Below are 57,671 nucleotides of genomic sequence, written 5' to 3'. Positions count from 1 at the left end.
ACCGGCACGCCGGCAGCACGTGTGCTCAGCGTGGCGCGCATGATTTCGGAAATCGCGATCAAGCCCGCGTTGGCTTCGTGCAGGCGTACGCCGCCGGTGTCGAGCAATAGCAGCACCGCTGCCGGCTGCGTTTTTGCTGCGCGTTCGAGCAGGCCGGTGAGCTTGGCGCCGTGTACTTCGCCGACGCCACCGCCCATGAAGGCGCCTTGCTGCGCGGCGATCAACACGTTGCGCCCACGCAGCGTGCCTTCGCCGACGACGATGCCGTCATCGAAGGCGCCGGGCGTGTCGAGTTGCGCCAGATGCGGGCTGATCAGGCGGCGACGTGGACCGACGAATTCGCGGAAGCTGTCGGCGTCCAGCAAGCCGTCGATACGCTCTCGCGCATCGGCTTCGTAATAGCTGCGCTCGGCCATGGGGATGGTGCTCATACGTATCTCCCGACGACATGCGTAGGAGCGCACTTGTGCGCGACCGGGGCGTTACCGAGAAAGCTTGTCGCGCTCAGGCGCGCTCCTACGAGATGAGTGGTGGTGCTCATGTGCGGCTCCCGATGGCTCGCGTAGGAGCGCACCTGGGCGCGACCGAAGCGTCACCGGGAACGCCCGTCGCGCCCGGGTGCGCTCCTACGGGGTGAAAGGGGCGGCTCATGCGTCGGCTCCCTGCAAGACATCCATCGCCTGCTCCAGTCGCAAACTCACCACCGCTGGCGTGGCGCCGACATCGTTGATGCTGATGCGCACATCGCGCAGTGGATGGCGTGCGGCAAAATCGTCCAGCACCGCTTGCCAGATCGCGCCGAACCCGCGCGCGGCGGTGAGGATCTCGATCTCCATCGCGCCGTCCAGCGGCACGCGCTCGACCAGCACTTCCAGATTGCCGGAGGCGACCACGCCGACCAGCGCATGCTCCAACCCGGCGCGTGCGCCGTGCTGGCCATCGAAGCGATACCGCAGGGTTTCCATGCTGTGCCCCTACCAATTGCGAAAACGTTTCGGCGGGTCGTACAACCCACCGGACCAGCGCACCAGATCCTTGACCGTGCGCGCGGCGAGCAGGTCGCGCGTGGCATCGCGTGGACGAATCCCCAGGTCTTCCGGCCGTTTGATGACGCCGCGATCGCGCAGATTTTCGACCGCGCGCTTGTCGCGGCCCAGGCCGACGGCGGTATAGCCAGACACGCCGCGAATCGCTTGCTCGCGCTCTTCCGGCGTGCGGCACAGCAGCAGGTTGGCGATACCTTCTTCGGTCAGCACATGGCTGACGTCGTCGCCGTAAATCATCACCGGCGGCAGCGGCATGTTGGCGCGCTCGGCCAGTTCCCAGGCATCGAGTTTTTCGACGAAGGCCGGCGCCATGTGCTCGCGGAAGGTTTCCACCATCTGCACCACCAGCTTGCGTCCGCGCGGCATCTCGCCCGGTCGTGCGGCTTCGCGCCCGGCCTTGAGCCAGGCGTCGCTGGCGTGCCGGCGGCCGCGCGCGTCCGAGCCCATGTTGGGCGCGCCGCCGAACCCGGCGATGCGGTCGCGCGTGGCGGTGGAACTATTGCCCTGCAGATCGATCTGCAAAGTGGAGCCGATGAACATGTCGCAGGCATACAAACCGGCGGTCTGCGACAGCGCGCGATTGGAGCGCATGCTGCCGTCGGCACCGGTAAAGAAGATGTCCGGGCGCGCGGCGATGTACTGCTCCATGCCCAGTTCCGAGCCAAACGAATGCACCGATTCGACGAAGCCCGATTCGATTGCCGGAATCAGCGCCGGATGCGGATTGAGCGCCCAATGCCGGCAGATCTTGCCCTTCAGCCCGAGCGATTCGGCGTAGGTGGGCAACAGCAATTCGATCGCGGCGGTATCGAAGCCGATGCCATGGTTGAGCCGGTTGACACCGTATTCGGCGTAGATGCTCTTGATCGCCATCATCGCCATCAACACCTGGATCTCGGAGATCTGTGCCGGGTCGCGGGTGAACAGCGGTTCGATATGGTTGGGCTTGGGCGCCTGCGTGACGAAGTCCACCCAATCGGCGGGAATATCCACGCGCGGCAGCGTGTCCACGATCTCGTTGACCTGCGCAATCACGATGCCGCTCTTGAATGCGGTGGCTTCCACGATCACCGGGGTGTCTTCGGTATTGGGGCCGGTGTAGAGATTGCCGTGACGGTCGGCGGCCTGCGCGGTGACCAGCGCGATGCGCGGGGTCAGGTCGATGAAGTAGCGGCCGAACAGTTCCAAGTAGGTGTGGATGGCACCGATCTCGATGCGGCCTTCGCCGACCAGCCCGGCCAGGCGCGCGGCCTGTGGACCGGAGAACGAAAAATCCAGCCGCTTGGCGATACCGCGCTCGAACACGTCCAGATGCGCAGGCAGCGACAACACCGATTGCACCATGTGCAGGTCGTGCACGCGCGCCGGGTCCACTTCGGTGAGGCAGCGCGCCAGATAGTCGGCCTGCTTCTGGTTGTTGCCTTCCAGGCAGACGCGGTCGCCGGGTTCGATCACCGCTTCCAGCAGTGCCACCACATCGCTGGCCGCCACCACACGCCCTTGCGGCGCAAGCGGGGCGGCGCGCTGCAAGCGCTGGCGCCGGCTCTCGGCCTGGGTGTCCCACTGTCGACGCATGCGGCTGCCTCATCGGGCCATGCCCGTAATGTCGGAGTAATTACATCGTAATTATGAAGAATTACGTTGTCTAGTCGCGGCGCAGCATGGATTCGGAGTTAGTCGGCCTTAGTGTCGATCGGCCGTTGAGGTCGTTCGGCATCGGTGCTGGCCGGCTTTGGTGCAAGTCGACGTTGGTGTCGTTCGACACCGGGCCGACTGGTCCCTGCTCTGCTTAGCGTGGGCACGGTGGTCGACGGCGTGGTGCTGGACCGGCCGGGCGAGGCCCATCGGGACGAGAAGGCGCACGGCCCAGGCGATCTCGCGTGCGTCAGCGCTTGCGAGCAGCGCGAATTCGATATATCGTTTCGTCATGCTTCGATATATCGAATGAACACGCGTCCTCCACCTGACGACGTCTCCGCAGACGCTGATCTCGCTTCCGATCCAGCGCCCGAGCGCGGCACAACTGGACGCTCGCGGCCGTTGGGGCATGGCGATCTGCGTTTGTTGTTGCTAGCGCTGATCGAGCAACAGCCGCGGCATGGGTACGAGCTGATGCGGCAGATCGCCGCGTTGTTCAAAGGGCTGTACACCCCAAGTGCCGGCGCGATCTACCCAGCGCTGGCCCAGCTTGAAACCGACGGCTGGGTGCAGACCGCCCTGGATGACGGCCGCAAGCGCTATCAGGTCACTGAGGCCGGCCGCACGCACGTGGCACAGCAGCGCGACGCACTCGACGCGGCGCTGGCACGCACACATCGCCGCGCACGCGAGTTGATCAAGGCACAGACACCTGCACCGATTCGCGAGGCGATCCACCGCATCAAGCACGGCCTGTTTGCGCGGCACGGGCAGTGGACCGAAGCAGAAACCGCACGCATCGCTGCGCTACTCAACGCCGCCGCTGACGGCATGGAGCGCGAAGACGGCTGAGTGCGTGTCCCTATCGCTGTGATCCGAAGCTGGCCGATGCGAGCTTGATTGCGCTTTGCAGCAGTGACACGTCATCGCAGTGTTCGCGTTGCGCGCGTCAGTGACGTGCATGAACCGCGGCACATGCGTTGCTCTGTGAGTTCATAACTCTGCAAATTCCAAAGCATCGACCTTGCGTGTTTGGCAGCGACGTAATTGCCTGTCTTGATCAAAATGCAATTTCAGAATCAACACACAGTTTCAGCCGCGGGACGGCAAGCCCCTCTCCCGCCGGGAGAGGGGTTGGGGTGAGGGTACGGGCGAAGCCACGTGTCATTGCAACTGCGCGAGGCTTCGCCCGTACCCTCATCCGCCCCTACGGGGCACCTTCTCCCGATGGGAGAAGGGATAGCTAACAGCAGCTGCTCCTAGCTGGTTTATTTGCCTAGCTGGTTTACTTGATTGTTTATTGCGCCATCAGTTTTGCCAGTTACTCCCCACTTCTTCCCATCGCGCATACACCCGGCAATCCAGGAACAATTCCCCCATGGCAACCCACACCAACACCCAAATCCGCCGCGACTCGCGCCTGCGCTCCGTGCAGGTGCTGCGCTGCGAATCGATCACCCCGCAGATGCGCCGCATCGTGTTTGGCGGCAACGAACTCGCGGGCTTTCAAAGCGACGCACCGGACGATCACGTGAAACTGTTCTTCCCCAATGCCGATGGCGCCTTCGTGCTGCCGACGATGACGCCGGAAGGCCCGCGCTATGACGAAGGCGCCCTGCCCTCACCCGGCCGCGACTACACCCCGCGCGCATTCGACCCGCAAAGCGGCGAGCTGAGCATCGACTTCGTGCTGCACGGCGATGGCGTGGCCACCAGCTGGGCAGCGCACGCACAGCCCGGCGACACGCTGAAGATCGGCGGCCCGCGCGGCTCATTTCTGGTCGCCGACGACTACGACCACTACGTGCTGATCGGCGACGAAACCGCACTGCCGGCGATCGGCCGCTGGCTCGAAGCCATGCCTGCCGACATGCATGCAGAGGTCTTTATCGAAATTGCCGATGCCGCAGAACGCCAGGAGTTGCTCAGCGCCGCCGACGTGGACGTGTACTGGCTGGAACGCAACGGTTTCGATGCGGCCAGCAGCACCTTGTTGGAAGACAGCCTGCGCGATTACGAGCCGCACGATGGCGATACCTTCTACTGGATCGGCGCCGAATCCATGCGTGCACGTGCGATGCGCAAGTTTCTTGAAGAACACCATGGCGTGGACAAGGAGTCGGTGCGCGCGAAGGGTTATTGGAAGGCTGAATCAGCTCCGCACTAACGGACAGCAGGGCGGCTCTGGGTGCTGAGTTTCCCCTGCAGACGGCTGTTGATCTGTGGATTTTCCGCAGGGCCCTTGCCTGCCTACCATCGCGGGACACGCCGCAAGTACGTCCGTGTAGGCTCTTACGCGGCATCCATGCCGCGTAAGGTCCCGCGACGGTAGGCAGGCAAGGACCAGTCCAGATGGTCGGTGCGCATGGTTGCAAGCAAGGCATGGTGTGTTATTTGGACAACGCTGCGGCCGATCAGCTTCGCAACGCAAAACGCGACGATCAACAGGTAGGCTTTCATCAAACAACCGATCAACTCTCTGGTGCGGTGTCCTTGCCGATTGCGGGACCGTGTGGCGGCATGGATGCCGCCACCGAGCCTACATGGACGTACTTGCGGCGTGTCCCGCGAGCGGCGAGGACACCGCACCCTCGACCGCAACGCCCAAAAAAACGGCGCTTCCCACCGAAATGGGGAAGCGCCTTTTTCTTCAGTGAACAGCATTACGCCAATCGAACGGCTCCTGCGTTCCACACATCGGTGCGATCGCTCGCACCGATGCATCACCTTTGCAGCGAATTACTTCGCGGCAGCAGCGTCACCGGCCTTGGCCTGCAGCGCTTCGGTGGTGATGCGGATCTTCACTTCGTCGCTGACGTTCGGGGCGTACTGGCCCACGCCGAAGTCGGTGCGCTTGATGGTGGTGGTGGCGTCGAAGCCAGCGGCCGGCACCTTCTTCATCGGGTGCTCGCCGGCACCGTTGAGGGTGACGTCCAGCACGACCGGCTTGGTCTGATCCTTGATGGTCAGATCGCCGGTGACGGTCAGCTTGTTGGGGCCGGCCGCTTCGACCTTGGTGCTCTTGAAGGTGGCGGTCGGGAACTTGGCCGCATCGAAGAAGTCACCGCTCTTGAGGTGCTCGTCGAACTTGGCGGTGAAGCTGTTCAAGCCGGACAGCGGCAGGGTGACCTGCACGGTGGACTTGGTCACGTCGGCCGCGTCGTACACCAGGGTGCCGTCGACATTGCCGAAATGCGCGGTGGGGTTGGAGAAGCCGAAGTGGCTCCACTGCGCCAGCACGTCGGTGTGGCTCGGGTCCAGCGTGTAGGTGCCCGAGGCCACTGTCACGGCCGGCGCGGTCGAGGCGGTCGACTCGGCGGCAGCAGGTGCCGGGGCAGCAGCGGCGTCGGCCGGTGCGGTGGCAGCCGGGGTCTCGGCGGCCGGTGCGGCGGCGTTGTCGGCCGGCTTGGAGCAGGCGGCAATGGCCAGGGTCAGGGCGAGCGGCAGAAGCAGTTTGTGGGTGGTCTTCATTGAAACTCCATGTGATGAGAGACGCGTTGGATCAACGCGGATGGGACAGAACGCAGACGGACGAGGACTGCAGGAAAGGGGGGACGTACGCTTATTCGATGCGTGCGGCTTCGTCAAAACTCAGGCGCGGCAGCCGCGGATACAACGCGGCCGGGTCACCGTAGCCGAGATTGATCAGGAAATTGGATTTGATCGGCGTGCCGGCAAAGAACGCCGCATCCACCTTGGCATTGTCGAAACCGGACATCGGGCCGGCATCCAGACCCAGCGCACGTGCGGCCAGGATCAGATAGGCGCCCTGCAGCGAGCCGTTACGGAACGCCCGGAGTCGACGCGTCCTTGGCGCGAACCTTCGAACCAGCTCTTGGCATCGGCATGCGGAAACAGATACGGCAGCTTTTGGTGGAACTCTTCGTCAAACCCAACGATCACCGTGACCGGCGCGCCCAGCGTCTTGGCGGCATTGGCGTCGGACAGCGCCGGCTTGAGCTTCTGCTTGCCTTCCGGGCTGGTCACGAACACGAAACGTGCCGGCGAGCCGTTGGCGGCAGTCGGGCCCCACTTCACCAAGTCGTAGAGCTGGCGCAGCTGGTCTTCGCTGACAGGCGTGTCGAGAAAGGCGTTTTGCGTGCGGGCTGTACGGAACAGCTGATCCAGCACGGCAGCGTCGAGCAGGTCGGACATGGAGACTCCGGGAGGCAAAGGAATGGGCGACAGTAGAGTGCGGCACCGGCCAAGGTGTGAAGACCCGCAGTGTAGAGTGACGCGATTGCTGCAACACACGCTCAATCTGAAACAAATCTATGTCGGATTCGAAACGATGGTGCTGACCTGGGCGGTCAGCGATGGCCGCGCCGGCAATGCACGCCAGGCCGAGGCGCTGGCGCGTGCGTTGCAGCCAGAGCCGATCACCGCGCTGCATTTGCAGGGCCGCGCGCCCTGGCGCTGGGTCGCGCCGCGTCTGCTGCCAGGCGCCCAGGCCGCGTTCGGACCCGGATTCAGCCGACAATTGCAGCAGCCACCGGCGCTGGCGATCGGCTGTGGCCGCCAGGCCGCGCTGGCCACCCGGCTGTTGCGTGCGCACGGTAGCCGGGTGGTGCAAGTCCTGGACCCGCGCCTGGACCGGCGCCATTGGGATCTGCTGATCGTGCCCGAGCACGATGCGCTGCGTGGCGCGAACGTGATCACCCTGCTCGGCAGCCTGCACCCGGTGGACGATGCCTGGCTGGCCGCTGGCCGCGCCGCGTTCCCCACGCTCGGCACCCTGCCCGGCCCGCGCGTGGCGCTGTTGATCGGCGGGCCAACTGCACATGTGCCGTGGACGACCCAGGCGTTGGCGGCGCTGTGCGCGCAGTTACGCGAGCAGTTGCATGCGGTCGGCGGCAGCCTGCTGGTGACCACGTCGCGACGCACTCCGCCGGAGGCAATGACGACGCTACGCAAGCTATGCGCAGATCTGCCAGGCATGCTGTGGTGCGACACGCGCGATGGGCCAAATCCATACGCCGGCCTGCTGGGTTGGGCCGATGCGATCGTGGCCAGCGCCGACTCGGTCAATCTGCTCTCCGAAGCCTGCGCCACGCGCGTACCGGTGGCCGCAGCATTTGCCGACCAGGCGCAAGGGCGGGTTGAGACATATGTTCGGGCACTGCAAGCGCATGGCCGTTTATGCGAGGCAAGCGCTGTTTTCGCAGCGCAGCCGAACCTTGAACCATTGCGCGAAACCCAGCGCGTTGCCACCCTGGTGCGTGAACGCCTGCACGTATGATGGCGCGGCCGTGAGTGACACGGGGCAGACACAAGGACGATGCACGCCCATGCTTATGGAACAAAAACGGCGCACCTGGCCGACAGCGGCGCTGTTGCTGATGTGCTTGAGTGCCGCACTGCCCGCCGTTGCCGCGCCGGTCTGCACCCCGCATTACCCCACACCGGCCACGCTGGCGGCGATGTTCGACATGGCCAAGTCCACCCAGCAAGCGCTGGATGCCGTGGACGGTGCGCAGGTGGTGCTGTTGGCGCGCGGCGGCCAGGATCTGAGCCGTTACGGCTTGAAACACAGCCATCTGGCCTTCGCGCTGCGCGAGGACGACGGCACCTGGCGGGTGAAGCACCTGCTCAACCACTGCAAGTCGGACAGCTCCGAACTGTATCGCGAAGGCCTGAGCAATTTCATCGGCGAAAGTGCACTCAACGCGGATCTGCGCGTCGGCGTGCTGGCGCCAGCCCTGCAGCAGCAGCTACACACGCTATTGCAGGATCCGGCCCCGCTGGCACACACGCTGCACGAAGCGCGCTACAGCATGATTGCCTATCCGTTTTCCACCGAGTATCAGAACTCCAATCAATGGGTGCTCGAAGTGCTGGCAGCAGCGCTGGCCGCGACTAATGCACAGGCGACGACACCTGCACCGGTGAGTGATCGACGCAGCGCGCAAGCCTGGCTCAAGCGTAACGGCTACCAGCCCACCCGCCTGCATCTCGATCTGAGCAAGCGCATCGGCGCACGGTTCTTCGTTGCCAATGCCGCGGTCACCGACCATCCTGCCAGCGAGCGTATCTCCGGCAACTACTCGGTGATCACGGTCGAGTCGGTGTTCGATTTCCTGCAGCAACATCAGCTGCTGCAGCAGGATCATTCCATTCCACACAGCGTCACCGCGCACGGAGCGTCTCCATGAACATCCCTCTTCGACCTGCCGGCCTTGGCCTGTTGCTGGCCATCGCGTTTGGTCAGCCTATGCGGGCCCACGCAGGCTTGACCACGATCACGCGCGGCGATGCCTCGATGATGTCGGCGATTCTGGTGGTGTCGGCACCTGTGTTCGTGTCGATCGCTGTCGGCCACAGTGTGGGCAGGGGCTCGGAAGCGCTCGGCGATGCATCGAACAAAGCCTCTGCCGGGCCGTTGCCGCCAATGCGGGTGAAATCGTTAGAGAAAACCACCGATGGCGGCTGCGAAGTGCACTTGCAGGATCCAGCGCAAGCCGACAACACCGCCCTGCTGCGCTGGCCAGCACGTCAGGACGACCCGACTGCCGGCTTCCACGTTGGCGAGACGGTGACCTTCCAACCGAGCCCGGCCGGCGCAGGCTGGACGGTGCAGTCACCACAGGGCCAGGCGTTGGCATTCGTACCCACTGCCGAATCCGCTGCGCAGAACAGCAGCAAGACCTGGTGATGTCGAAAAGCTGCGTACAAAAGCTCTCGGCTGCGATAGGGCGTCGCTGACACCTCATGTCTCCGGACACGGTGTTACACGCGGTGCGTGCGCGTGTATCGACCACTGTCTGCCGAACAGCCACGCCGTGGTACTGGTGCAGACACTGGCGGCCCCCGCGCGCACTGGCCCGCATGCGCCAACGCGCGGATAATTCGCGCTGATCGCTCACTGCCGCCCGCCATGTCCACCACATCCCCCACGCTGTTCGCTCCGCTCACCGCACGTGCCTTGACGTGGGCGGTGCTGGCCATGGGCGCGGTGGTGCTGTTGTCCAACATCCTGGTGCAGTACCCGATCAACGACTGGCTGACCTGGGGCGCGTTCTCGTACCCGCTGGCATTTCTGGTGAGCAACCTGATCAATCGTCGCTTCGGCCCGCGCGCAGCGCGCAAGGTGGCCTGGTGCGGCTTTGCGCTCGCAGTAGTGCTGTCGATCTGGCTGGCGACGCCACGGATCGCAATCGCGTCATGCACCGCGTTTATCGCTGCGCAGTTGCTGGACATCAGCGTGTTCGATCGTCTGCGCAATGGCAACTGGTGGCGCGCGCCAATCGTGGCCACCACCTGCAGCGCCACGCTGGATACGGCGATCTTCTGGAGCATCGCCTTTGCCGGCGTCGGCCTGCCGTGGATCAGCTGGGCGGCCGGCGATCTGGCGGTGAAGCTGGGCATGGGCGTGTTTCTACTCGGCCCGTTCCGTGCACTGCTGTGGCGGAGTGCGCCGCGTCCGAAGGTCTGACGAGCTCGCGGGATCCTTGCCCGTGGACGTGCAGCTAGCCATCCGTCGTTGCGACTCATGAGTTGCATGCATGGCGCCATGCCGTTGGCAGCAATACTGCGGCGGCAGATTGCGATTAGAGTTTGCACCTCGGCACTGCGACGGTCTTTATCGGCCGCGTGATGCATGGTTTTTCATCGTTCACCCCTTCGCTGTACTGATACGCATCGACTGGCTTGCGTCACTGCGCCATCAGTGGACGGCATGGATGCCGCTGAAATGATGGCTGGCGCACGCGGGCGTTGCTAAATAACCGTAGTACCGAGGCGTGCAGCTTCTAAACGCGCAGGATGCACGCTGCCCGCGCGCAAGACCATGCGGCTGGGCCACGTTCAAACATGGACACATTGATTGAACAGCACTGCGATCGAGCCGCGCTGCACTTCACGTGCAGGCGCAGATCCATTGACTGCGCCCCTCCTGAACATCACACCACAACGGATCGTCCAATGAGAAAGCTCATCGTGCTTCTGGGACTGTTGATTTCTTTCACCGCAATCGGAGCAGACATGTCCAACGGCGCCAATAATTTTTATACCAGCCCGCGCGTCACCGTGCAGAAGGTCACCTTCAAGAATCAGTACCAGATGACGGTGGCCGGCAATCTGTTCGTGCCCAACGGCCTTGACCCGGCCATCAAGCACCCGGCCATCGTGGTGGGGCACCCGAAGGGCGCGGTGAAGGAGCAAAGCGCCAATCTGTATGCGACCAAGATGGCCGAGCAGGGCTTCGCCACGCTATCGCTGGATCTTTCGTTCTGGGGCGGCAGCGAAGGCCAACCACGCAATGCGGTGTCGCCCGATCTCTATGCCGAAGACTTCAGCGCAGCAGTGGATTTTCTCGGCACCCAGCCCCTGGTCGATCGCGACAGGATCGGGGCGATCGGCATCTGCGGCAGCGGCAGCTTCGTCATCAGCGCGGCCAAGATCGATCCGCGCATGAAGGCGATCGCCACGGTCAGCATGTACGACATGGGCGCAGCAAATCGCAACGGGCTGCGTCACGGGCAGTCGCTCGAGCAACGCAAGCAGGTCATTGCTCAGGCAGCCAGGCAGCGCGATGTGGAATTCGCTGGCGGCGAGACCGCCTATACCGGTGGCACCGTGCTGGAACTGACAGCGCACTCGAACGCCATCGAGCGCGAGTTCTACGATTTCTATCGCACCCCGCGCGGCGAATACACACCCGAAGGCCAATCGCCGCTGCGCACCACGCGCCCGACCTTGACCAGCAACGTCAAGTTCATGAACTTCTACCCGTTCAACGATATCGAAACGATTTCTCCGCGCCCCATGCTGTTCATTACCGGCGACCAAGCGCACTCCAAAGAGTTCAGCGAAGAGGCGTACCGCCTAGCAGGGCAGCCCAAGCAACTGGTGATCGTGCCGGGCGCAGGGCATGTGGATCTATACGATCGCGTCGATCTGATCCCGTTCGATACGCTGACGGCGTTCTTCCGCAAGCACTTGCATTGAGTCAACGAAGCGAAACAGATGCAGAGCCCACCAACCTTCCGCTGCATCCGCGGTCTGTCGCTAGCAGGCGCACTGCTGGCCACTGCCTGCTGCGCTGCCACCGCGCCAGTGCAGGCCGCGCCCACTTCCCCACCGACCAAAGCGTCTTCCATGCACATCACGATCCGGATTGGTGCTGACGCTGTCGAGGCGGAGCTGGTGAACAATTCGGCCACGCGCGACTTGCTGTCGCGCTTGCCGATGACAGTCAAGTTCGAGGATTTCCACGCCACCGAAAAGATCGGTTACCTGCCCGGCAAGCTGGATCTGAGCGGCGCCGGCACAGCGGGAAACGCGCAGATCTGGGATCTGATGTATTACGTGCCCTGGGGCAATCTTGCGGTGTTTTACCGCCCGTACTCGCCGTCGCGCGATCTGGTGCGGCTGGGGCGCATCGTGTCGAATCATTCGGCCCTGACGCGGGCTTCCAGCTTCACCGCCACCATCGAACGCACGACCGCGCCCCAGTCACCGATGCCACAGCCGTAACGCACCGCTGCATCCGCAAACTGCAGCATCACCATCGCGCGGGAACGCTCCGCCGGCACCTACTGCGCATGCGCGTGCAGACGACTGACGGTTCAAGCGCCGCCCACCTCATTCCGGAAAGCCAGCCTTGCCAAGCGGAAACTCCAGACCCTGCGTCCGCGCCCGTCCAAAGATCTCGCGCGTGGCTTGCGCGATGGCAGGCGTCGGCGCGATCAAACGTGGCCGACGATCCAAGGTGCAACTCAGGCCCGCCTCCACCAACGTGGCGTGGGCGTGATGCAGCGGCGCTGCACTCTCGGCCGGTAGCCACTGCACCTGCACCAGCGCGTCGATCAATGCGGGCGTGGCGCAGGCCAACAGCAACGCCGGATGCTGGGCGGCCTGGCCGAGCACGCCGGCCTGCAACAGGAATTCCAGATCGACCAACCCGCCGGCGCCTTGCTTGAGATCCAGTCGCCCGGCATCGCTGCGATCGAGTTCGCTGCGCATGCGCGCACGCATCTTGCGTACATCCTCGTGTAGCAGTGCGGGGTCGCGCACGCATGTCAGCGTCTCGCGACGCACCTGCGCGAACGCTTCGCAAAGCGCGGCATCGCCGGCCACCGCACGTGCGCGCACCAGCGCCTGATGCTCCCAGGTCCAGGCACGATCGCGCTGGTACTCGCGATAGCTGGCGAGCGAGGACACCAACGCGCCCTTGCCGCCGTCCGGGCGCAGCCGCACATCGATGTCGTAGAGACGGCCGGCGCCGGTTTCGGCACCCAGCAATGTCATCACCTTCTGCGCAAGCCGCGCAAACCAGCGCCCGGCTTCCAGCGGTCGCTTGCCATCGGAGACTTCCACCTCGCGTGGGTGATCGTAGAGAAACACCAGATCCAGATCCGAGCCGAAGCCCAGCTCCAGGCCGCCCAGACTGCCATACCCGATGATGGCGAACGCGCCGCCGGGCACCTGCCCATGCGCGGCGACCACCTCGCGGCGCGCCAGTTGCAACACCGTCTGCACCACCGCCTCGGCAAGCCAGGCCAGTTGCTGGGTACTGTCCACGGGTTGTTGGCGACCATCGAGGGTGGCCAGTGCAATGCGGAAGCTCAACGCAAGCCGGCGCTCGTTGAGTTCGCGCAAGGCCGCTTCGGTATCGTCGATCTGCAAGGTATCGGCGCATGCGGTATGCAATGCGGCGCGGTCGGGCAACGGACCGCTGATGCGGGTGTCGAGCAATTCGTCCAGCAACAACGGATGCGCCGCCAGGCGCTCGGCCAGCAAGGCGCTGCGCGAGAGCACATCGACCAGGCGTGCGAGCGCGCTGGGTTGTTCGTCCAGCAGCGCCAGATAGCTGGTGCGGCGCAAGGTGGCCTGCAACAGTCCGAGCATGCGGCGCACGGCGGCATCGGGCTGGCTGGCGCGGGTGGCCGCATGCAGCAGCGCCGGCATGACGCGGTCGAGTCGCGCGCCTGCAGTATCGGAGAGCGCACGCACGCCGGAGGACTGCGCAAAATCGGCCAGCACCTGATGCGCGCCGGCTGGATCGTGCAAGCCGATGCCTGCCAACGGCGCGGCATCGCCTTCCGGTAACGCGCGCCAATAATCGGCAAGCGCGTCGGGCGCGGTGGCATGGACGCGCGGTGCCAGTAGCTCGGCAAATTCGGCGGCCACGCGCGCACGTTGCGGGGCCAGTGCCTGCAGCAATGCCGACCAATCCGCATAGCCCAGGCCCAACGCAATGCGTTCGCGATCCAGCGCTGCCTGCGGCAAGGCGTGCGTCTGTGCATCGCGCAGCATCTGCAGACGATTTTCGAGCCGGCGTAGGAAGCGATACGCCTCGATCAAGGCATCGCCATTGTCGGCATCCATCTGACCTGCGGCGACCAGCGCCCGCAATGCAGGCAACAGGCGGCGCTCACGCAGGGTCGGTTCGCGTCCGCCGCGAATCAGCTGCAGCGATTGCGCCAGGAACTCGATCTCGCGAATACCGCCCGGCCCGCGCTTGATGTCGTCCAGTCGATCGTGCCGCGCCACTTCGGCGGTGATCGCCGCCTTCATGTCACGCAAGCCATCCAGTGCAGTGAAGTCCAGATAGCGTCGGTAAACGAACGGCCGCAGCGTTTCCAGCCAGGCTTCGCCGGCGGCGATATCGCCGGCCACCGCACGCGCCTTGAGCCAGGCATAACGCTCCCAATCGCGGCCTTCGCGCTGAAAGTAGTGGTCCATGCCGGTGAACGACAACGCCACCCGCCCGGCCGTGCCGAACGGGCGCAGACGCAGATCCACGCGATGGCTGAAACCATCGGCAGTGGTTTCGTCGAGCAGCTTGGCCAGCTGCTGGCCCAGACGTGCAAAATATTCCTCGGCGGCCAGCGGGCGCGCGCCATCGGATTGGCCGCTCTGCGGATATGCGTAGACCAGGTCCACATCCGAGGAAAAATTCAGCTCGCCACCACCGAGCTTGCCGAGCCCGAACACCACCAGCCGCTGCACGCTGCCGTCTTCGGCAAGCACCTGGCCGTGGCGGTCGCGGAATTGCTGCTCCAATGCCTGCAGCCCGCATTGCAGGCAGGTTTCGGCCAGGCGGGTTGCGCCGGCCAGGGTGTCGTCCACGCTGTCCAGATCGAGCACATCGCGCCACACCAGCCGTGTGGATTCCGCGCTGCGGTAGCGCCGCAGCTGCGCCGGCCAGGCCTGGGGCTGTGCGGGATCGAGCAACGGCAGTGGCAACGGCGGGGGATCGGGCTGCGCCAGGTGCTGCAGCAACGCCGGCTGGCGCGCCAGGGTATCGAGTGCAAACTCGCTGGCGAGCGCGACTTTTTCGAGCCGCTGGTCGACGTCATCGCCCGGCCAGGACGGGTCGGCAGGCAGAGCATGACGGACGCGCGCTACGGCTCGCTCGATCAGAGCGGTGAGCGCAGGAGACACGGAGACGATGGGCGGCGACATGCATGGATTCTGGCATCCCTGCGTGATGGCGGCACGTGTCTATGATTGATCCGGCGGTGTCTAGAGCGGCCAACATAACTACAACATATGTGCTCTGTGGCTTCCGTGCAGGGCCCTTACCCGCCCACCATCGCGGGACACGCTGCAAGTACGTCCTTGTAAGCTCTTACGCGGCATCCATGCCGCGTAAGGTCCCGCGACGGTGGGCGGGCAAGGACCAGTCGAGATGGTCGGTGTGCATGCTTTTGAACAAAGCAACCAGCAGACTTTCTGGTGCGGTGTCCTCACCGCTTGCGGGACCATGTGGCGGCATGGATGCCGCCACTGAGCCTCCACGGACGGATTCACGGCGTGTCCTGCAAGCGGCGAGGGCATCGCGCCCTCGACCGACCAGGCTTTTGACTGCATCTAAACCCCCATGCAATGAGGTGCGGTCTGCTCGGCGCGCTCGTTTGGATCCGAGCAACGTCCCTGCCATTCCCGGCCTCACTTCACTGGCCAACCAACGCCACACCACCTACTACGCGCGCCAGCCAATCACCACACACGCCACGCAGCCCAGCAGCAACGCCAGCCATGTACTCCAGCGCGGCGCGTACGCCAGGCCCAGCGCCGCCCACAGCGCGCCCACGCTGAGAAACCCCAACCACAACATCGTTCCCACCGTGCCGCCCCAACCGAGTACGCACAGCACAAGCGCAGCAAACAACAGGCAGGTACCGATCGAGCGCAACAGCCACCGCTGCGTGACTGGTGCAGTGCGGCGCCCGGTCAGCTGCTCGTAATGGCGATGCATCGCCACGGCCAACGCCAGCATCCCGGCATGGCACAGCGCCGTGCCCAGTAGCGCAGTGATCAGCCCACCCATGGCGTGCTCCGCAGTAGCCAGTTCGCGCCAGCCAGCACTCCCAGGCACATGCCCAGCCACAACCACATGCGCAACGCATTGCGCGCGCGAAACATCCATAACACCACGACGGTGTAGATGACGAAGCTGAGTAACGTTGTGCTCAGTACCGCCACCGTAGGCAAGACGCCGGCAAACCGGGTCAGTAGCTGCGCCAGCACACTGCACCCGATGGAAGTGAGTGCATAGCCACCGACACTGGCGGCCAGCACGCGACCGGCGACCGACCAGCGATCACGCGTCACCGATGCAGTGCTGGAGGCACGATTCACAACGCATCCATCGCGGTAGTGGCACCCCGTTTGGCACGCACCGGCGCAGGCCGCATGGCACTGCGATGCGCGCGATACGCCGCGTACGCAAATGTCACAGCAAACGCGAGCGAGACCAGCTCGACCCCGGCGCGCTGCAGATCGCCGGCAGGTAGATACACGCCAACGTGTTGCCCGGTCGTCAGCGCATTGAGCAGCGGCAAACCAAGGCACAGCAGCGCGGTCATTGCCAATTGCTCCACCCATGCACGTGCAGGCGGGCGCAGCAGCGCATGCAGCAGCGTGGCCATCCACACCCACAGGAATGCATGGATTTCGATCTGCACGCGCTCGGCCTGCGCAGCCGGCACCAAGCGATTGGCATAGAAATACGCAATGCTCGCCAATGCGGTTCCGGCAAGCGCGGCGACATTGAGCGCTTCCACCACCCGATAGATGCCGTCGGTGGCCGCACCGAACTCCTGCTCGCTGCGCCGACGCCGCTTGATCGAAAACAGCAGCGTGCCGGTCGCCATCATCAAGGTGCCGGCCAGGCCGCAGATGAAATACAGCCACTTGCTGGTCCAGCCGCCGAAACCGGCCACATGCAAGGTCTTGATGACCTCTTCCACATCCTGCGCGTGCACGTCGGTACGTGAGGCGTCTGCATGCTGCTCCAGCACCGCGCCGCTATTCGCATCGAACACCACGCTATTGGCTGGATTGAGCAGACGCCGAGAGCTGCCGGTGTCGGCCACAGGCGCAATCACGCGCAGCTTGCTGCCGGGTTGATCCGGGCGCTCGATCACCAGCGTTAGCGCAGGCGCGCCGTTGAGTACCGCAGCGCGCTGCACCAACTCCGGCAGATAGGCAGGCACTCTGTTCAGCCCAGTGGCGTCTGCACCTGCAACAGGCGACGCCAGCGACAGATCATCGGCATACCGCGTGTACGCTTCTTCATCGCTGCCATATACCGCCTGCAACGGCGCGGGCATGTAGCTGGTGTAGAAATACGCCAGCCCGGTGTAGACGATCATCAGCAGAAACGGCAGCGTCAGTACCGCCGTGGCGTTATGCGCGTCCAGCCACGAGCGCTGGCCCTTGCCGGGGCGAAAGGTGAAAAAATCCAGAAAGATCCGCTTGTGCACGATCACCCCGGACACCAGCGCGATCAGCCCGCACATCGATACCCAGCCCACCAGCCAATAGCCGGGAATGCCGCCGTGCAAGGTGTAGTGGAAGCTCATGAAATGCCGGCCGCCTTCGGTCTGCCGCCCCCACGGCGACGGCAAGACTTCGCCGCTACCGGGATCCAGTGAAGCCTGGCCCTGGCCATCCGGCGTACGCCAGAACAGCGTCAGCGCCTCACCTGGATACGCAGGCAAGGTGATCCGCCACAGGCGTGCCTGCGGCGCTAGCTGACGCAGCTGTGCCAATGCACGCGGCACCAGTGCTTGTTCCGGTAACGCAGTGTGCGTGCTCGCACTCGGCAAGGCAGGTGTGGCTTGCATCCAGCGGGTGATCGGGTCGCGAAACACGCTGAGCGTGCCGGTCAAGAAGATCGCGCACAGCAACCAGCCGCAGGTGAGGCCGCACCAGGTATGCAGCCACGCCATGCTTTGGCGAAACCCCTCCTTCATGCGGCCATCGCCAAGCACCATCTCATTGCCGATGCCTGCATTACAGTGCGCCGCGCAGGGTCACCATCACATTGCGTGGTTCGCCGTAATAGCGGCCGTTAACGAAGCTGGACAACGTGTTGTAGTAACGCTTGTCGAACACGTTGTTGAGGTTGACCGCCAGCGACCACTGCCGGTTGACCTGATAGCGCGCCAATGCATTCCACACCGCCCGTCCTTCGATCGGCGCGATTGCGGTGCCGATCTGCCGATACGCCGCACTTTGCGCACTGACGCCGCCGCCAACGGTCACATCCTGCAACACGCCCGGCAAGCGATACGTCGTCCATACCCGCAGCAAATGCTTGGGCGTATAGCTGTTGAAAGCCTGTCCCTGGCTGCTGACATCCTGCAGATAGGTGGTGCGATTGAAGGTATAGCCGGCAAACACGTTCCAATCGCGCAGCACTTCACCGCTCACTTCGGCATCGAATCCGCGGCTGCGCACCTTGCCGCTGTCGATGTAGCAGAAGTCGTTGTTGCGGCAGGTGGGGCTGGTGGTCAAGTCGGCCTGCGCGCGGTTCTTCTGCTCGATCTGGAACAGCGCAAAGGCGGTGTTGATGCGGCCGTCCAGCCATTCCCCCTTCACACCCAGCTCGTAGTTGGCACCGGTCATCGGCTTGAGCATGTCGCCGGCTTCGGTCTGCGCGTTCTGCGGCTGAAAGATGTCCGCATAACTGGCATAGGCCGACCAGGTCGGGCTAAGCGCGTACAACAGACCGGCATACGGCGTGACCTGCCCGGTCTCGCGGGTGTGCTCGATCGATTGCGACGGCGACAGCCCGGTGGTGGTGGTGTTCCACTGGGTCTCGTGCCAACTCACACGGGTGCCGACGATGGCTTTGAGCGGGTCGCTCAGCTGCCAGCGCAACGCGCCGTACAGGCCGAACTCGCGCGATGTGCCATGCCGTGCCTCGCGCGCATTGGCGAAGATTTCTTCGTCGCTGATCGCCCGCACATTGCGCTGCAGATCGAACACGTTGAAGGTCTGGAAGTTGTTCTTGGTGCCGTAGACGGTGTCGACCGTGTTCTCGGCGAAATTGCTGCCCAGTACCAGCTCATGCCGGCGGCCCAGTGCGTTGAAATGCCCGATCACATTGGCATCGAAGCCGAACGCATCCGTATCGGAGATGGTGCGTGCCGCCAACAAGGCGCCGGTGCCGTTGGCCGGATTGATCGCACGGCTGGAGCTGGCGTATTTCAGATCGTGCAGCTCGCGCACCTGCACCGCACTGAGTTTGAACACCCAATCGTCATTGAAGCGATGGTCGAGGTCCAGATACAGCCCGCGGTTGGACGAGGACTGCCGGTTCCACTGCGCGCCCAGATTGGTCTCGCGTGGCAGGCCGATATCGCGGCCATCGGTGAAGCTGGGCAAGCCGCCGAAGAACGGCCGGCCTTCGACCTGTTCGTAGCTCACGCCCAGGCTGAGCTGGGTCTGCGGCGAGAACGCGTAATCGAGCGTGCCGTAGTAGGTAGGCGTGCGGCGCTTGACGCCATCCACGAACGAGCCCTGGTCCTGATAGTCGATCACCCCGCGCGCGCGCAACGCGCCATCGGCAGTGAGGTTGGCGCTGCCATCGATCAGCGCGCCGTAGCGATCCCACGTACCACCCTGCACCATCACGCTCACGCCCGGCACATCGAGCGGGCGCTTGCGCACCAGGTTCACCGCACCACCGGGATTGCCCGCGCCCTGCAGCAGGCCGGCCGCACCGCGCAGCACTTCGGCGCGATCGTAGATGCCCATGTTGGCGCTGTAGTTGCTCGCCCGGCCGTACATGCCGCGATTGAGCGGCACGCCGTCGTACTGCACCGTGGTGATGTCGAACCCGCGCGAATAGATGTACTTGCCGCCCTGCGGGCTCTGCACGATGGTGATGCCGGTGGTGCTGGCCAGCGCGTCGTAGACCGAGGTGATGTTCTGCTCGTCCATCAACTGGCGGGTGACCACACTGATCGACTGCGGGATGTCCTTGAGCGATTGCTCGCCGCGGCCGATGCTCACCGCACGCGCGGTATAGCTGCCGGTGCCGCTGGTGGCCGCACTGCGGTTGGCCTGCGCGGTCACCTTGACGGTCGGCAGCAACCACGCATCCACTTCGCTCCTGGTCGCGCTCACCCGCGGCGCGGCACGCAGCACATAACCGCCGGTTTCCAGCGGCACCGCCTGCAAGCCGCTCCCGGCCAACAGCGCTGCCAATGCAGCCGGTGCGGTGTAGCTGCCATCCAGCCCGGCAGTGGTCTTGCCGTCGGTCTGCGCGGCGGTGAAGCTCAGCAACAGATTGGCCGAACCGGCCAGATTGCGCAGCGCCGGTGCCAGCGGGCCGGCGGGAATGCGATAACTCTCCCGCGCATCCTGCGTGGCAGTCTGGGCCATTGCATCGGGCATACCCACACACAACGCCAGACCGCACAGCGCGAGCGCGATCGCCGTGCTGATGGGCCGCTGTACGGCCTGCACCGAGGCGATGCGCTGAAACGGAGAAGAAGAACGTTGGCCGCGGCGGGCAGTGATCGACATGCTGTTTCCACAAGATGTTGGTGTCGCACTGACACCGTCATTGTGGAGGTGCCGCAACTGCGGCGATCGGGCAGACCGGCGGCAAACTTTTTTCATCGAGGTGCCGCTTGGCAGCGCCTCAGCCCTGCCCGGCCGCCTGCACCGTCACCCAATACCGGCTGCGCCGGCTCACCCGCACCGGCAGCACGCTGGGCAGCATCGCCAGGATGCGCTCGGTGTCGTCCAGCGGAAAGACGCCTGAGACGCGCAGCGCGGCCACCTGCGGGTCGCAGCGCAGGAGGCCGGGGCGATACCGGCCCAGTTCGGCGATGAAGGCATCCAGCCGCAATTCGTCGGCGATCAACTGGCCGCGTACCCAGGCCGCCACCTGCGCATCGACTGGGGCGATGGCGCCGAGCGCCTCGGCGGTAAAACGACACTGCTCTCCCGCATGCACGCGCCCGCCGGCCTGCGCGACCGCAAGCGGGCGCACCTCCACCGCGCTTTCCAGCACGCTCACCTGCGTCTCGCCCTCGTCCTGGCGCACGCAAAAGCGCGTGCCCAGCGCATGGATATCGCCTTGGGCGGTGCGCACCACGAACGGCCGCGCATCGTGGCCGGCGCCCAATGCGTGCGCGGTGGTCACCAGGATTTCGCCGGCCAGCAACTGCAGCAGCCGCTGGTGCGCATCGAAACGCACATCGATAGCGCTGCGCGTGTTGAGCGTGATGCGGCTGCCGTCCTGCAGCTGCAGGTCGCGGCGCTGCCCCGTTGCGGTGGCGTAATCGGCGGTGGCGCGTTGCCAGGGTTCGGTGCGCGAAACCAGCAGGCCGGTAGCACCGGCCACCCCGCCCCACAGCAGCAGATTCAGCGCCTTGCGCCGCCCCGGCGATGCCTGGCCGTTGTTGCCGGCATACGGCGACAGACTGCGATACGCCGCCTGCGGCGTCAGCGTCTTCAACCGCCCGGTCACCGATTCGATATGCGCCCATGCCCGCGCATGATCCGGATGCGCATCGCGCCACTGCTGCCATTGCTGCAGCTGCGCGTGGCTGACGCTGCCGGACATCAGCAGCGTCAGCCACTCGGCTGCCGCATCGGCGACCTGCGCACTGATCGGTTGCCCGCCGGCCAGCAGTGGCCGCTGGGCGCCAAGGGACTGCGTGCTGCGGGACGCGGCATCACCCATCTGTGCGAGTCACGCCGAGAGCGCGAACAGGCAATGCCGGTTGGCACGCGTGAGGTACTGCTTGACCGAGCTGCTGGACACCCCCAGCCGCTGCGCGATCTGCGCGTAGCTCAGCTCCTGCAGATGGGCCAGCAAAAAGGCCTCTTTCACCTTGGGCGGCAGGCCGTCCAGCGCCTGGTCCAGCTGCTGCACCGCTTCCAGCGCCAGCAGTTGCAGCTCCGGCGACGGCGCCACTTCTTCCGGCAGCGCCGCCAGCATTTCCAGGTAACTGGTTTCCAGCAGCTTGCGGCGCTGCCGGTGCGCCATCAACCGGCGCGCGATGGTGGCCAGGAACGGCCGTGGCTCGCGGATCTCGGCGGCCGCACCGGCATTGATCACGCTGATGAAGGTGTCCTGCGCCAGGTCGGCGGCCACGAACGCATCGCCCAGCTTGCGCCGCAGCCAGCCCTGCAGCCAGCCATGGTGGTCGGTGTACAGGCGCTCCACCTGCTGATGAAGCGCGCCTTGCGTGACCGACACGATGACCTCCTGAACGGCTGAGCCCGGACCGCGAGGCGTCCGGCGATAAATGAGAATTGATCTCATTCTATCGGATGCCAGCGGCGCGTGCAGGCGCGCGCTCCGGGCCGGCCTATCTCACTGGCTTCCGGTTGCGGGTCGATGCTGCCCATTGCGAGGCACGGCTGGCTGGCCTGCCAGCCGGCTGACTTCAGGCGTTTTTCCCGCTGAGCGCAGATCGCGGTGACTTGACTCGCCAAACCTCAGGCAATAAAAAAGCCCGCTTGCAGCGAACTGCCAGCGGGCTTTGCTCCTCCCCCACGTCGGGATGCAGGATCATAGTGCGCGCCCCGAACGCCACTTGCACGCTGCACTGCAAAACAATACTTGGCAGTACAGAACTGGCGCTTTTCCTTCACACCGTCTTGCCGCGCAGCGCCCTCAGCGCAGCAGATCGGGCTGGGCCTGATACCACTGGGGCGCGCGCAGCAGATGCCATTCCGGCGTGTCGCCGCGCAGGCCAACCGCCGCGCTCAACATCCCCCAGCGTGCAAGCAGGCTGCCGCTACGTTGGGTGCCCTGCAAACGCAGCCGTGCATCCACCTGAAAGCGTTCGTTGCGTGCCTGCAACCGATCGACGATGACGGTCTCGTCCTGCCAATGCACGCGACCGGTCACTTGCGCCTGCCCCGCATCCACCAGCCGCAGCATCCAGTTCGGAATCGAGCGATCGCGCGCGTACAGCGACATCAGGAATGCCAGATCGCGCACCTGGATGCGCACGCGCCCATCCACACCGATCGGCTTGCGCCATTGCATGTGCGTATCTTCAAGCACGATGCGGGCCCACCACCCATCGCGACGTTGTCCATCCGGGCCGGTGAATCCGATATTGCGCAACTGGATGGTGCTGGCATCGAGGCGGAAATTTTCTGCACGCAAATCGCCGCGCTGCAGACGTAGATCCGCATCTACATCGCCACGCAGTGCGAGGCCGGCAAACTGCAGCCGCGCCGCACGCGCACCGATGCGCAGCCCGCCCTTGCCGATACGCCCACCGGGTTCGATCTGCAGATCGCCACTGAGCACACCGTTGCCGCCATCGAAACGCAGTTGTTGCTGCGGCAGATAGCGGTTGTAGGCACGCAGATCCGGCACGCGCGCATTGGCGAACACAAGATGTGCGCGCGTGGCATCGCGCAAGGTCGCCAGATTGCGTGCATCGGCACGCGTCTGCAGATCCAGACGCAGATCGCGGCCCTGCACGAACGGGCGCGTGGGCGCATCGCTGTGCGCAATCGAAAACTGCTGCATCTGCAATACAAGGGCAGGCAGCAAGTGTCCGTTGGCATCGGCGTCCACACGCAGATCGGCACTGGCTTGCCCATCGATCGCATGCCCCATCACGCCGACATGCGCACGCACATGCGGCACCTGCAGACGACTGCCGGCGCCGAGTTGGCCGCGCTCGATCTGAAGATCTGCATCCACCAGGCCGTCGCCCTCCAGCGTCAGCCAGTCCACATCCGGAAACAGCGCCGGAATCCAGCTCAGCGATGCCAGTTGCCAGTGCACCCGCGCATGCCCGGAGGTACGCGGCAACAGGCTGCGCATGGATTGCAGCGGCAATTGCCGGCCTTGCACGCGCAGATCCGCATCCAGCGTCAGCCCGGCATCGGCCGGCTCGGGCATGCTGACCTGCAAGCGCATATCCTGATCGACTTGCAGTTGCGCCGTGAGTTCGCCCAGCAGAGCAGCGGGCGTACGCGTGCTGTCGTGCAACGGCGCGCGCCATTGCAGCTGGCTGCCGGGCTGCAGCGCGCCACGCGTCCAGCGCAACTCACCATCTGCGCGGCCTTTGCCGGCGCGCGTAGCGACCGTGTGGCGGCCCTGCGCATTGCGTGTCACATCCAACGCCGCAGTGTCGCCATGCACCGCCACCAGCGCGTTGGTGAGCTGCAGCAGTGCCAACCCGCGCGCCTGGTCCGGCGCATGGCGCGCGATGCTGGTTTCGATGCGCAGCTGGCCGTTGCGCAGCACTTCGCTGTTATCCCAGCGCATCCGCGCATTGTCGAAGGTTGCACGCGAGGGAAACAGTTCCATCGGACCACCGCGCAATTGTTTGAACACGCCTAGCTGCAGTTGGCCATCGCCTTCGATGTGCAGCTGGCGCAGCGTCAAGGCCTGCACTTGATCGGCGACGATGCGGTCGAATTGCAGGGTCCAGGCCGGAGCGGTCGGCAGGGTGCTGGCCGGGGGTTCAGCGACCTGGGCGACCTGGGCGGATTGCGGCGTGCTGGTGGGCGCGCCAGTCATCTGCATGGGCGGCTGCTTGCTGGCTGAGGCCTTTGCGTTGGTCGTTGATGCAGATGTCTTGTCTTGCGTTGGCGTTGGCGTAGTCGTGCCGACTGCGCCTGTCACCGGAGCAGCGGCAACCTGCGTGCTCGGCGCTGTCGCCGGCGCTTGCGTCGCTGCAGCACCGGGCGTCGGCACAGCCGCCTGCATCCCGCCACGCACATCGTGCGCATGCAACTCCGGCACCAGCAGCTGCCGATGCAACAACGGCAACAGCCGCACCTGCCCGCTCATGCGCTGCGCGCTGACGTTCCAGCTGTTACGCGTGGAGTGACCTTGCAGGTCCACATTCCACAGCACCAGACGCCCCGGCCACCAGGTCACTGCAGGGCCCCAGTGCATGCTGAATTTGTCCGGCTTGCGGTTGAGCGCTGCCGGCCCGAGCGGTGTGTTGAGCAACAGATTGCCCAACAGCAAATAGCTTGCATACAGCGCAACCAGCGCCAGCACAGGCCAACGCACCACACGGGGCAAACCACGCCAGCGGGCGCGAACAGGCATCGTCATGACGGCAGGCTCCTGAAGACCGCGCACGCGGCGTGGCGCAGTGTGCCAAGCAGGCCGTGAGTGCAGCGCGCAGCGGCCATTGCGGCTGGGCACCATCAGGCTGCCCGTGCGCATTCGATGTGCTACACGCGCGGCAGTGCGCGCACTGCTTCTGCGACGACGGCGAAGCTGGCCGCATGACGCGAGACCTGAAACAACGTACCGCTTACTTCGCCTTCGACACCGCCGGCAACAGCCCCGGCTGCGCGTCGTACCACTCGCGCGCGCCAGCCAGATGCCACTGGCGTTGCTTGCCATCGAGTTCGATCCCGGCGCCCAGCACGCCCCAGCGCAGATACAGATCGCCGCGCCGCTGCTCCTCGTTCAAGGCCAAGCGCGCACGCAGCGACAGGCGCGCGTTCTCCGCATGCAGGTCGTCGATCAGCACCTGCTGCTTGCGCCAACGTACCCGGCCGGTGGCATCGAGCTCGCCCGAGTCCAGCAAGCCCAAGACCCAACGCGGGTAATCGGCACGTTGCGCAAATACCGACAGCAGCGGCGCAACATCGCGCATGCGAATCGCCGCATCGGCATCCACCTGGAACGGCGCACTGGCCTGGATGGTGCCGGCGCCGACCTGCATTTCCCCCCACCAGTTGGCATCCGTGCTGTCGTCGCCTACGCGCATATTGCGCAAGCGCACGCGCGTGCCGCTGAGGTCGAAGAACTTGTTTTTGAAATCGGCGCGCTGCAGCTGCGCCTGCAACTCGGCATCGCCGCGCATCTGCACGCCGGCCAGTGCAAGGTGTGCGCCCTGTCCGCGCAGATTCGCGTGACCGCTGCCGACCTCGCCGGAGGCGTTGAGCGCCACATCGCCGGTCAGGCTGCCGCTGCCGCCGAGCAGGCGCACGTTGTTGCCCGGCAGATAGCGGTTATAGACGGTGAGATCGGGCACGCGCGCATCGCTGAAACGCAGCTGCGCCTTGAGCGTGTCGCGCAGGCGCGCCAGTTCGGCGTCGCCATGCATGGCCAGCTGCAGATCGCGGCCGTCCAGCAGGATCTGTTTGGGCGCATCGCGCGGCGCGGCCTTGAACGTGGGAATGCTTACCTCCAGATGCGCCTGCGGCGTGGCGGCATCATCGATGCGTCCGTGTGCGGTGGCGACACCGGCCAGGCGTGTATCGAACACCTGCGCCACGGCTTCCACCCGCGGAATCTCCAGGCTGCTGCCACTGGCGAGCCGGCCTTGCGCCAGCCGCAGATCGGCCTCGACCAGGCCACCGCCTTCGAGCTGAAACCACGGCTTGCGCACGAACAACTCGGCAATCCAGTTCAGGGATTCGAACTTCCAACGCCCACGTACCTGACCGGACAATCGCGGCAACATCTGCGCCGGATCCTGGAAAGGAATGCTGCGGCTGGCGAGGCGCAGGTCGGCATGCAGCTCGCTGCCGGTCTTTTCATCGCGCGGCAGCCGCGCCTGCACGCGGATATCGCGCGCCACATCCAGTTGCAACGCCAGCATGCCGCGGTCGGTCGCGCCAACGCCCGCCATCAACGGCAGGCGCCAGACCGCATGGCTGCCCGGCTGCAGGGCGCCGCGATCCAGCGTGATGTCTGCCTCCACCCGCGCCGCCGAGGGCCCGCTGCGGATGTCCACGTGCGGCGCGCCGGTGTCGATCTTCAACGCCACCGTGCTGGCCTTCAACTGCAGGCGCGCGTGGGTGATGGCGAGCTTGCGCAGGCCCGATGCCTCATCGCGGTAATGGCGTGGAAACTGGAATTGCGTGTCCAGCTGCGCGCCATTGAACACCTGCACCCCGTCATAGCTGACCACCGCATCGGTAAAACTTGCCTCGGAAGCTAACAGCTCCGACGGCCCGCCTTTGAGCTGCTTGAGAAAGCCGACAGTGGCGTGGCCTTGCCCGGCAATCAGCAACTTGCCCAGACGCGCACTGCGGATGCTGTTGCTGGTGATCGCATCGAAGCGCAGCGTCCAACCCTGATCGCCGCGCGGCGGTGGCGGAATGGGTGTGTCGGAGGTTTCGACTTCCGCACTCAGGCCGGTGGCATGCAGCCACGGCAAGCGCACCTCGCGCCGGAACAGCGGCAGCAAGGCAACGCGCGCGTTGGCGCGATCGGCATGCAACACGTAAACGGTGCGGTTGGCCTGCCCGCGCATGCGCACGTTCCAGGCCATCACCTGCCCCGGGAACACGGTGAGTGCCGGGCCGGTCTGCATGGTGAATTTATGCGGCTGCCGGTTGGTGGCGGCGTCGAACAGCGGCGTGTTGAGAAACAGGTTGCCGGCCAGCAGATACAGCGCATACAGCGCCACCAGCACGACCACTGCAATGCGCCACGGCCGGGGCCAGCGCTGGAAGCGATCGCGAAGTGTGGGCATGGGCGCAGGCAGTGATGAGTCTGCCGTCACTATCGCGGTTGCGCTGGCGGCGAGGCGTGAACATGCACGCGGCCGGTGTCGCGCTCGCTCATTCCACCAAGGTCGCGCCCCGATCGAGGTGTACAGCGGCGATAATTGCGCTTCTCCCGTTTCCGCTGTGCTGCCCATGTCCGACGAACGCATCCTGCACGCGCCGCTGCGCGAACGCCTGGTTTCTGCCGAGGCCGCTGCCGCCTTGATCCAGCCCGGCGAGACCGTGGCGATGAGCGGCTTCACCGGCTCCGGCTACCCCAAGGCGGTGCCAATGGCGCTGGCGCAGCGCATCGAAGCGGCGCATCTGCAGGGCCAGCCCTTCCAGATCAAGTTGATGACCGGTGCCTCCACCGCACCGGAACTCGATGGCGCGCTGGCCAAGGCCGAGGGCATCGCCATGCGCATGCCGTTCCAGTCCGACCCGGATGCGCGCCAACGCATCAACGCCGGCACCCTGGACTACATCGACATCCATCTCAGCCACGTCGCCCAGCACGTGTGGTTCGGTTTCTACGGGCAGATCGATACCGCGGTGGTGGAAGTCTCGGCGATCCGCGCCGATGGCAGCCTAGTGCCGTCGACCTCGATCGGCAACAACAAGACCTGGCTGGACCTGGCCAAGAAAGTGATCATCGAAGTCAACGATTGGCAGCCGGCCGGCCTGGACGGCATGCACGACGTCTACTACGGCACCGCGCTGCCGCCGCATCGCAAACCGATCCCGCTGCTGCATGGCGACGACCGCATCGGCGAGCCCAGCCTGCGCTGCGATCCGGACAAGATCGTGGCGGTGGTGCGCACACATGGCCCGGACCGCAACAGCCCGTTTGCCGCTGCCGATGCAAGCAGCGAACGCATCGCCGAACACCTGATCGAGTTTCTGCGCCACGAAGTGAGCAAGGGCCGCCTGCCGGCCAATCTGCTGCCGCTGCAATCGGGCGTGGGCAATATTCCCAATGCGGTGCTGGCGGGGCTGGCACGCAGCGGCTTCCGCGAGTTGGAGGCGTTCACCGAAGTGATCCAGGACGGCATGCTCGCGCTGCTACGCGATGGCGTGCTGCGCTATGCCTCGTGCACCGGCTTTGCGCTCAGCCCGGAAGGCAACGAGGAGTTCAAGCGCAATATCGATTTCTATCGGCAACGCATCGTCATGCGCACGCAGGAGATCTCCAACCATCCGGAACTGGTGCGCCGGCTTGGCTGCATCGGCATGAACGGCATGATCGAGGCCGACCTGTATGGCAACGTCAATTCCACCCATGTGATGGGCAGCCGCATCATGAACGGCATCGGTGGCTCCGGCGATTTTGCGCGCAATGGATTTCTCTCGATCTTTTTGAGCCCCAGCATCGCCAAGGCCGGGAGCATTTCCTCGATCGTACCGATGGTCAGTCATGTCGATCACACCGAACACGACGTCTCGGTGATCGTCACCGAACAAGGCCTGGCCGATCTGCGCGGGCTCACGCCCAAACAACGCGCGCGCCAGTTGCTCGATCACTGTGTGCACCCGCGTTATCGCGATGCACTGGAAGATTATGTAGCGCGCGCCAATCGCGACAGCTACGGCAAGCACACTCCGCATCTGTTGACCGAAGCGCTGTCGTGGCATCAACGCTGGTTGGAGACAGGCGACATGCTGGGGTGATCACGCGCATTGCAGCTGCCCGATCATGCCGCGCTCTGTGCACCTGATCGTCGTGCCGGGCAGAGTGCACAGCATCGGGCGGATGCGCATCGGGTCGCAGCGGGACACCGATCGCGCCGCCCGCAGGCACGCGTGTTCGGGCGGAATAGCGGTTTAGCGATAGCGCCATGCTCAACACGTCCGATGGCAGCGCCTTATCGCGCGACTGCACACGTGCACCGGCCGCTATGCGCTTATGCAATGACGAGCGTGCCAAGTGTTTCCTCGCACGTAATGCGCGCTCGAACGCTCAGTGCCTCGCGTCATGCGAAATGGTCGCCGTTAACGCAACTCGAACTTCATTGCTGCCGCCGACATGCGGCGACATCGCATCGTCACGGACATAGCGGATAACGTTCCTGCCCGCTCGCATTCGGCGGCAGGACGGCTCTCTCCCCTCCTGCCGCTGGGCGCGACGGGTCATCACTGGTCTGTTGCCCTTGCGAGTGCGCCGCGTCGTTTGTGAGCATGCAATCTTAGATGGCTGTCTTCCGCCGTACCCTCACCCCAACCCCTCTCCCGAGGGGAGAGGGGCTCAATCACGCAGCTTCGGCAACCCGCCTCGCACGACGTGCACGCACCGCCGTCGCCAAGCGCTCCAGCACCTGTACCGAGGCGTCCCAATCCAGGCAACCGTCGGTGATGCTCTGGCCGTAGGTGAGTGCGCAGCCCGGCACCAATTCCTGACGTCCACCAACCAGATGACTCTCCACCATGACGCCGACGATGCGCGTCTCGCCAGCTTCCAGTTGATGGGCAATATCGTCGATGACCTTGGGCTGGTTCTCGGGATTCTTGCCGCTGTTGGCGTGGCTGGCATCGATCATCAGACGCGCCGGCAAACCGGATTTAGTGAGCACCTGGCTTGCCGCTTCCACATTGGCCGCGTCGAAGTTGGGCTGCTTGCCGCCGCGCAGGATCACGTGGCAATCCGGATTGCCGGCCGTCGCCGCCACCGCAGTGTGGCCATCCTTGGTCACGGCCAGGAAATGATGCGGGTGCGAGGCCGCACCCACTGCATCCACCGCAATCTTGACGTCGCCGCCGGTGCCGTTCTTGAAGCCCACCGGGCACGACAGGCCCGAGGCCATTTCGCGATGCACCTGGCTTTCGGTGGTGCGCGCGCCGATCGCGCCCCAGGCCACCAGGTCGGCGATGTACTGCGGCGAGATGATGTCGAGAAATTCCACGCCGGCCGGCAGGCCAGGGTTGTTGATGTCGCGCAGCAGACCGCGCGCAACGCGCAGACCCTTGTTGATCTGGAAGCTGCCATCCAGGTCCGGATCGTTGATCAGGCCCTTCCAGCCGATGGTGGTGCGCGGCTTTTCGAAGTACACCCGCATCACGATCTCCAGCGCGTCGCCAAACTGCTCGCGCAGCGGGCGCAGGCGGTGCGCGTAGTCCATCGCCGCAACCGGGTCATGAATCGAGCAGGGCCCGATCACCACTGCCAGGCGGTCGTCGCGGCCATGCAGGATCTCGTGCAGGGCAGCGCGCGAGTTGGTCACGGTCTCGGAGGCGCGGTCGTCGCAAGGCAGCAGCGACAGCAGCTGCGAAGGCGGGGCGAGGGCTTCGATCTTGCGGATACGCAGGTCATCGGTCACAGGCGGCATAACAGTGTCTCGGTGGGCGTGTTGCATCAGGGATGCCAGGCGAGGCGGCAACAAAAAAGCCGCCAGTGTGCGCTGGCGGCTTTTCGGGAATGCTGCTGAAGATTTCTTCAGGGTGAGCGCAATCCGTCCTCCGCCAGCGGCATCGGAAAACCGTAGTACCAAAAATAAAACTGGCTGCGGGGTGCGTTCATTGGGTGCATTGATACCACGCACATTTCGCCGTTGCCACTGTTTCATCGGCAACGGAACGTTGCAGCGATGTCATCGGGCAGGTGCATGCCGGCTGCTGTTAGACCCGCGCTGACCGTTTCCGCGCAAATGTATCGCCCCCCAAAAGGCTTCATGGACCTGATGACATTGCCGCGATTTGCATAGTCCTAAGATGCATGCGATCGGGTTCGACTCGAACGCTCAGCATGCCGAACAAGCGGCTGATTCGGTTGCGCTCGATGCAGCTGGACAAGCTTTTCGCAAGCCTCGACTTCGATCTCGACCGGGCCAATCTGATGTCGAAGCATCACTGCGGACAGAGACGTTTAAACCAGCCCGGCCCTTGTATTTCCGCAAGCGCTCTCTATGCCGTGCACCCTGCGAGTATCGTTTCATGACTCAGCGCTCAGGCGCCCTAAAAATCGCTTAAATTTCATATAAATCAGCCACATGGGAATCATTCCTGGGCAAAAAATCGTTTCATATATCGTTTCAGCAAGCATGTCTGCATGTATCGCACCCACCTCCACACTGCACCACACGCCACGGCGCTGTGCCGTGGCGTGTGGTGCGGCAGCCACATTCAATCAGAACGTAAACACATATTCCGCTGCCACTTCGCGGCCGATCGGGTTGAACAAGGTGGTGTTGTAGAAGCCGTAGCCGTAGAAGCGCTCCTTGTTCTCGTAACCCACTTCGTTGAACACGTTGTTGACGTAGAGGTTGACCTTGGCGTGGTCGGTGATCTTGTAACCGGTGCTCAGGTTCCAATAGATCGCCGGGCCCACGCGGCCGAAGTAACGCTTGCTGGTCTCGCCCAGATGCACGTTGGCGGTGTCGGTGACCACGCACTCATCGGCGGCACTGGGCTGATAGCCGTCGTCGAAGCGCGCGCAGGTGCCCCAGTTGACCGCACGCATCGAACCGAGCCGGCGGAAGTACACCGTCCAGTCCCAGGCGCCGCCGTTGTCCCAATGCACGCTGCCACGCACGCGACTGCGCACGCGTTCGTCGCGGCGGTTTTCGTCGCTGTCGGTGCGGTAGATCTGCTCGCGATAGGCGAGCAGGTTGTTGTAGTCCAGCGACAACTGGAAGTTGCCCCAACCCGCCGTGGCAAGGCGATATTTCAGCGAGGCGTCGATGCCTGAGGTTTCCATCTGCGCCAGGTTGATCGGGCCGCGCTCGATGCTGGCGATGGTGCCATCGGCATTGCGCACCACCCGCGAGCTGATGGTGTCGCAATAGCCGGCGCCGCCAGGGTTGTTCCAGGCGCCGCCGCTGATGGTGGTACCGGTGCGGCAGCCGGCTTCGGCCGAGAGGATCTCGTCGCGGTCCAGATCCTTGATCATTTCCGCAAGCTCGATGCGGTAGTAATCCACGCTCAGCGACAGGCCCTGCACGATGTCCCACACCACACCGCCGGTGAACGAGCGGCCGGTTTCCGAGCGCAGATCCGGGGTGCCGCGCCGGTTCACATCCACGGTGTAGAAGATGTTGCTGTTCTCGTCGTTGCAGCCGCCGGTGAGATACGCGCCGGAAGAAATGCAGCGGTATTGGTCGATCACGGTCTGGTTGGTGGAGCTGGGTTCGCCGAGCACGTAATGCATGTCCGGCGCGCGGAAGCTGGTGGCCAGCGTGCTGCGCAACAACAGGCTCTCGACCGGGCGCCATTCCAGACCGGCGCTCCAGGTGGTGTCGCTCTGCGTGCCGACATCGGTCGGAATCGCGGCCGAGGAACGATAGTTGCCGTAGCGATCATAGCGACCGGCGACATTCGCGCTCAACGTGGACAGCAACGGGATCTGGAATTCCAGGCCGGCCGAGCTGCGCAGGCGTTCGCCGCCGCCGCTATCGACCACGTCCACCGGATAGCACTCATTGGCGCACGGATCCGGCGACAGCTGGTAGCCCTGCTTGGCCACTTCGGCCACGGTGGCAAAGCGGATAGGCCCGGCCCAGCCCTGCACCACGTCGCCGCTCAAACTGAAACTGGCTTGATTCACCCACGAATAGGCCGAGTTATGCGATTTGGCGACCAGGTCGTCGTACTCGCTCGACGACAGTGGCGCATATAGCCGTGCTTCGTTGATGGCATAGATGGACGTGCCATCGGCAGCGGTGCCGGTGGGGCTGCCGAGGAAGTAATCGGTGGCGCGTGCGGTATCCACGGTGCGCACGTATTCGTCCACGGTGTAACGCGAGCGGCCCACGCTCAGCTCCCAATCGAAGCGATCGGCCCACACGCCGCGCAAGCCGGCGCTCAAGTCCCAGGACTGCTCCTTGTTGTAGTTGGCCAGCCGATCCCAACCGCCGGCTTCGCGCCGGGTGAGCTGGCGGATCGCATACAGCGAGCGGCCGGTGTCGGCGTCCTGGAACGGGCCCAGATACACGTACGGCGGGTCGTAGGTCCAGCGGCCGATGCTGCGGTTGGCCGATAGCGTGGCCCAGGCTTCGGTGTGCTCGCCGAACTTCCAGGTGCCGTAGAGATAGGCCGAATAGTCCTCGCTACCGGTCACCAGCCCCCAGTCGCCGTAATCGCGCGCCACGCCGCAGTAATCGCCGGCATTGGTGAGCGCGCCGGTGTTCTGGTTGTAGCTCAGCCGTTGCCCGTCGATGAACTCGCCGCCAAAGCGTGCACAGGTGCCGGGAGGTGGCGCGAGGCGCTCGTTGGTGTTGGCATCGACCAGGCTCAGGCCGGTGAACGGGTTGAAGCCGTACAAGCGGTTCTGGCCGGTCCAGTTGGAGTAGGACATGTCATCGGAGTCGTCCATCTCGGGGCGATCGCGCCCACTCAATGGATCGCGCCGGGTGGCCTGCAGCGCGTAGGTCAGGCTCCAGTTTTCGCCGGTGCGCCCACCTGCCCAGGACACATCGAAACTGTCGCGCCCACCTTCTGTCGCAGTACCGCCGCGCAGCCGCACCTGATCGCCCTGGTAATCGCGCCTGAGGATCACATTGATGACGCCGGCCACTGCGTCCGAGCCGTAGATCGCCGATGCGCCGCCGGTCAGGATGTCGATGCGCTCCACCGCAGCGGAGGGAATATTGCTGTAGTTGGAGAAGTTGCTCTCGCCGCCGTAGGGCAGCGGGTAATCGGCCACGCGGTGCCCGTTGACCAGCAGCAAGGTGCGGCCCGGCCCGAGGTCGCGCAGATTGATCGGCGAGGCGTTGGGCGTATGCGAGCCCCATTGCGTATCAGCTTCCACCGAGCCCTGCTGGTTCATGCTGTTGAGCACGTCGTAGACGGTGGCAAAGCCTTCCTGCTGGATCTGCTGTGCGGAGATGGTGACCACCGGCTGCGCGCCTTCGACCTGCGCGCGCTTGATGCGCGAGCCGGTGACGCTGACCGCATCCAGCGTGGAGGCGGCGCGCGGCTGATCCGGCTCGGTTTGCTGGGCAGTGGCCGACGGTGCGACGGCGGCGGTCAGGGCGAGGGACAAGGAAATCGACAAGGCAAGGCGATGACTGCGGCAGTTCATAAGATCCCCGGGAGAAGCCGGCATGACCGGCGTGGCGTTCCATTGCAACGACGCCTGCGAGCGATGCACTGCACCGCCGCCCCTGTCCGATGGCCCCCGACCGTTCGGCGCAAGCGCCTGCCCAGCGACGCTAGGACTGTGATGACATCGGTGTCAACACGCTGACATTAATCTGTGATAGCTAGCACAAAACAGCCCATCGATGCTGTGCTGCAGGCGTGTGATCGGATCATAGCGTGCCCATCCATGCGCAGCTGGCGGCACCGGAATCACTACGTTGGAGCGTCGCTACCGTTGTCACCGCCTGGTTGGGTACTTCCGGTGGCAGCGCGCCAGTTCGCATATCCGGTTGAGCCTGGTGCTCGCGCGCGGATCATGAAAGAACACCAAACACCGCGATTTGGTGTCCCCCACCGAACGGAGATATCCGATGGAGATCAAGAAAGCGCAGTCGGCAGGCCAGTCCTCGCAAGCCGAGTTGCAGAACGCACGCAAGCACGATGAAGGTATCGTGGAACTGCAACCTGCCGCATCGCCGACAGAGTCCCCGGTCAACCCCGCGCTATCGGCACTTGTCCCGCGCAGCCACTCACGCACTTCGTCTGCCAGTTCCGCGCCAACGTCGCCCGTGGAGCCATCCTCGCCCGCACCGCAGGCGTCACACTCGGCACGGGCGACTGCTCTATGCACTGCCAAAACGCTTACCGCGCGCGCGAACTCCGCGTTGGCAAGCGGCGTCCAGCATGCATCCGCTGCAGTGTCCAAGGCCGCTTCTGATCTATGGTCGCTGGCGGATCTGCGCACCATGCTGCAGATGCATGCAGACGATCCCGCATTTCTGCAAATGGTGCGCCACACCGATCCGGAACAGGTCGCGCCGCACAGCCTGGCCGCGTGCCGCCAGCAGATCACGCAGCTACGCGGCGCCATCGAATCTGCAACCGGTCTGGAAACACGCTTTTGTCAGCAATTGCTCAGCGACGTCAAAGCCGTGGAAGATGCGCTGCAGCCGCTGGAGCATGGGACACCTGCAGCAGGGAGGGCGCTGAAGTCGCTGGCCAATCTGGTCAATCTCTGGCCCCTGGTGGTACCCAGTCCGCTGCTTGCCAACCAAGCCAAGACTTTCGCCTATTCCATTGCCGCAGCAACCAAGGGCGTGATGAGTCTATCGGCATCGGCGCTGCGCCCCACCGCCGATGGGCTTCCGTTCCCGCTGATGGGCGGGCAGCTGGGGCGCGAAGCCAACGAAATGCATTTCTACGCCATCCTGCTCAACGGACTGTTCCTCACCACCGAACTCCCCAAGAAATTCGGCAACCCGTCCATGCGACAGCAGGCCGAAGCGGTGGAAAACAACCTGGGATTTGCCGCGGCCGCATCGACGGCCTGCACAGCGATGGTGCTGACGCCTTTCCTCTGGAACAGCCTCAACGCACTCGGCAATCGAATGCAGCATGGTGTCTCCCACCTGGGCGCGAGTATCGCGGACCGTGTCGGCCTTCAGACGCAGGCTCAGCGGCTGCGCGCGCGCCTGACGCCCGGACAGATCAGCGAGCGACTGCGCACGCAACTCAACGAGATCTGCGCCGCTCTGGAGAACGGCCGCGACGCTTTTCAACAAGCGCGCCGAAACTTCACCGAACCCGGCACAGGGCACGAACTCACCCGCACGCTCAATGCTCAATGCACGCATCTGCTGGAGACGCTCGATCAGTGCAGCAAGCGCCTGAGCACTGCGCTGCAAGTCGACCAGGACCAGCCAGCCACCATCCCGCGCCAACTGACCAACCAGGATTTCTCTTCCAAATTGGCATTGGCATTGTTGGGTGCCGGCGTGACCGGGCTGACCGTCTACCTGATCCAGCCGGATCGGATCGGCACGGTGGACCTGCTGGCCGACTCGGCCGTGGTGACGACCGTGATGATGCAGTCGGCGTTGAACAAGCACGCGACCCGCCAGGACACGATGGAGCGCTTCAAGGCCATGTGCTCCGGCAGCATGGTCATGGCACTGGCGCTGGGTGTGGAGAAGCTGTCCAAGACATTCGCAGACAAGAGTCTGATCGAAGCATCGTCGGCATCGCCCTACTACGCTGGCGCGATCATGTCGCTGATGTCGATGACGATGCCTGGCCCAATGGCGCGCGGCGCGGAACTGGCGATGAACTGGGGCGGGCGTCAGGTCATGCGGGTGTTCAAGGGGCCCGATGGCACCCCGCTCGCAACCCGCATGCCGTCCTCGCCCGAAGAGCTGATCCAGACCGTACAAGACACGGCGAATTATGTGGCAAGTCTGTCGCCGGAACAGGCGCAGCATTACGCGCAGATGGTTGGAGATAGCGCCCTGCAAGTGATCGAGAGCGCGGGAGCAGGTGCGGAGACCAGGCCCAGCAACAGCGTCACGATCACCGAAATCTCCGAAGTCGCCGAGATGGACGAGGCCGCCGAGGTGGCGGTACAGACCGCCTCCCCGGAACCGGAAGCGATTGCGCAACCGTACCCACCCAGCGATGACGCAACAATGCGCACAGCGCGTTCGCCCTGACATTGCAACCAATGGCAATGGGCTGTCAGCACCCACCTGCGCAGTAGTGGTGCGCACACAAAAGACCCCGCCTTTCGGCGGGGTCTTTTGTGTGATGCAACAGCCAACACGAGCACTTCGCCACACGCGATCATCCCGACCCCGCTGCGCGCCCCGGCCAGGGCTAGCGTCAGGGCGCCATTGGCGCACAATCGGCAACACTACAACTACCGCACCGCCCACTCACGCCAGATACCGCCGAAACCACTCGATGGTGCGATCCCAGGCCAGGGTCGCCGCCGCCTTGTCGTAACGCGGCGTGGAATCGTTATGGAAACCGTGGTTGGTCCCCGGATACACGTAGGCCTGATAGACCTTGTGCTGCGCCTTGAGCGCGGCCTCGTACGCCGGCCAGCCGGCATTGACGCGCTCGTCTTCCGCGGCGTAATGCAGCAGCAGTGGCGCGCGGATGCGGGCGACCTCGGCATCGGTGGGCTGACGGCCATAGAACGGCACCGCTGCGGCCAGCTCGGAATACGCCACCGCCGCCGCATTGGCCACACCGCCGCCATAGCAAAAGCCGGTAATGCCCACCTTGCCGGTGGTGCGCTCGCGGCTCATCAAAAATTCCACCGCGGCGAAGAAGTCGTTCATCAGCTTGGTCGGGTCGACCTGCGCCTGCAGCGCGCGGCCCTTTTCGTCGTTGCCGGGATAGCCGCCGACCGAACTCAAGCCATCCGGTGCCAAAGCGACAAAACCGGCCTTGGCCACGCGCCGCGCGACATCTTCGATATACGGATTCAAACCGCGGTTTTCGTGCGCCACCACCACGCCAGGCACGGCGCCGGTGAGCTTGGCCGGCCGCACCAGATAGCCGCGCACCTGGCCATGGCCATTGGGCGAGGGATAGGTGATGTACTCGGCCACGATGTCCGGGTCGGTGAACTCCACTTGCGTGGCGAGCGCATAGTTCGGGCTCAGCGATTCCAGGATCGCCGCCGCACTCAACCCGGCCACCGCAAACGCCGCAGCGCGGTCGAGAAAATCGCGCCGGCTGAGTTTGCCGTGCACATAGCCGTCGTACAGCGCGAGCAGATCGGGGTGGAAATCCTGAGCGGTCAGACGGCGCATCGGCGTTCTCCTGGGAATTGCAGTGTGAGTTGGAATGACGAGTGAGGGGGCCAGCAATTTTCCAAGCGGAAAATTACACATCTTGATGCCCTACTGGCCAGCCAGATTCAACACTGGGCACTGCCGTTCAATGCCCAGGAATTGATCAGCTCCTGATTTTTTATCCAACAAATTGAGTCAGTGGATCTCTTGCGCTACCTGATGACGATTGGCAAGCCCGGTCGCGGTAGCACCGCCTTCCATCGCATCATGCGGGATCAGTGCGTACCGCCAAGATTTTCCTCCGTTCGCCCGAGCATGTTCACTTGCATGTCGACACCACTCAACTGCTGCACGCGCTTTTTCCTGAACATCTGGATCACGCATTTCATTGCGCGCCTTAGGTTCCATAATCAATTTTTCCGCTTCAGTTTCAACTACGAAATCAGGCTCATAGGAACGCCCGCTTTTCCATTCGATCTGGAACTGGCCTGGACCGGGCTTCATCCAGCGATGCACTTCGCCATCATCTTCCAGCACAATTGCTAACCGTTGCTCACCTTCGGCTGACTGAAACCGCTGCAAGTCGTAGCAACACTTCTGGAAGCCCGTAAATACTAGCGAACGAATATTCTCGCCACGGAGCACCGGCTGACGAAATGGTCTGGGCAATTGTCCAGCAGCGAGGCTAAAAGCGATTGGGCGCAAGAGGGTGAAACCACGGGTGATTCGGGGAATGTAGTCGGTAGGCGTTTCCCAAAGATGCTGCTGCATCTGCGCCCAAACGAACTCGGCCAATTCGTGCCTGTAATAGATCAGCACATTCTCGACCGCTGCTTGATCGGGAAGATAGCTACGCAGATGAGCAACTAACTGCTCAGAAAGTGTGTAAAGCAATCTTGCGTGTGCGTCGTAATCAATTTCATCGCGCTCTATCAGCTTAGCAACGATGTAGTCTTCAAGCCGGCGTTCCTTACCCTCAACCTTACTCCATCCAATCAACTCACGTGCGTGATCGCGCAACTGCTGCACCACTAACTCTTCGGAAACAATCGGGTACGCGATTCGAGATAAATTTTCCAGAACGAAATCGTGGAATCCAAACGACACTTCACGGGTCGGTATCAGTACCACATTAGGGATTTCGATGGTGAGATCGACCAAAGTTCTAGTGACGCGCTCAACGACGCGTGCCACCCGGTCGTCAAAGCGCTCGCTATCGGATTCGATTAGCAAAGGCGCTTGACGCGGCTGTAGTATGGCCGCCACCTCGGCAGACACTTTCGCCCTTATCTCACCCGAATTCAATTGCGCAAGCGACGGCAATCGCTCATAGCGTTGAATTATACGAAGTGTCTCGCGGGCAATTTCTTGATCTGCTAGCGAGACGACTGTGTACTCAGCCGCCTCTTCTGCGATTTTTGAGGTAAAGGTACTGGCTCCGAGCCGCGATGCATCCCCAGTCAATGCGCTATGGCTTAACGGCTGCGCTTGCGCTGTTTGGGGCGCCTGCTCCGGCACATCGCCACCATTACCGATATAGACATGTTTGCGGATCACTGCATCTTCCGCACCGGCACGACTGATGATTTCTCGGAACCGATCGTGCGCAATAATTGTCAATCGATCCACAGCCGGAACGCCGGTGCGCTTCCCATAAGGCAGACGTAAACCGCGACCAAGTGTCTGCTCTGTCAAAATTTCAGACGCCGATGCGCGCAACGGCACGATGGTATAAAGATTACTGACGTCCCAACCCTCTTTCAGCTTATTGACGTGGACGACAACCTCGGTCGTCTCATCGCTCTCAACCGCTAGCAAACGCTGGGTCGCCTCATCCGATTCCTCGCCCCTCAACGCTGAATGCACCTCGATGACTCGACCGCGATAGCGGCCCCTCGAAGAAGCCAGCAGACTCCATCAACTCTCTGACGCGTGAAGCATGTGCGGTATCCTGAGCGACTACCAAGATGAATGGCTTGACCCGCGCCACGCCGGTTTGGAGGGCGTACGTTTCTAACTCCACCTTGACGTACTCATGATAGCGGATGCCGTCTTCCAGCTTGATCCGCTCCAATTCATCGCCAGACACTGAGGCCGGGTCGAAATCCTTACGCGTTGCAACCGCTGGCTCCTTCACCAGACCATCAGCCAACGCCTCGCCCAGACCATAGTGGTAGATCACGTTACGGAATGGTTGAGGGCGTGCGCCAATGGTTTTGGGCGTTGCGGTCAGCTCTAGTCCAAGCAGTGGCCGCAGCTCGCCAATTGCGCGTGCACCGGCACTGCCGCGATAACGATGCGCCTCGTCCATTAGCATCACCAGATCATCCAGTCCGGCCAAGTAGGCAAAATAGCTCTCGCCGATGTATTCCTGCAGACGCTTGATGCGTGGCGGCTTACCGCTGCGATCGGCTCCCCTCACGTCGGCATTGATCTTGGAGATGTTGAAAATATTGATCTGCAACGAAGTGGACGCGCCGAACAGTTGCGGCGTCGCGGTCTGCGGCGCAAGGCTTTCCGCACGCACGCCAATGCCGGTTTCGTAGTTTTCCCCGGTAATCAGCAGCGGTGCATGCAACGCCAACTGCTGCACGCCCTTGAACACGTACTTCTGGCTTGTCGGATCGAAATCTGCCTTCAGCTTTTCGTAGATCGTTAGGTTGGGGGCTAGCACGAAAAAGTGACGGCTGCGCCCGGTGAGGTACAGGTAGGCGATGAAGGCGCCCATCAGCCGGGTCTTGCCGACACCGGTCGCCAGCGCAAAGCACAGCGAGGCGAACTCGCGCTCGAAATCCTCTACGTGCGGGAATGCTGCCTGGATCGCGCCAAGCTGATCTGCAAGATCGGCATCCTTGCGCAACTGGACCCGCTCCAACACCTCGGCCAGGATTTCCAGCGAACGCGCCTGCGGCTTGCGCAGGCTCATGCGGGCACAGAGTTGGCGGACGTCGCGCGTCATGCGTTGTCCTCGCCAAAGAGATCAGATGTACCAACCGCAGTGGACGATGCACCACGTGTGCTACGCGCACGCGGCGGCGGCGGTACCTCTTGCTCCGGTAGGGATGGCAGCTCGGCGATGCGCAAGGAATAGTCGTCGCGGCCCCATTCGCAGCGGTCCAGCACAGTCTTCGGGATCTTCTGGATGGTCAGGTTGTCGAACGCATCGGCGTTGGCGCGGAAAGCCTTGCAACAAACCAGCAGGGTGCGCTCGGGCCCCACTTCTTCGCTGAGCGTGCGCAACTGCGCATGGCCGAGAGCGGCAGTGGTAACGTAGAGGAAGTCCTGTTCCGACGCCCGGCCATGCTGCCAATAATTCTGCTCGCTGGGCGCATAGGTGTATGCCCATCAGCTTGCACACCGCCTCGGCGAGCATCTCCGGGCGATACTCGGGATTGATGATTCGGTTACCGAAGGCGTCTTCGCTCAATAGCGACGGGGCGAGCCGGTAGTAGCGGAAACCGCCGCCGCCCTTCCAGCCGGTGGCTGAGGTGACGCCACCCGGATCGTCGCCATCGATCACCTTGCGCAGGCGCGGCACGATATGGGTATGGCAATGCTCCCCAGTTCAACCATGATCCAGCGCCGCCCCATCTTGTGCGCGACCGCACCGGTGGTGCCGGAACCGGCGAAGGAGTCTAGGACGAGGTCACCGGGGACAGTCGCCATCTCGAGGCAACGCTTAATCAACGCCTCCGGCTTTTTGCCCTTAGGAAACTCGACCCCTCCTTCGTTGTGCAGATTATTGGACAAAATATCGTCCCAAAGGCTGGTCAGGGGCTCTCCCGCCACATTGTTTCCGTCAATTAATTTTAATTTGTCCGAATAAAAAGAACTCTTTCGCCATTCAGAAAAAACATATCCGAGTGCGATTCGCGCTCAAGAAGCAGGACCTCTCCCCGACGACTTTTTGATTCATCGATTAATCTTCTTGCTTCTGCACTTACCGCTTTATAGTCAGGCCTTGCTAGACGCACTACGCGCGCCGAGTTTTTGAGATGAATTCGTATAATTTCTCTTCAAAATCATCACCAAGCTCTTTCTTTAGGCTCTTTTGTTGAATGCCAACAGCTGCCGAGAATGCAGACAACAAACTGACGAAACGCCAACCACTGATTCCAGACTCGTAATTATCTATGAATTGATTATATCTCTTGTCGCGAGCAGCTCGAGCAGTGAAGACACGACAAGGCTTCCAAATCGATTTGTTTTTAGCGTAAATTAAAACAAAGTTCGTGGTGTTTACAACACCAGGGTTAATTGACTTATGCCCAGTAGCCGAGCCTTGCTTGAATGAAACAACCGCTACCCGATTGTTTCGCCCGAATACTTCGTCTAGCAGAACAATCAGGTAGCCAAGCTCATTGTCATCTATATGGATGAAAATCGCGCCATCTTCGCAAAGCAATTGATTAAGCAAAACGATCCGATCTCTCATCATGGAGAGCCAGGATGAATGCTCCATCCCATCGTTATAATTATCGAAATCTTCTCCAGTATTGAAGGGCGGATCGATATAGATGCATTTCACCTGCCCACGAAACTCCTGCTCCAGCGCCTTCAGCGCTAGTAGGTTGTCGCCCTGGATCAACAGGTTCTCAAAGCGATCGGCTTCGTCTACACGATGTGCAGCGTGGTAAGACAGCCCCGGATCCTCCAGCAGGATGCGTGGCTCCAGGCGCGGGCGCTCATCCTTGCCAACCCAGGTCAGCTCCAATTTTTGCTTACGGCTCATCGTGATCAGTCTTCGTTTCGAATACGTTGCGGAGGCGGGTAGTCGAGTCCATCGAGAACGCCGCGGGTCAGCGGACTCGTCTCCGGATCGGCGGCATAGAGGGTCACACGCACGGCATTTTCTCCCAGCAACTCGAAATGCGGCCTGCGCCCGGACAGGCGCTCGCTACGGTTGAGGATCTGCGGCACGCCCTCGCCACGTTTCTCCATCACGCGACTCCGGCCGACGCCTTCCATCTCGACCGGGCAGCGCGCTAGCAGGTTGGTCAACAGTTCATTGCGGGTGGCGGTGCGCAGGGCGATCGACTCCACCGATTGGGAGTTAGGCAACGCGCCGGGCGAGGTGATCTCCAGCCGGTCGGTGAACAGATGCACCTGCACAGGCGCCCCGCTGATCGAGTAGTCGCGATGCGCACCGGCGTTGGCGATGGCCTCGAATACAGCCTCTGGATCGAACTGGGGCACGTCGATCCGGCCCAAATTCTTGCGTGCCGCAGTGCGCATGCCTCGCAGTACGAAGGCGGCAGCCTGACGAATCTGCTGATCCAGCGGACCCTGGATATCCTGCGCATCCAGTTGCTCCTGGGCAGTCTTCTCGGTACCGGCATAGTGCACGCACTGCACATAGGCCTGCGGCAGCCAATCGCTTGGCGTGGCCGTCGCCATCAAGACGCCTGCGACGCTGGCCCACTCCTCGCCAGGCTCTCCCGGAACCAGCAGCTTCAGCTTGCGCAGGCGCAGTTCCTCAGGTTCATCGGTTGTGCCGAGAAAGCGACCGTACAGCGCAGCATCAAAGTTCGCCTGCGTACAGCCCAGCACGGGCATCTCATCGAAACCCAGAGTTCCGGCGCGCTGCCGCGACTGCATGAGACGCAACAATTCGTTTGGCGGCAGTTCGTGCTTGGAACTGCCCTGACGGCGGAAATAACCACCTGGGGCGAGATGGACATAGAGCGAACGCGGTATGTCGATCACCAAAACGGCATGCTCGGTACCGGAGCGATCAGGGACCAGCCTGCGCCGCAAATAGATGGTGGGCTCGGGCTTGATGCGGTCATGCACGCAGTTCTCGACCCAGATGCTGACCGCGTCCAATCGATCCAATGGAATCCCGACCACGTCGCGGGTCTTGTCGTCCACACCCAGGATCAGGCGCCCACCGATGGCATTGGCGAATGCCGCGATTTCCTGGCTAAGGCTATCCCCGTTCGGGCCCTTGATCTTGTCGTTCTCGAACACGACGCGCTTGAATTCCAGCTGCGAGTCTTCGCCCAGCCGAATCTGCTCGAGCAAATCCCCAATTCACGTGAATTACTCATGGTTCGGGATGCTCCAAGGTCCACTCCACATCGAACAGCACCTGTACGGTGTGCTGCGTGCGCAACGCATTTTCGACCCGCTCCAGCATCACGTCCTGGCTACGCTCGATGCGCTTTCTACCTTCAAAAAATCCAGCATGGCATCATCACGCTGCTGCTCGATCCGCTTGATCTCGCGTTTGAGCTGGGCTTTCTGCTCCAGGGTCTCGAGCTGACGCAAGGTGCGTTTGGCATCGCGCACCTGCAGGTCGAATTCGTCGATACTCTGCTGCAGCAATAGTCTTTGATCCTCGCCCCAACGATCAAGGCGCTCGGACTCCTGCAAAAACCAACTCTCGTTACGCTTGTTTGCCTCTGCCAGCACGCGCTCAACTGCCGCTTCAAAAGCGGGAAGCGCACGATCTTCGGCGACGCGGTGCCGTGGTACAAAGCGGGCAGGAATTTCCATCAGACGCGCAGCGGTCTCGTCGGGCACGACACGCCCATCACTGCACAGCGCACTGCACACCAGCTCTTCCAGCACTTCCTCCGCGGTCTGGATGGTGACCAACGCTACACGCAGCTGCCCTCTGCTTCCCAGCCACTGGCGCACATCGGCACGCTGCGCATCCACAGCGGCGTAATCGAAATGAAGCGTGCCAGGTAGAGTCGGACGTTCTTTGGCCTGGCGGCAAAGCCTTTCCCCCAACCCCTTGTCCGGCCTCAACAGCCCGGCGTTGGCTTCTTCGGCCGGCGGCCAGCTGACGGCGTAATCGCCTTCCTCCAGTTTAACCAGCTTGTCGCTGATGCGCGCTTTAGGACGTTCGGCAGCGATCAGGTGTAGAAACTGACTTTCATACTGATTGATCTTGTGCAGCATGCCTGCGCGACGTGAGCGCAAGTTGCGTACGACATCCTCGTCAAAATGCTCCAGCAGCATGCGCCGCGCACTTTCCTCGCGCCGGCCGATGCTCTCGTCCAGCTCAGCCTGCAAGGTAGCGAACTCCGACTCGATCTGCGCGGCGTCGCGACAGTTCTGATAGATGCGCAGGATCCGCTGCTCGATGTCCACACCGGATTCGATCGCACCCAATATGTCGTCGCTGGCACCAAATACACCGTCAAACAGTTTGAACTTCTTTCCAGGAGCTCAAACACCAATTGATCCGCACGATTCTTGCGATTGACGAAATTCACCACGACCACATCGCTCTTCTGACCATAGCGATGGATACGCCCGATCCGCTGCTCCACACGCTGCGGATTCCATGGCAGATCGTAGTTGACCAACAACGAGCAGAATTGCAGGTTGATGCCCTCGCCGCCTGCTTCGGTTGTGATGAGAACATCACGATGATCGCGAAAAGCTTCGACCACTGCGGCCTTCATGTCTGCCGTCCTGGAACCTGAAACAAGCGTAGAGCCGGCGTGACGCTCCAGCCAGTCGGCATACAGCTGCCTGGAATCGACGTCGTCGTTGCTTCCATTGAGCAGGACGGTTCGTCCGGCATAGCCATGTTCTTCGAGCAGAACACGCAAGTACTCCTGTGTGCGCCGCGACTCGGTAAAGATCACTGCCTTACGTTGCCCGCCGAGCTTTTCGGCCATCGCAAGCGCTCGCCCGAGGACCAGTAATAGCGCGTCGCCCTTGCGATTGCTTTGAATCTGCTTGGCCAGGTCACGGTAACCGCGCAGACGATCGATTTCCTGCGCGCGGCAGAACAGCTCTGCCTGCAAGGCATCGCTATCCGGCGCATCGCCCTGCCTTTCCATTCCATCGGAATCCAGCTCATCACTGAGTTCGTCGACGGTCTCGAAATCTTCGATCTGCTTGGCAGTGAGCGCCTGGTTGGACTCGAGTCGACCGATGATCGTCACGAGCGTATCGGCGATGGCGAACGTCGAGGAGGCGAGAATCTTGCGCACCACCAATGTCACCAGATGCCGGGCTGTCGGCTTGATGGCAAGGATGGAAGGATCCTGCAGGTAAGCCGAAACCTTGTCGTAGAGCTCAAGCTCCTCGTCGGAAGGCGTGAAGTCCTGAGTGATGGAAAAGCGCTTGGTGAAATTAATGCCACCTTCGGCCTGGACCTGACGACGCAAGGTACGGTGGCAAATCGGCTTGAGCCGATGCCTCAGGTCGTTAAGACGAGCTTCGGAGCTCCGACCTGAGGCGTACTGCATCTGAAACGCCTTCTGACTACCAAAGAACTCGTCGCTGATGAAGGACACCAGCCCATACAACTCCATCAACGAATTCTGGAACGGCGTGGCGGTCAGCAGGACCTTTCGCCTGCCACGCAGCGCTTCGTTCAAGGCGACAGCACGCTTTGACGCACTCTTGCCCTTGTACAAGTTGCGCAGCTTGTGTGCCTCATCCAGCACGACCAGATCCCAGCTGACCGCAGCGAGCTCTTTTTGCTTGCTTGCGGCAAACTCATAGGACGTCACGATGATCGCGTCTTCGATCTGAAAAGGATTGCTTACGTCGAGCTGACGAAAAGCATTGAACGATTTGCTCTCGAGAATGACGGACGGTAGTTGAAACTTCTCTTCGAGCTCCTGTGTCCACTGCTTGCGCAGCGTTGCAGGGACGATCAACAGCAGACGGCGGCGACGTTGTGCCCAATGCTGGGCCAGCACCAGGCCGGCCTCGATGGTCTTGCCGAGTCCAACCTCGTCGGCAAGCAACACGCCCGCCTCCACAGGCGATTTGAGCGCGAATAAAGCGGCATCCACCTGATGCGGGTTCATATCGACGCGCGCAGCAGACAAGGCACGTGCAACTGCCGATTCGTCACGACTACGCAACGTCAACCAATGAGCGAAGAACTTGCCCTGGTGATGTGAGTACCGATGCGACCCAGGCTGACCACTGGGATAGACACCGCCGCTCGATGGCGCTGGCAGAGTGGACATGGAGAATGCCTTTATGAAAATACGTCGAAACTCTCGTCAGAGTATGCCGAGTGAAGCAAAACTTCGCCAACACGCGCGCGCACATCTACGCAAACGTGTTGTGACAAAAAACCCGCCTTTCGGCGGGGTCCTTTGTGATGCAACAACCGAGGGGCTGGATCAGAAATCCATACCGCCCATGCCGCCCATGCCGCCACCGCCGCCGGGCATTGCCGGCTCGTCCTTCTTCGGGGCATCGGCCACCATGGCTTCGGTGGTAATCATCAGGCCGGCGATCGAAGCTGCGTTCTGCAGCGCCGAACGGGTGACCTTGGTCGGGTCCAGGATGCCGAACTCGACCATGTCGCCAAACTCGCCGTTGGCAGCGTTGTAACCGTAGTTGCCGGTGCCTTCCTTGACCTTGTTCAGGATCACGGACGGCTCTTCGCCGGCATTGGCCACGATTTCGCGCAGCGGGGCTTCCATGGCGCGCAGGGCGATCTGGATACCGTGGGTCTGGTCTTCGTTGGCACCGGTCAGGTTACCGACGGCCACCAGCGCACGCACCAGGGCCACGCCGCCGCCCGGGACCACGCCTTCTTCGACAGCTGCACGGGTGGCGTGCAGGGCGTCTTCGACGCGTGCCTTCTTTTCCTTCATTTCGATTTCGGTCGAAGCGCCGACCTTGATCACTGCAACGCCACCGGCCAGCTTGGCCACGCGCTCCTGCAGCTTCTCACGGTCGTAATCGGACGAGGTGTCTTCGATCTGGGTCTTGATCTGGCCCACGCGGGCTTCGATCGTGGCCGAATCGCCGGCGCCGTCGATGATGATGGTGTTCTCCTTGGAGACCTGCACCTTCTTCGCGCGGCCCAGGTCCTTGATCGTGGCCTTCTCCAGCGCCAGACCCACTTCCTCGGAGATCACGGTGCCGCCGGTCAGCACGGCCATGTCTTCCAGCATCGCCTTGCGACGGTCGCCGAAGCCCGGCGCCTTGACGGCCACGACCTTGACGATGCCACGGATGGTGTTGACCACCAGGGTGGCCAGCGCTTCGCCTTCGACTTCTTCAGCGACGATCAGCAACGGCTTGCCGGCCTTGGCCACGCCTTCCAGCACGGGCAGCAGGTCGCGCACGTTGGAGATCTTCTTGTCGTGCAGCAGGATGAACGGGTCGTCCAGATCGGCCGACTGGCTCTGCTGGTTGTTGATGAAGTACGGGGAGAGGTAGCCGCGATCGAACTGCATGCCCTCGACCACGTCCAGCTCGTTTTCCAGGCCCGAGCCTTCTTCAACGGTGATCACGCCTTCCTTGCCGACCTTCTTCATCGCTTCGGCAATGATGTTGCCGATCGACTCGTCCGAGTTGGCCGAGATGGTGCCGACCTGGGCAATCGCCTTGTCGTCGGTGGTGGGCTTGGAGAGGTTCTTCAGCTCGACGACGGCGGCCTTGACGGCCTGGTCGATACCGCGCTTGAGGTCCATCGGGTTCATGCCGGCGGCCACAGCCTTGACGCCTTCACGGATCAGGGCCTGGGCCAGCACGGTGGCGGTGGTGGTGCCGTCGCCCGCATTGTCGTTGGTGCGCGACGCGACTTCCTTCACCATCTGCGCGCCCATGTTCTCGAACTTGTCAGCCAGTTCGATTTCCTTGGCGACGGAAACGCCGTCCTTGGTGATGGTCGGCGCGCCGAAGCTCTTCTCGAGCACGACGTTGCGGCCCTTCGGGCCCAGGGTCGCCTTGACGGCATTGGCGAGAATGTTGACGCCGCGCACCATGCGGTTGCGTGCGTCTTCACCGAAACGAATGTCTTTAGCAGCCATTTGTATGTAACTCCGGAAATGGGGAATAGGGAATGGGGAATCGGTAGATCAACAGCGTGAATCGGGGCGGGGTGGGATGGCGAAGGGCGTTAGCCGCTTTGCCGATTCCCGATTCCCCACTCCCGATTCCCGGCGCGTAGCGCCTGATCAGCCGATGACCGCCAGGATGTCGTCTTCGCGCAGCACCTTGTACTCGACGCCTTCGGACTTGTAGCTGCTGCCGGCGTACTGGCCGTAGATGACCTTGTCGCCGACCTTGACCACCGGCGCGCGCAGGCTGCCGTTGTCCAGGGGCTTGCCGGCGCCAATGGCGACGACTTCACCCTTGGTGGACTTTTCCTTGGCCGAATCCGGAATCACGATCCCGCCGGCGGAAACTTCGTCGGCTTCGATCGGCTTGACTACAACGCGGTCGTGAAGCGGCTTGATGCTCATAGAGAAAGACCCTCTTAAGTGATTGATTGGCCTGGAAATTATCGGCGATGTTAGCACTCGTATGTGACGACTGCCAGCACAGCGCGCGGAAAAAACCCGACAGAGCGGGTGCGGGCCAGAGATTGTGCTGCTCGGGCGGCTTTCAAGGGCTGGGGGCAAAAAAATTTCGACCACCCGTCGCATACAGGGGCCGAACTGGAACCAGGTTCCACCGATTGTCATGCACACGTTTTACAGTCGGCAACGCATTCCCCGATCACAAGGAGCTGTCGATGAGGTTGCCGTCCCGTGTCCTGTCCCTGAGCTGCGTGCTTCCCCTGGCCTGTGCGTTCGCACTGGCCGTCCCCACCGCCCACGCCGCGGTGTTCATCAACGAACTGCATTACGACGACGCGGGCGCTTCCGGCGACAGCGGCGAAGCCGTGGAAGTGGTGGCCACCGCCGGCGAATCGCTGAGCGGCTACCGCATCTATCTGTACAACGGCAGCGCGCCGAGCGCGGCCACGGTCTACGCCAACACGGCGGTGCCGGCCGGCAGCCTGGTCAGCTGCGGCAGCCAGGTGCGCGTGGCCACGGTCAGCTATGCCAGCAACGGCGTGCAGAACGGGCCCAACGACGGCGTGGCGCTGGTCGACCCGAACGGGCAGCTGGTGCAGTTCCTCAGTTACGAAGGCGCCATCACCGGCAGCGGTGGCCCCGCCGCCGGCGTCACCAGCCAGAACCTGCCGGTCAGCGAGAGCAACAGCAGCGCGGTCGGCAGTTCGCTGCAACTCACCGGCACCGGCAGCAGCGCGGCGAATTTCAGCTGGGCCGGCTCGTCGGCGCAGACCTTCGGGGCATGCAACCGCGGCCAGACCTTCAACGGCAGCGGCGGTGGCGGCGAAACCGGCGCTGCGCCTTCGATCACCAGCACCACCCCGACCCAGGGCGCCACCAACTTCCCGGCGGCAGGCGATCTGAGCGTGGGCTTCAGCGAGGCGGTGACGCTGAGCAGCGGCGCCTTCGCGCTGAGCTGCGCCAGCTCCGGCACGGTGGCGCTGAGCTACCCGACCAGCGGTACCCGCTTCAGCCTGTCCACCAACACCGCGCTGGTGGGCGGCGAGCGCTGCACGCTGGCGATCACCGCCAGCGCCATCCGCGACGCCAGCGGGCTGAGCCCGGCCGCCAATCAGGCCATCGCCTTCACCGTGGCCACGGCCAGCGGCGGCGGCACCGGCTACTACTCGCGGGTGAACACCGCCAATGCCGGCCAGCTGCGTTGCTCGCTGCACACCGTGATCAAGGGCCACACGGTCTACCCGTACAGCGGCTCGGGCACCAGCACCTGGACCATTCTCGAAATGGCCGACGAGGATCCCAACAACAGCGGCCGGATCCTGGACGCCTACCGCAATCGCAGCTACGCCAAGGGCAGCGACCGCGCCGGCACCGGTAGCGGGCTGACCTACAACCGCGAGCACACCTGGCCCAACTCACTGGGCTTCGGCAGCGCCAGCGGCGACAAGGGGTTGCCGTATGCGCCCTACACCGACACCCACATGCTGTATCTGACCGACACCGCCTTCAACGCCGACCGCGGCAACAAGCCCTACGCCACCTGCACCAGCAGTTGCGGCGAGCGGGTGACCGAGGTCAACGACGGCGGTGGCGGCGGCAGCGGGCGCTATCCGGGCAATTCCAACTGGGTACGCACGCCCGACGGCAACGGCGGCACCTTCGAGGTGTGGGGCAAGCGCAAGGGCGACATGGCGCGTGCGGTGATGTACATGGCGATCCGCTACGAAGGCGGCACCGACGCGGCCACCGGGCAGTCCGAGCCGGACCTGGAGCTCACCGACGACCGCAGCAAGATCGTGCAGACCTCGGCCTCGCCGGCCTATATGGGCCTGCTGTCCACGCTGCTGGCCTGGCACCAGGCCGATCCGCCGGACGATGCCGAGCGCGCGCGCAACCAGGTGGTTTTCAGCTTCCAGGGCAACCGCAACCCGTTCGTGGATCACCCCGAATGGGCGACCTCCGGCCTGTTCACCTCGGCCAAGCCGGCCAGCTGCCAACTGGCCAACTGATCCAACCCGGCCCGGCGCTTGACGCGTCGGGCCGGTTTGCGGTGGCGGGCTTGCGGCGGCGATCAGCGCGCGCCAGGCCGTGCTGTCATCGTGCGACGTCAGCACCCGCAAGGCGCCGACCCATTGCTTGGGTCGTGCGTTGAGTGACACCCGCGCAGACGCGCGCCAGCTGCTTCAGCGCCAGCTCGGCCAGCGCGCGGTTGCCCTGTGCCAACACTCGCGGCACGCCCGCGGTCGCGGCAAAACACGCGCTCCCGGTGCATCGACAGCGCGGCCTCCACGACGCAGGCACCGATGCGCCAGATGCATCGATTGCTGAAGGGTGGATTTGGCGAAGTCAACGCCGCGTTCGGAACGTGCGGTCGATCCCGCGTAAGCGGAGGATTACACTGCGCAGCTACGTGAGCGCCTCTTCCCTCCATGTGTTGTTCAGTACCTGCCCGGATGCCGACAGCGCCGATCGCATTGCGCACGCGCTGCTCAACGAGCGCCTGGCCGCCTGCGTCACCCAGGTGCCCGGCGTGCAGTCGCTGTACCGCTGGAATGGGACGATCGAGCGCAGTCAGGAAGTGCAACTGTTGATCAAGACCTGGGAAGACCGCCTGCCCGACGCCATTGCGCGGCTGCAGGCGTTGCATCCGTATGAACTGCCGGAGGCGGTTGCGGTCCAAGCCAGCGCCGGGCTACCGGCATATCTCGATTGGGTCCGGGCCGAAACCCGCAAGGAATCCTGACGTCCATGAAGTCTCTGTCCCGCTGGATCGCCCGCTGCGCATTGCTGGCCGTACCGTTGTTCGCAGCCCCGCTGGCGCTGGTGGCGCCATTGCCCGCGCAGGCCGCAGTCACCGAGGCCGACCTGCTGCCGGTGGATCAGGCATTCACGCTGAGCGCCACGGCCGATAGCCGCGACAGCATCGCGCTGAGCTGGAAGATCGCGCCGGGCTATTACCTGTATCGCCACCGCATCAGCGTCAAATCCGGGCAAGGCTTTGCCGCCGGCGAGCTGGCGCTGCCGGAAGGGCAGAGCAAGCACGACGAGTTCTTCGGCCAGGTGCAGACCTACCGCAAACAGCTGCAGGCCAAGCTGGCCGGCAAGGCCGAGCCTTCACTGCAGACCGCCGTGTTGCAGGTGCAATACCAGGGCTGCGCCGATGCCGGCGTGTGCTACCCGCCGCAGCGTCGCGAACTGCGCGTGAGCCTGCCCGAGGCCTCGGCTGTCTCGGCCTCGTCCCCCGCCGCTGCGCCCGCCGCGCAGCGCGAAAACCTGGGCTCGCTGGTGCCGCGTGCACCGGCCGCCGCCCCGCGGCTGTTCGGCAGCCCCGGCCAGGCAGCCGGCGTGGACGCACTGCCGCTGCCGGCCGAGCAGGCCTTCACCTTCGAAGCCATCGTCGGCGACGGCAACAGTCTGCTGCTGCGCTTTACCCCGGCGCCCGGCTATTACATCTACCGCGACCGCACCTCGCTGGCGCTGGAAGGCGCCGGCGGCGTGCGGACCGGGTTGCCGCGCTGGCCGCAGGGCAAAGCGCACCGCGACGAGCATTTCGGCGATGTGGTGGTGTATTTCGACCAGGCCGAAGTCACCCTGCCGCTGCTGCGCGACCACGCCGAACCGGCAAAGGTGACGTTGGTAGCGACCTTCCAGGGCTGCCAGACCGACGGCATCTGCTACCCGCCGATGACCCGCCGCGTGGCGCTGGAGTTGCCGCCCGGCACGGTGTCGCCGCAAAACCAGGCGCAGACCGCACCGCTGATGATTTCACCGCTGGCCGCCGGGCAGACGCCCAGCGAACCGGCGCCTGCGGCTAGGCCCGCCACCAGCGCAGCCCCGGCTGCCGACGCCTCGGCCGGCAACCCGCAACGCACCCAGCCGCCGCATACCGAAAAAGGCCTGCTGGCCATGCTGGTGCTGGCCCTGCTCGGTGGCCTGGTATTGAACCTGATGCCATGCGTGCTGCCGATCCTGTCGCTGAAGGTGCTAGGGCTGGCGCATAGCGGCGAGAGCCGCAGCCACGCGCGCAGCCATGCCATCTGGTATTCGCTGGGCGTGCTGGTGTCGTTCGCGGCGATCGGCGGGCTGGTGATCGGCCTGCGCGCGGCCGGGCAAGCGGCAGGCTGGGGCTTCCAGCTGCAGCAGCCGTGGTTCGTCGCGGCGCTGGCCTACCTGATGTTTGCGGTGGGCCTGAGCCTGTCGGGCGTGTTTACGCTGGGCAGCAATTTGGGCGGCATCGGCCAGTCGCTGGCATCGCGCAACGGCCCGCTGGGCGACTTCTTCACCGGCGTGCTCGCCTGCGTGGTGGCAAGCCCCTGCATCGCCCCGTTCATGGGCACCGCCCTGGCGTATGCGTTCACCGCACCGGCGCTGCTGGCGATGCTGGTGTTCCTGGCCTTGGGCCTGGGCCTGGCACTGCCGTTCCTGCTGATCGGCTTCATTCCCTCGCTGGCGCGGCGCCTGCCCACGCCCGGTGCATGGATGGAAACGCTCAAGCAGGTGCTGGCGTTCCCGATGTATCTCACCGCGATCTGGCTGCTGTGGGTATTGGGCAAGCAGCGCGGCGTGGATGCGCTGGCGCTGATGCTGGTCGGCGCCACGTTGCTGGCGCTGGGCCTGTTCTGCTTCGAGCGCAGCCGCTGGAAGAGCCATCGCATCGGCATGGGCCTGGCTGCGGTGATGCTGGTGCTGGCCATCGTGCCGGTGGTGGCGGTCACCCGCCTCAGCCTGCCGGCCGCCACCGCCGCCGAAGGCGTGGTGACGTTCTCGCCGCAACTGCTCGACCGCCTGCGCGCCGACAACCGCGTGGTGTTCGTCAACATGACCGCCGACTGGTGCGTGACCTGCAAGGCCAACGAAAAGAACGTGCTGAGCAGCGCCGAGTTCCGCGATGCACTGCGCCGTGTCGATGCGGTCTACATGAAAGGCGACTGGACCAACGTCGACCCCAAGATCAGCGCCTTTCTCGACCAGCACCAGGCGGTCGGTGTGCCGTTGTACGTGGTCTACGGGCCCGGCACACCGCCGGCGGTGTTGCCGACCGTGCTGACCAACGCGATCACCGAGGATGCGTTGCTGCGCGCAGCGCGCTGAGCGCATCGCCACGCGCTGTGTGAGCGCGGCGTTTGGTGTGCAGTGCTTATGCGCGCTGCCGCATGACGCGGTGTGCGCGAGTCGATGAGAGGCTGCGCAAGCGCAGACACCAACGCGCGTCTGGCACCCAGACGTGCTGGATGCCCACGCATCCAGACACGCTCGATTTTGCGAGCTCTGATCGCTGTGCGGCCGCACGCAATCTACGGCCGCACAGCGACTGCGGCGTCGACTCAGCGGCCCGCGTAATACGCCGGTTGCGCGATATCGGCCAGTAACCCCAGACCGCTCGGCTGCCACCCCAACTGCTGCCGCGTTGCGTCGCTGGAGGCGGGCACATCTTCGCTGGCGAAGCCTGCAAACCAACCGAAATGCGCGGCATCGCGCGACTCCACCGGCAAGCCCAGCTTGTGCCCAAGCGCTCGGCGATCTCGCGAAATCGCACCCCGCTGTCGGCAACGGCATGGTAAGCGGCCTGACGCGTCGCACCTTGCAGCGCCAGCCGATACAGCCGGGCCGCGTCGGCAACATGCACCGCCGGCCAGCGATTGGCGCCTTCTCCGATGTAGGCCGACACGCCCTTCTCGCGCGCCAGGTCGATCAGCATCGGCACAAAGCCATGGGTTTCGCCAACGCCGTGGACCGAGGACGGCAACCGAATGGTGGCCGCACGCACGCCACGCTCACCGAGCAAACGTGTGGCTTCTTCCGAACGGCGCGGGTAGGACGGATCCGACGCAGGCAGATCGGCCTCGCTGGCGACCCGACCGAACGCACGCAACGCCGACAAGGTGGAGGTCACCAGCAGCGGCTTGTCGCTGTCTTGCAACGCGTCGCCCAGCGTGTCGATTACCAGGCGATCCTGCGCGGCATTTTCGATATAGCGGGAGAAATCGTGATTGAAGGCCAGATGGATCACGCCATCGGCAGCGCGGGCGGCCGCGCGCAGGCTGTCCAGGTCGTCCAATGTTGCGTGCAATACGTCGGCGCCTTTCGCCTTCAACGTCTGCGCTTTTTCGGGCGACCGCGCCAGACCGAGCACGCGATGCCCGTGCTGCAGCAACTCATCGACTACCGCTGTGCCCACCCAACCGGTGGCACCTGTGACGAATACATGCATGTGGATCTACCGATTCATGAGGAATCCGGATGCTATCGACGCCAGAGATACCCTTACAGTCGTGAGATTATCCCGGTATAGCTAATAACAGGATCGGGCCATGGCCGACGCCACTCTCAGTAGCTACCTGCGCGAGCGGCGCGAACGCCTGGACCCTGCTGCGCTTGGTTATCCCGTCGGCCGGCGGCGCACGCCTGGCCTGCGCCGGGAAGAAGTGGCGCAGCGCGCCAACATCAGCGCCACCTGGTACAGCTGGCTGGAACAAGGCCGCGGCGGCGCGCCCTCGGCGGGCGTGTTGAACCGCATCGCCAAGGCCTTGCTGCTCACCGATGCCGAACGCGAGCACCTGTTCCTGCTCGGGCTGAGGCGCCTGCCCGACGTGCGTTATCACCCGCCCGCCGGCGTCACCCCGCGGCTGCAACGCGTGCTCGATGCCATGGAAACCAGCCCGGCGTTCATCCGCACGGTGAGCTGGGACGTGGTCGCCTGGAACGCGGCGGCCGCAGCGGTGCTCACCGACTACGCAACGTTGCCGCCCAGCGAACGCAATGTGTTGCGGCTGATGTTCCTGAGCCCCGCATCGCGGGTGATGAATCTGGATTGGGAAGGCGTGGCCAGATCGCTGGTCACCGTGTTCCGCGCCGATGCAGCGCGCGCAGGCGCCAACGCCGCCATCGCCCCGCTGGTGGAAGAGTTGCGCAGCCGCAGCGAAGATTTCGCCCGCTTGTGGGAAGCCGGTGAGGTCAACGACCCCAGCGATGGCATCAAGCGTCTGCGCCACCCGATCCTTGGCGAGATGGAGATGGAGTATTCCTCCTTCGCAGTGGAGGGCCGCACCGATCTGATCCTGCTGGTATGCAATCCCATCCACCAGGCCGACGCCGGCAGCATCCGCGCGTTGACCGGCGGAGCTGCGGCGCGCGGCTGAGCAGCGAGACAACATGCAACCCAGTTGCGCAGACACAGTGCCGCTGATGCTTCCAACGCCTGGGTGTTTCACAGCGTCGCTCAGGCGCTGAGGTGAGCCATGCTCCGTGCACACAACGCCGCTGATCTCCCTGCCCGCTGCTGCCAGCCCACACGGCGCGCGGCAAACTAAACGCGCCGACGACGATTCAGCAGACGGCCGCACGGCACCAGTCGACGGGCAACGTTCAAGTGCCTGCCGCGAAAATGCCACCACACAAGGCTCCGCGTGCTCGCTCCAGGGCAGATGACCCGGAAATTTCAATCATCCGTTTAAAACAAGCCTAACTTCGCCTATCTGGACAGCATCGGCCACATCGCGCAGACTTCCGACCTTTCCGCTCTCCCGGATGTCATGGCCCACCTGCTGCTGTTGCATGGCCCCAACCTCAACCTGCTCGGCACCCGCGAGCCGGAGGTCTACGGGCGCACCACACTGGCGCAGATCGATGCGGCCCTGGTGGACCGCGCGCAGGCGGCCGGGCATACGCTGGCCTGCCTGCAGTCCAACGCCGAGCACGTGCTGGTGGAGCGCATCCACGCAGCGCGCGAAGACGGCACCGCCTACATCCTGATCAACCCGGCCGCCTTCACCCACACCTCGGTGGCGCTGCGCGATGCGCTGCTGGGCGTGGGCTTGCCGTTCGTGGAAATCCATCTGTCCAACCCGCATGCGCGCGAGCCGTTCCGGCACCACAGCTATCTCAGCGACAAGGCCGACGGCGTCATCAGCGGCTTCGGCGCCGACAGTTACCGGCTGGCACTGGAAGCGGTGATCGCGCGGCTGGAGCGCGACGCATGACACCCGCATTGCCGGCGCCCGCGCCGACGCACTGACCCCATTCCGCCGGCAACCGTCGGCACTCCCCACCGATTCACCTCATGAGGCCCGTATGGATCTCCGCAAAATCAAGAAACTGATCGACCTGCTCGAAGAATCCAATCTCGCCGAAATCGAGATCAAGGAAGGCGAAGAAAGCGTGCGTCTGGCGCGCGTGCCCAAGGGCACGACCGTGGTCAGCGCGCCGGTGCAGCAGTACGCACCCGCTCCGCTCGCGCAGGCCCCGGCCGCAGCCGCCATGCCGATGCAGTCGCCCACTGAAGCCTCCACCGGCGGTGCCAAGCAGGGTGCCGCTTTGCCGGAAGGCCACGTGCTGCGCGCGCCGATGGTCGGCACGTTCTACATCTCGCCGTCACCGGACAAGCCGGCCTTCGTCACCGTCGGCCA

Annotated in this window: 43 protein-coding genes and 4 pseudogenes (2 of these 47 only partly in view); 17 read left to right on the top strand and 30 right to left on the bottom strand. The window is 63.7% G+C overall.

All coding sequences use genetic code 11. From position 1 onward, the window contains the following. The 3 genes from NDY25_RS14070 to mdcA all read right to left on the bottom strand — a co-directional run. Window positions 1-416: the start of a biotin-independent malonate decarboxylase subunit beta gene (locus tag NDY25_RS14070; RefSeq protein ID WP_168958116.1), read on the bottom strand. The gene continues 487 nt to the left of window position 1, outside the view; 416 of the gene's 903 nt are visible here — the first part of the coding sequence; its start codon is at window positions 414-416; the stop codon falls past the left edge of the window. A 231-nt stretch (window positions 417-647) separates the two neighbouring features. Next, window positions 648-965: a malonate decarboxylase acyl carrier protein gene (gene mdcC, locus NDY25_RS14065; RefSeq protein WP_104551694.1), complete on the bottom strand. Its 318-nt coding sequence runs from the start codon at window positions 963-965 to the stop codon at window positions 648-650. 9 nt (window positions 966-974) lie between these two features. Further along, a complete protein-coding gene (gene mdcA / locus NDY25_RS14060; protein WP_168958043.1) occupies window positions 975-2,621 on the bottom strand; it encodes a malonate decarboxylase subunit alpha in 1,647 nt (548 codons plus the stop codon). 369 nt (window positions 2,622-2,990) lie between these two features. Between mdcA and NDY25_RS14055 the strand changes: the two genes are divergently transcribed. After that, complete coding sequence (locus NDY25_RS14055) at window positions 2,991-3,536, top strand: PadR family transcriptional regulator (protein ID WP_168958044.1); 546 nt, start codon at window positions 2,991-2,993, stop codon at window positions 3,534-3,536. A 526-nt stretch (window positions 3,537-4,062) separates the two neighbouring features. Continuing rightward, a complete protein-coding gene (locus tag NDY25_RS14050) occupies window positions 4,063-4,851 on the top strand; it encodes a siderophore-interacting protein (protein WP_168958045.1) in 789 nt (262 codons plus the stop codon). A gap of 125 nt (window positions 4,852-4,976) precedes the next feature. Here NDY25_RS14050 and NDY25_RS14045 read toward each other — a convergent pair whose 3' ends face one another. From NDY25_RS14045 to NDY25_RS14035, 3 genes and pseudogenes are all read right to left on the bottom strand, one after another. Beyond that, the gene (locus NDY25_RS14045) at window positions 4,977-5,144 is read right to left on the bottom strand and encodes a hypothetical protein (protein ID WP_256627516.1); all 168 of its coding nucleotides are present in this window, start codon (window positions 5,142-5,144) and stop codon (window positions 4,977-4,979) included. Between the two features lie 279 nt (window positions 5,145-5,423). Beyond that, on the bottom strand, window positions 5,424-6,155 hold the full coding sequence (locus NDY25_RS14040; RefSeq protein WP_023902659.1) for a YceI family protein: 732 nt from the start codon (window positions 6,153-6,155) through the stop codon (window positions 5,424-5,426). A 91-nt stretch (window positions 6,156-6,246) separates the two neighbouring features. Beyond that, a pseudogene (locus NDY25_RS14035) lies at window positions 6,247-6,839 on the bottom strand (malonic semialdehyde reductase). Window positions 6,840-6,975: 136 nt separating this feature from the next. On the opposite strand from NDY25_RS14035, the gene NDY25_RS14030 reads away from it, so the two are divergent. From NDY25_RS14030 to NDY25_RS14005, 6 genes are all read left to right on the top strand, one after another. Next, complete coding sequence (locus NDY25_RS14030; protein ID WP_168958117.1) at window positions 6,976-7,923, top strand: mitochondrial fission ELM1 family protein; 948 nt, start codon at window positions 6,976-6,978, stop codon at window positions 7,921-7,923. A 49-nt stretch (window positions 7,924-7,972) separates the two neighbouring features. After that, window positions 7,973-8,836, top strand: a complete 864-nt coding sequence (locus NDY25_RS14025; RefSeq protein WP_180336538.1) for a DUF2145 domain-containing protein — start codon at window positions 7,973-7,975, stop codon at window positions 8,834-8,836. Then, the gene (locus NDY25_RS14020) at window positions 8,833-9,336 is read left to right on the top strand and encodes a hypothetical protein (RefSeq protein ID WP_168958047.1); all 504 of its coding nucleotides are present in this window, start codon (window positions 8,833-8,835) and stop codon (window positions 9,334-9,336) included. The genes NDY25_RS14025 and NDY25_RS14020 overlap by 4 nt, the downstream gene beginning before the upstream one ends. A gap of 222 nt (window positions 9,337-9,558) precedes the next feature. After that, window positions 9,559-10,116 carry a VUT family protein gene (locus NDY25_RS14015; RefSeq protein ID WP_168958048.1) on the top strand — a complete coding sequence of 186 codons (558 nt, stop codon included), beginning with the start codon at window positions 9,559-9,561 and terminating at the stop codon, window positions 10,114-10,116. Between the two features lie 488 nt (window positions 10,117-10,604). Continuing rightward, on the top strand, window positions 10,605-11,630 hold the full coding sequence (locus NDY25_RS14010; protein ID WP_168958049.1) for an alpha/beta hydrolase: 1,026 nt from the start codon (window positions 10,605-10,607) through the stop codon (window positions 11,628-11,630). A 108-nt stretch (window positions 11,631-11,738) separates the two neighbouring features. Beyond that, entirely contained in the window at window positions 11,739-12,158 is a 420-nt protein-coding gene (locus NDY25_RS14005; protein ID WP_251754956.1) for a cyclophilin-like fold protein, read from the top strand. Between the two features lie 108 nt (window positions 12,159-12,266). Here the strand turns inward: NDY25_RS14005 and glnE are convergent, their stop codons facing one another. Continuing rightward, on the bottom strand, window positions 12,267-15,092 hold the full coding sequence (glnE, locus tag NDY25_RS14000) for a bifunctional [glutamate--ammonia ligase]-adenylyl-L-tyrosine phosphorylase/[glutamate--ammonia-ligase] adenylyltransferase (protein ID WP_256627515.1): 2,826 nt from the start codon (window positions 15,090-15,092) through the stop codon (window positions 12,267-12,269). Between the two features lie 190 nt (window positions 15,093-15,282). Here glnE and NDY25_RS22980 point away from each other — a divergent pair. Then, window positions 15,283-15,494: pseudogene (locus NDY25_RS22980) on the top strand (hypothetical protein); the annotation flags it as partial. Window positions 15,495-15,612: 118 nt separating this feature from the next. Here NDY25_RS22980 and NDY25_RS13995 read toward each other — a convergent pair. The 9 genes and pseudogenes from NDY25_RS13995 to NDY25_RS13960 form a co-directional block, all read right to left on the bottom strand. Continuing rightward, window positions 15,613-15,960, bottom strand: coding sequence for a DUF3325 domain-containing protein (locus NDY25_RS13995; RefSeq protein ID WP_168958051.1), 348 nt, complete (start codon window positions 15,958-15,960; stop codon window positions 15,613-15,615). Continuing rightward, the gene (locus tag NDY25_RS13990; protein WP_168958052.1) at window positions 15,948-16,271 is read right to left on the bottom strand and encodes a hypothetical protein; all 324 of its coding nucleotides are present in this window, start codon (window positions 16,269-16,271) and stop codon (window positions 15,948-15,950) included. The genes NDY25_RS13995 and NDY25_RS13990 overlap by 13 nt, the downstream gene beginning before the upstream one ends. Continuing rightward, window positions 16,268-17,890: a PepSY-associated TM helix domain-containing protein gene (locus tag NDY25_RS13985; RefSeq protein ID WP_168958053.1), complete on the bottom strand. Its 1,623-nt coding sequence runs from the start codon at window positions 17,888-17,890 to the stop codon at window positions 16,268-16,270. Before NDY25_RS13985 ends, NDY25_RS13990 begins: the two co-directional genes overlap by 4 nt. Window positions 17,891-17,930: 40 nt before the next feature. Next, entirely contained in the window at window positions 17,931-20,453 is a 2,523-nt protein-coding gene (locus NDY25_RS13980; protein ID WP_256627514.1) for a TonB-dependent siderophore receptor, read from the bottom strand. Between the two features lie 118 nt (window positions 20,454-20,571). Beyond that, complete coding sequence (locus NDY25_RS13975) at window positions 20,572-21,621, bottom strand: FecR domain-containing protein (protein WP_168958055.1); 1,050 nt, start codon at window positions 21,619-21,621, stop codon at window positions 20,572-20,574. A 9-nt stretch (window positions 21,622-21,630) separates the two neighbouring features. After that, window positions 21,631-22,140, bottom strand: a complete 510-nt coding sequence (locus NDY25_RS13970) for a sigma-70 family RNA polymerase sigma factor (protein ID WP_043909174.1) — start codon at window positions 22,138-22,140, stop codon at window positions 21,631-21,633. Window positions 22,141-22,560: 420 nt separating this feature from the next. Next, window positions 22,561-24,351: pseudogene (locus NDY25_RS13965) on the bottom strand (hypothetical protein); the annotation flags it as partial. A 215-nt stretch (window positions 24,352-24,566) separates the two neighbouring features. Beyond that, window positions 24,567-24,981 (bottom strand): annotated as a pseudogene (locus tag NDY25_RS23185) (hypothetical protein); the annotation flags it as partial. A 205-nt stretch (window positions 24,982-25,186) separates the two neighbouring features. Continuing rightward, on the bottom strand, window positions 25,187-27,364 hold the full coding sequence (locus NDY25_RS13960; protein ID WP_168958057.1) for a translocation/assembly module TamB domain-containing protein: 2,178 nt from the start codon (window positions 27,362-27,364) through the stop codon (window positions 25,187-25,189). Window positions 27,365-27,530: 166 nt separating this feature from the next. On the opposite strand from NDY25_RS13960, the gene scpC reads away from it, so the two are divergent. Next, window positions 27,531-29,045 carry a succinyl-CoA:acetate CoA-transferase ScpC gene (scpC, locus tag NDY25_RS13955; protein ID WP_168958058.1) on the top strand — a complete coding sequence of 505 codons (1,515 nt, stop codon included), beginning with the start codon at window positions 27,531-27,533 and terminating at the stop codon, window positions 29,043-29,045. A gap of 578 nt (window positions 29,046-29,623) precedes the next feature. Here the strand turns inward: scpC and NDY25_RS13950 are convergent. Further along, window positions 29,624-30,697, bottom strand: coding sequence for a 3-deoxy-7-phosphoheptulonate synthase (locus NDY25_RS13950; protein WP_256627512.1), 1,074 nt, complete (start codon window positions 30,695-30,697; stop codon window positions 29,624-29,626). A 797-nt stretch (window positions 30,698-31,494) separates the two neighbouring features. Then, window positions 31,495-34,386: a TonB-dependent receptor plug domain-containing protein gene (locus tag NDY25_RS13945; RefSeq protein ID WP_168958060.1), complete on the bottom strand. Its 2,892-nt coding sequence runs from the start codon at window positions 34,384-34,386 to the stop codon at window positions 31,495-31,497. A 430-nt stretch (window positions 34,387-34,816) separates the two neighbouring features. Between NDY25_RS13945 and xopX the strand changes: the two genes are divergently transcribed. Next, window positions 34,817-36,931 (top strand): XopX family type III secretion system effector, encoded by a 2,115-nt coding sequence (gene xopX / locus NDY25_RS13940; RefSeq protein ID WP_256627511.1) that lies wholly within the window; start codon window positions 34,817-34,819, stop codon window positions 36,929-36,931. Between the two features lie 222 nt (window positions 36,932-37,153). Here the strand turns inward: xopX and yghX are convergent, their stop codons facing one another. The 11 genes from yghX to NDY25_RS13890 form a co-directional block, all read right to left on the bottom strand. After that, window positions 37,154-38,041, bottom strand: a complete 888-nt coding sequence (gene yghX / locus NDY25_RS13935; RefSeq protein ID WP_168958062.1) for a YghX family hydrolase — start codon at window positions 38,039-38,041, stop codon at window positions 37,154-37,156. Between the two features lie 177 nt (window positions 38,042-38,218). After that, window positions 38,219-39,889, bottom strand: a complete 1,671-nt coding sequence (locus NDY25_RS13930; RefSeq protein WP_256627510.1) for a hypothetical protein — start codon at window positions 39,887-39,889, stop codon at window positions 38,219-38,221. Beyond that, window positions 39,855-40,982: a DEAD/DEAH box helicase family protein gene (locus NDY25_RS13925; protein ID WP_256627509.1), complete on the bottom strand. Its 1,128-nt coding sequence runs from the start codon at window positions 40,980-40,982 to the stop codon at window positions 39,855-39,857. Before NDY25_RS13925 ends, NDY25_RS13930 begins: the two co-directional genes overlap by 35 nt. Next, a complete protein-coding gene (locus tag NDY25_RS22975; RefSeq protein ID WP_343243407.1) occupies window positions 40,979-41,263 on the bottom strand; it encodes a hypothetical protein in 285 nt (94 codons plus the stop codon). The genes NDY25_RS13925 and NDY25_RS22975 overlap by 4 nt, the downstream gene beginning before the upstream one ends. Window positions 41,264-41,539: 276 nt before the next feature. Beyond that, window positions 41,540-41,812, bottom strand: coding sequence for a DNA methyltransferase (locus NDY25_RS22970; protein ID WP_343243406.1), 273 nt, complete (start codon window positions 41,810-41,812; stop codon window positions 41,540-41,542). A 184-nt stretch (window positions 41,813-41,996) separates the two neighbouring features. Next, window positions 41,997-42,755 carry a DNA methyltransferase gene (locus NDY25_RS13915; RefSeq protein ID WP_256627508.1) on the bottom strand — a complete coding sequence of 253 codons (759 nt, stop codon included), beginning with the start codon at window positions 42,753-42,755 and terminating at the stop codon, window positions 41,997-41,999. Between the two features lie 5 nt (window positions 42,756-42,760). Beyond that, window positions 42,761-44,047: an ATP-binding protein gene (locus NDY25_RS13910; protein WP_256627507.1), complete on the bottom strand. Its 1,287-nt coding sequence runs from the start codon at window positions 44,045-44,047 to the stop codon at window positions 42,761-42,763. A 114-nt stretch (window positions 44,048-44,161) separates the two neighbouring features. Next, on the bottom strand, window positions 44,162-44,932 hold the full coding sequence (locus NDY25_RS13905; RefSeq protein WP_256627506.1) for a hypothetical protein: 771 nt from the start codon (window positions 44,930-44,932) through the stop codon (window positions 44,162-44,164). After that, entirely contained in the window at window positions 44,887-46,971 is a 2,085-nt protein-coding gene (locus NDY25_RS13900) for an SNF2-related protein (RefSeq protein ID WP_256627505.1), read from the bottom strand. Before NDY25_RS13900 ends, NDY25_RS13905 begins: the two co-directional genes overlap by 46 nt. 159 nt (window positions 46,972-47,130) lie before the next feature. Beyond that, the gene (groL, locus tag NDY25_RS13895) at window positions 47,131-48,774 is read right to left on the bottom strand and encodes a chaperonin GroEL (RefSeq protein WP_168958065.1); all 1,644 of its coding nucleotides are present in this window, start codon (window positions 48,772-48,774) and stop codon (window positions 47,131-47,133) included. 147 nt (window positions 48,775-48,921) lie between these two features. Next, window positions 48,922-49,209 carry a co-chaperone GroES gene (locus NDY25_RS13890; RefSeq protein WP_003483210.1) on the bottom strand — a complete coding sequence of 96 codons (288 nt, stop codon included), beginning with the start codon at window positions 49,207-49,209 and terminating at the stop codon, window positions 48,922-48,924. Between the two features lie 272 nt (window positions 49,210-49,481). Between NDY25_RS13890 and NDY25_RS13885 the strand changes: the two genes are divergently transcribed. The 3 genes from NDY25_RS13885 to NDY25_RS13875 all read left to right on the top strand — a co-directional run bounded on the left by NDY25_RS13885 (window position 49,482) and on the right by NDY25_RS13875 (window position 54,357). Next, window positions 49,482-51,275: an endonuclease gene (locus tag NDY25_RS13885; protein WP_168958066.1), complete on the top strand. Its 1,794-nt coding sequence runs from the start codon at window positions 49,482-49,484 to the stop codon at window positions 51,273-51,275. Between the two features lie 401 nt (window positions 51,276-51,676). Then, window positions 51,677-52,009, top strand: a complete 333-nt coding sequence (cutA, locus tag NDY25_RS13880; protein WP_168958067.1) for a divalent-cation tolerance protein CutA — start codon at window positions 51,677-51,679, stop codon at window positions 52,007-52,009. 5 nt (window positions 52,010-52,014) lie between these two features. Then, window positions 52,015-54,357 (top strand): protein-disulfide reductase DsbD family protein, encoded by a 2,343-nt coding sequence (locus tag NDY25_RS13875; RefSeq protein WP_168958068.1) that lies wholly within the window; start codon window positions 52,015-52,017, stop codon window positions 54,355-54,357. Window positions 54,358-54,403: 46 nt separating this feature from the next. Here the strand turns inward: NDY25_RS13875 and NDY25_RS13870 are convergent, their stop codons facing one another. After that, window positions 54,404-55,477, bottom strand: a complete 1,074-nt coding sequence (locus tag NDY25_RS13870; protein ID WP_256627501.1) for an SDR family oxidoreductase — start codon at window positions 55,475-55,477, stop codon at window positions 54,404-54,406. A 100-nt stretch (window positions 55,478-55,577) separates the two neighbouring features. Here NDY25_RS13870 and NDY25_RS13865 point away from each other — a divergent pair, with 100 nt between their 5' ends. The 3 genes from NDY25_RS13865 to accB form a co-directional block, all read left to right on the top strand. Further along, complete coding sequence (locus NDY25_RS13865) at window positions 55,578-56,405, top strand: helix-turn-helix transcriptional regulator (protein ID WP_168958070.1); 828 nt, start codon at window positions 55,578-55,580, stop codon at window positions 56,403-56,405. A gap of 393 nt (window positions 56,406-56,798) precedes the next feature. After that, on the top strand, window positions 56,799-57,245 hold the full coding sequence (aroQ, locus tag NDY25_RS13860; protein ID WP_104592407.1) for a type II 3-dehydroquinate dehydratase: 447 nt from the start codon (window positions 56,799-56,801) through the stop codon (window positions 57,243-57,245). Window positions 57,246-57,336: 91 nt separating this feature from the next. Beyond that, a protein-coding gene (gene accB, locus NDY25_RS13855; RefSeq protein WP_168958071.1) for an acetyl-CoA carboxylase biotin carboxyl carrier protein crosses the window boundary here: on the top strand, window positions 57,337-57,671 show its 5' portion. 151 nt of this gene lie beyond the right edge of the window; 335 of the gene's 486 nt are visible here — the first part of the coding sequence; it begins with the start codon at window positions 57,337-57,339; its stop codon lies off the right edge, out of view.

Origin of the sequence: Xanthomonas hortorum pv. pelargonii (genome assembly GCF_024499015.1) — a bacterium.
In the GTDB taxonomy this organism is placed as follows: domain Bacteria; phylum Pseudomonadota; class Gammaproteobacteria; order Xanthomonadales; family Xanthomonadaceae; genus Xanthomonas; species Xanthomonas hortorum_B.
The sequence above is the reverse complement of the archived record's forward strand: the minus strand, read 5'-3'. Positions and strand labels throughout refer to the sequence as shown.

Bases quoted from the DNA above. Each gene is read 5' to 3' on its own strand.
- mdcC (WP_104551694.1), bottom strand. From the start codon at position 965: ATGGAAACCCTGCGGTATCGCTTCGATGGCCAGCACGGCGCACGCGCC.
- mdcA (WP_168958043.1), bottom strand. From the start codon at position 2,621: ATGCGTCGACAGTGGGACACCCAGGCCGAGAGCCGGCGCCAGCGCTTG.
- NDY25_RS14055 (WP_168958044.1), top strand. From the start codon at position 2,991: ATGAACACGCGTCCTCCACCTGACGACGTCTCCGCAGACGCTGATCTC.
- NDY25_RS14050 (WP_168958045.1), top strand. From the start codon at position 4,063: ATGGCAACCCACACCAACACCCAAATCCGCCGCGACTCGCGCCTGCGC.
- NDY25_RS14045 (WP_256627516.1), bottom strand. From the start codon at position 5,144: ATGAAAGCCTACCTGTTGATCGTCGCGTTTTGCGTTGCGAAGCTGATC.
- NDY25_RS14040 (WP_023902659.1), bottom strand. From the start codon at position 6,155: ATGAAGACCACCCACAAACTGCTTCTGCCGCTCGCCCTGACCCTGGCC.
- NDY25_RS14030 (WP_168958117.1), top strand. From the start codon at position 6,976: ATGGTGCTGACCTGGGCGGTCAGCGATGGCCGCGCCGGCAATGCACGC.
- NDY25_RS14025 (WP_180336538.1), top strand. From the start codon at position 7,973: ATGCTTATGGAACAAAAACGGCGCACCTGGCCGACAGCGGCGCTGTTG.
- NDY25_RS14020 (WP_168958047.1), top strand. From the start codon at position 8,833: ATGAACATCCCTCTTCGACCTGCCGGCCTTGGCCTGTTGCTGGCCATC.
- NDY25_RS14015 (WP_168958048.1), top strand. From the start codon at position 9,559: ATGTCCACCACATCCCCCACGCTGTTCGCTCCGCTCACCGCACGTGCC.
- NDY25_RS14010 (WP_168958049.1), top strand. From the start codon at position 10,605: ATGAGAAAGCTCATCGTGCTTCTGGGACTGTTGATTTCTTTCACCGCA.
- glnE (WP_256627515.1), bottom strand. From the start codon at position 15,092: ATGTCGCCGCCCATCGTCTCCGTGTCTCCTGCGCTCACCGCTCTGATC.
- NDY25_RS13995 (WP_168958051.1), bottom strand. From the start codon at position 15,960: ATGGGTGGGCTGATCACTGCGCTACTGGGCACGGCGCTGTGCCATGCC.
- NDY25_RS13985 (WP_168958053.1), bottom strand. From the start codon at position 17,890: ATGAAGGAGGGGTTTCGCCAAAGCATGGCGTGGCTGCATACCTGGTGC.
- NDY25_RS13980 (WP_256627514.1), bottom strand. From the start codon at position 20,453: ATGTCGATCACTGCCCGCCGCGGCCAACGTTCTTCTTCTCCGTTTCAG.
- NDY25_RS13975 (WP_168958055.1), bottom strand. From the start codon at position 21,621: ATGGGTGATGCCGCGTCCCGCAGCACGCAGTCCCTTGGCGCCCAGCGG.
- NDY25_RS13960 (WP_168958057.1), bottom strand. From the start codon at position 27,364: ATGCCCACACTTCGCGATCGCTTCCAGCGCTGGCCCCGGCCGTGGCGC.
- scpC (WP_168958058.1), top strand. From the start codon at position 27,531: ATGTCCGACGAACGCATCCTGCACGCGCCGCTGCGCGAACGCCTGGTT.
- NDY25_RS13950 (WP_256627512.1), bottom strand. From the start codon at position 30,697: ATGCCGCCTGTGACCGATGACCTGCGTATCCGCAAGATCGAAGCCCTC.
- NDY25_RS13945 (WP_168958060.1), bottom strand. From the start codon at position 34,386: ATGAACTGCCGCAGTCATCGCCTTGCCTTGTCGATTTCCTTGTCCCTC.
- xopX (WP_256627511.1), top strand. From the start codon at position 34,817: ATGGAGATCAAGAAAGCGCAGTCGGCAGGCCAGTCCTCGCAAGCCGAG.
- yghX (WP_168958062.1), bottom strand. From the start codon at position 38,041: ATGCGCCGTCTGACCGCTCAGGATTTCCACCCCGATCTGCTCGCGCTG.
- NDY25_RS13925 (WP_256627509.1), bottom strand. From the start codon at position 40,982: ATGACGCGCGACGTCCGCCAACTCTGTGCCCGCATGAGCCTGCGCAAG.
- NDY25_RS13915 (WP_256627508.1), bottom strand. From the start codon at position 42,755: ATGAGCCGTAAGCAAAAATTGGAGCTGACCTGGGTTGGCAAGGATGAG.
- NDY25_RS13905 (WP_256627506.1), bottom strand. From the start codon at position 44,932: ATGCTGCACAAGATCAATCAGTATGAAAGTCAGTTTCTACACCTGATC.
- NDY25_RS13900 (WP_256627505.1), bottom strand. From the start codon at position 46,971: ATGTCCACTCTGCCAGCGCCATCGAGCGGCGGTGTCTATCCCAGTGGT.
- groL (WP_168958065.1), bottom strand. From the start codon at position 48,774: ATGGCTGCTAAAGACATTCGTTTCGGTGAAGACGCACGCAACCGCATG.
- NDY25_RS13890 (WP_003483210.1), bottom strand. From the start codon at position 49,209: ATGAGCATCAAGCCGCTTCACGACCGCGTTGTAGTCAAGCCGATCGAA.
- NDY25_RS13885 (WP_168958066.1), top strand. From the start codon at position 49,482: ATGAGGTTGCCGTCCCGTGTCCTGTCCCTGAGCTGCGTGCTTCCCCTG.
- NDY25_RS13875 (WP_168958068.1), top strand. From the start codon at position 52,015: ATGAAGTCTCTGTCCCGCTGGATCGCCCGCTGCGCATTGCTGGCCGTA.
- NDY25_RS13870 (WP_256627501.1), bottom strand. From the start codon at position 55,477: ATGCATGTATTCGTCACAGGTGCCACCGGTTGGGTGGGCACAGCGGTA.
- NDY25_RS13865 (WP_168958070.1), top strand. From the start codon at position 55,578: ATGGCCGACGCCACTCTCAGTAGCTACCTGCGCGAGCGGCGCGAACGC.
- aroQ (WP_104592407.1), top strand. From the start codon at position 56,799: ATGGCCCACCTGCTGCTGTTGCATGGCCCCAACCTCAACCTGCTCGGC.